Annotated in this window: 30 protein-coding genes and 1 tRNA gene (1 of these 31 running past the window's edge); 13 read left to right on the top strand and 18 right to left on the bottom strand. The window is 52.3% G+C overall.

The genetic code is table 11. From position 1 onward, the window contains the following. Together AB1L42_RS14255 and AB1L42_RS14250 are read left to right on the top strand one after the other, a co-directional pair. Nucleotides 1-2,560, top strand: the final stretch of a protein-coding gene (locus AB1L42_RS14255) for a hypothetical protein (RefSeq protein ID WP_367056765.1). The gene continues 4,733 nt to the left of window position 1, outside the view; the window shows 2,560 of its 7,293 coding nt (coding positions 4,734-7,293); the start codon falls outside the window, past its left edge; the stop codon is at nt 2,558-2,560. Nucleotides 2,561-2,783: 223 nt separating this feature from the next. After that, on the top strand, nt 2,784-8,792 hold the full coding sequence (locus tag AB1L42_RS14250; protein ID WP_367056762.1) for a WD40 repeat domain-containing serine/threonine-protein kinase: 6,009 nt from the start codon (nt 2,784-2,786) through the stop codon (nt 8,790-8,792). 42 nt (nt 8,793-8,834) lie between these two features. Here the strand turns inward: AB1L42_RS14250 and AB1L42_RS14245 are convergent, their stop codons facing one another. From AB1L42_RS14245 to AB1L42_RS14235, 3 genes are all read right to left on the bottom strand, one after another. Beyond that, nucleotides 8,835-11,042 (bottom strand): HlyD family efflux transporter periplasmic adaptor subunit, encoded by a 2,208-nt coding sequence (locus AB1L42_RS14245; RefSeq protein WP_367056759.1) that lies wholly within the window; start codon nt 11,040-11,042, stop codon nt 8,835-8,837. A 98-nt stretch (nt 11,043-11,140) separates the two neighbouring features. Beyond that, nucleotides 11,141-12,274, bottom strand: a complete 1,134-nt coding sequence (locus tag AB1L42_RS14240) for an HlyD family efflux transporter periplasmic adaptor subunit (RefSeq protein ID WP_367056756.1) — start codon at nt 12,272-12,274, stop codon at nt 11,141-11,143. A gap of 135 nt (nt 12,275-12,409) precedes the next feature. Next, nucleotides 12,410-14,161 (bottom strand): HlyD family efflux transporter periplasmic adaptor subunit, encoded by a 1,752-nt coding sequence (locus AB1L42_RS14235; RefSeq protein WP_367056753.1) that lies wholly within the window; start codon nt 14,159-14,161, stop codon nt 12,410-12,412. A 570-nt stretch (nt 14,162-14,731) separates the two neighbouring features. Between AB1L42_RS14235 and AB1L42_RS14230 the strand changes: the two genes are divergently transcribed. Continuing rightward, nucleotides 14,732-16,960, top strand: a complete 2,229-nt coding sequence (locus tag AB1L42_RS14230; protein ID WP_367056750.1) for a TolC family protein — start codon at nt 14,732-14,734, stop codon at nt 16,958-16,960. 19 nt (nt 16,961-16,979) lie between these two features. Here AB1L42_RS14230 and AB1L42_RS14225 read toward each other — a convergent pair whose 3' ends face one another. The 5 genes from AB1L42_RS14225 to AB1L42_RS14205 form a co-directional block, all read right to left on the bottom strand. Beyond that, entirely contained in the window at nt 16,980-17,633 is a 654-nt protein-coding gene (locus tag AB1L42_RS14225; RefSeq protein WP_367056747.1) for a DotU family type IV/VI secretion system protein, read from the bottom strand. A 263-nt stretch (nt 17,634-17,896) separates the two neighbouring features. Then, nucleotides 17,897-19,312, bottom strand: coding sequence for a type VI secretion system baseplate subunit TssK (gene tssK / locus AB1L42_RS14220; RefSeq protein WP_367056744.1), 1,416 nt, complete (start codon nt 19,310-19,312; stop codon nt 17,897-17,899). Nucleotides 19,313-19,469: 157 nt separating this feature from the next. Next, complete coding sequence (locus tag AB1L42_RS14215; RefSeq protein WP_367056741.1) at nt 19,470-20,450, bottom strand: FHA domain-containing protein; 981 nt, start codon at nt 20,448-20,450, stop codon at nt 19,470-19,472. A gap of 220 nt (nt 20,451-20,670) precedes the next feature. Next, nucleotides 20,671-22,653: a type VI secretion system tip protein TssI/VgrG gene (tssI, locus tag AB1L42_RS14210; protein ID WP_367056738.1), complete on the bottom strand. Its 1,983-nt coding sequence runs from the start codon at nt 22,651-22,653 to the stop codon at nt 20,671-20,673. Nucleotides 22,654-23,064: 411 nt separating this feature from the next. Further along, on the bottom strand, nt 23,065-23,550 hold the full coding sequence (locus AB1L42_RS14205; RefSeq protein ID WP_367056735.1) for a type VI secretion system tube protein Hcp: 486 nt from the start codon (nt 23,548-23,550) through the stop codon (nt 23,065-23,067). A 508-nt stretch (nt 23,551-24,058) separates the two neighbouring features. Here AB1L42_RS14205 and AB1L42_RS14200 point away from each other — a divergent pair. Beyond that, the gene (locus AB1L42_RS14200; protein WP_367056732.1) at nt 24,059-24,352 is read left to right on the top strand and encodes a PAAR domain-containing protein; all 294 of its coding nucleotides are present in this window, start codon (nt 24,059-24,061) and stop codon (nt 24,350-24,352) included. Nucleotides 24,353-24,632: 280 nt separating this feature from the next. On the opposite strand, the gene AB1L42_RS14195 is transcribed toward AB1L42_RS14200, so the two are convergent. Continuing rightward, a complete protein-coding gene (locus AB1L42_RS14195) occupies nt 24,633-25,466 on the bottom strand; it encodes a hypothetical protein (protein WP_367056729.1) in 834 nt (277 codons plus the stop codon). Between the two features lie 633 nt (nt 25,467-26,099). Here AB1L42_RS14195 and AB1L42_RS14190 point away from each other — a divergent pair. The 3 genes from AB1L42_RS14190 to AB1L42_RS14180 all read left to right on the top strand — a co-directional run bounded on the left by AB1L42_RS14190 (nt 26,100) and on the right by AB1L42_RS14180 (nt 28,009). Next, a tRNA-Ser gene (locus tag AB1L42_RS14190) sits at nt 26,100-26,186 on the top strand. Nucleotides 26,187-27,387: 1,201 nt separating this feature from the next. Then, nucleotides 27,388-27,615 carry a hypothetical protein gene (locus tag AB1L42_RS14185; RefSeq protein WP_367056726.1) on the top strand — a complete coding sequence of 76 codons (228 nt, stop codon included), beginning with the start codon at nt 27,388-27,390 and terminating at the stop codon, nt 27,613-27,615. Between the two features lie 106 nt (nt 27,616-27,721). Next, the gene (locus AB1L42_RS14180; RefSeq protein WP_367056723.1) at nt 27,722-28,009 is read left to right on the top strand and encodes a hypothetical protein; all 288 of its coding nucleotides are present in this window, start codon (nt 27,722-27,724) and stop codon (nt 28,007-28,009) included. 408 nt (nt 28,010-28,417) lie between these two features. Here AB1L42_RS14180 and AB1L42_RS14175 read toward each other — a convergent pair whose 3' ends face one another. The 3 genes from AB1L42_RS14175 to AB1L42_RS14165 form a co-directional block, all read right to left on the bottom strand. Then, nucleotides 28,418-28,804 carry a hypothetical protein gene (locus tag AB1L42_RS14175; protein WP_367056720.1) on the bottom strand — a complete coding sequence of 129 codons (387 nt, stop codon included), beginning with the start codon at nt 28,802-28,804 and terminating at the stop codon, nt 28,418-28,420. Nucleotides 28,805-29,405: 601 nt separating this feature from the next. After that, complete coding sequence (locus AB1L42_RS14170; protein WP_367056717.1) at nt 29,406-30,860, bottom strand: sulfatase; 1,455 nt, start codon at nt 30,858-30,860, stop codon at nt 29,406-29,408. A gap of 215 nt (nt 30,861-31,075) precedes the next feature. Then, nucleotides 31,076-31,903, bottom strand: a complete 828-nt coding sequence (locus AB1L42_RS14165; RefSeq protein WP_367056714.1) for a hypothetical protein — start codon at nt 31,901-31,903, stop codon at nt 31,076-31,078. Between the two features lie 173 nt (nt 31,904-32,076). Between AB1L42_RS14165 and zwf the strand changes: the two genes are divergently transcribed. The 3 genes from zwf to AB1L42_RS14150 all read left to right on the top strand — a co-directional run bounded on the left by zwf (nt 32,077) and on the right by AB1L42_RS14150 (nt 36,543). After that, nucleotides 32,077-33,615 (top strand): glucose-6-phosphate dehydrogenase, encoded by a 1,539-nt coding sequence (gene zwf, locus AB1L42_RS14160; protein ID WP_367056711.1) that lies wholly within the window; start codon nt 32,077-32,079, stop codon nt 33,613-33,615. A 232-nt stretch (nt 33,616-33,847) separates the two neighbouring features. Then, nucleotides 33,848-35,353 carry an aminotransferase class I/II-fold pyridoxal phosphate-dependent enzyme gene (locus AB1L42_RS14155; RefSeq protein WP_367056708.1) on the top strand — a complete coding sequence of 502 codons (1,506 nt, stop codon included), beginning with the start codon at nt 33,848-33,850 and terminating at the stop codon, nt 35,351-35,353. A 2-nt stretch (nt 35,354-35,355) separates the two neighbouring features. Beyond that, nucleotides 35,356-36,543, top strand: a complete 1,188-nt coding sequence (locus AB1L42_RS14150) for a CinA family nicotinamide mononucleotide deamidase-related protein (RefSeq protein ID WP_367056705.1) — start codon at nt 35,356-35,358, stop codon at nt 36,541-36,543. A gap of 45 nt (nt 36,544-36,588) precedes the next feature. Here AB1L42_RS14150 and AB1L42_RS14145 read toward each other — a convergent pair whose 3' ends face one another. Both AB1L42_RS14145 and lepA read right to left on the bottom strand, forming a co-directional pair. Further along, complete coding sequence (locus tag AB1L42_RS14145) at nt 36,589-37,272, bottom strand: aminodeoxychorismate/anthranilate synthase component II (RefSeq protein WP_367056702.1); 684 nt, start codon at nt 37,270-37,272, stop codon at nt 36,589-36,591. A 108-nt stretch (nt 37,273-37,380) separates the two neighbouring features. Continuing rightward, nucleotides 37,381-39,183, bottom strand: coding sequence for a translation elongation factor 4 (lepA, locus tag AB1L42_RS14140; protein ID WP_367056699.1), 1,803 nt, complete (start codon nt 39,181-39,183; stop codon nt 37,381-37,383). Nucleotides 39,184-39,462: 279 nt separating this feature from the next. Between lepA and AB1L42_RS14135 the strand changes: the two genes are divergently transcribed. Together AB1L42_RS14135 and AB1L42_RS14130 are read left to right on the top strand one after the other, a co-directional pair. After that, nucleotides 39,463-40,575 carry a glucose 1-dehydrogenase gene (locus tag AB1L42_RS14135; protein WP_367056696.1) on the top strand — a complete coding sequence of 371 codons (1,113 nt, stop codon included), beginning with the start codon at nt 39,463-39,465 and terminating at the stop codon, nt 40,573-40,575. A 103-nt stretch (nt 40,576-40,678) separates the two neighbouring features. After that, nucleotides 40,679-41,623: a thiamine-phosphate kinase gene (locus tag AB1L42_RS14130; RefSeq protein ID WP_367056693.1), complete on the top strand. Its 945-nt coding sequence runs from the start codon at nt 40,679-40,681 to the stop codon at nt 41,621-41,623. A 219-nt stretch (nt 41,624-41,842) separates the two neighbouring features. On the opposite strand, the gene amt is transcribed toward AB1L42_RS14130, so the two are convergent. The 4 genes from amt to AB1L42_RS14110 form a co-directional block, all read right to left on the bottom strand. After that, a complete protein-coding gene (amt, locus tag AB1L42_RS14125) occupies nt 41,843-43,270 on the bottom strand; it encodes an ammonium transporter (protein ID WP_367056690.1) in 1,428 nt (475 codons plus the stop codon). A gap of 590 nt (nt 43,271-43,860) precedes the next feature. After that, nucleotides 43,861-49,692 carry a hypothetical protein gene (locus tag AB1L42_RS14120; protein ID WP_367056687.1) on the bottom strand — a complete coding sequence of 1,944 codons (5,832 nt, stop codon included), beginning with the start codon at nt 49,690-49,692 and terminating at the stop codon, nt 43,861-43,863. A gap of 4 nt (nt 49,693-49,696) precedes the next feature. Next, nucleotides 49,697-52,924 (bottom strand): hypothetical protein, encoded by a 3,228-nt coding sequence (locus tag AB1L42_RS14115; protein WP_367056684.1) that lies wholly within the window; start codon nt 52,922-52,924, stop codon nt 49,697-49,699. A gap of 500 nt (nt 52,925-53,424) precedes the next feature. After that, on the bottom strand, nt 53,425-54,219 hold the full coding sequence (locus tag AB1L42_RS14110; protein ID WP_367056681.1) for an inositol monophosphatase family protein: 795 nt from the start codon (nt 54,217-54,219) through the stop codon (nt 53,425-53,427). A gap of 347 nt (nt 54,220-54,566) precedes the next feature. On the opposite strand from AB1L42_RS14110, the gene AB1L42_RS14105 reads away from it, so the two are divergent. Then, nucleotides 54,567-57,671: hypothetical protein (locus tag AB1L42_RS14105; protein ID WP_367056678.1), on the top strand; the 3,105-nt coding region annotated here is incomplete at its 3' end.

The raw sequence follows: 57,671 nt of genomic DNA, 5'->3' as shown, positions 1-57,671 counted from the left end.
TCAGATCGTGGCAGGCTCTGGGACAGTCCGATTGCTTGCAAATGGGGTCATCAGTCAGTCGTCTGCAGGCACGATCGTTGCGCAAGAGCTTGGAGTCCGGCAAGTTGCTTCTGACTCTGAAACGCATATCGAGTTAGGATTCGATAACGCAGTCGATGAGTTTACAGCTTGGAATGCCTCCGATGGCGGAACGATTGTCTTCCGCAATGATATCGATCTGGAAATCGGCGACGTGGCTGCGGGCACCGGACGGAAGTCTTCCGATTTTGAAACGACGGTCGGTGTCACGTCGACACTGTTGTCTGGTGCCCAGGCAAGTCGTTATGACATCGTCGATGGTATTCTGGAAGTCAATGACACGATCAATGGCGACGTGCTTATTGATGTCTCAGGAAGTCTTGTCATCAACGAGTCGATTCACGCTGGGATCGGCGGATCGAGTGACGGAACTGCAGACATTCGGCTGACGACGACTGGAGGCATTTCGCAAACAGGAAATGGAATCCTGATTGCGAACGAGTTGGGGGTTCACCAGAGAAGTGGGTCTTCGAACCTGGATATTGAACTGACACTCGAAAACCGAGTGGACGAGATATCGATGGAGAATGAATCGAGTGAAGGCGCAATTCGCTTCACTAACTTCAACGACGGGACGCTTGGAAACACTGCGGATCAATTGAATGTGAATTTCGTCAGGGCACTCGAAACCGAACAGAACGCTCAGTTTTCGAGAGTGAACGGAATTCGCGCGAACGGCGGCAAAATTGTGATTCAAGCTGGCGGCAATCTGCATGTCGTCGGCTTTACGAACCCAGTTCTGGAAAACCCATTCCGCAGAGACATCATCTCTTCTCAATCGGCCGATGGTGAAACAATCATCTTGCGAGCGGCGGATGGAAACATTTCCCTGGGGGCAAATGTCAGCATTTCGACCGATGGTGACTACACTGCCGGGAGTTCGGTTGAGATGACGGATGACTCGATCCTGATCGAAGCGGATTCGAACAACGACAGCGTCGACAGTGTGCTGGATGGATCGTTCATTGTTTCAGAGGGTGTCGTCATTCGAACTGACGGCGGAGTGGCAACAACATTCGGCCCGCGTCCACATGCGGATAACGCCGCGTTCTTCAACGGCTTGATCCGGGAGTTTAACTTCGAGAAGCTCTCAAAGCAGAACTTCTTCTTGGCTTCGTTCAGCCTCATGATTGGAGCAGGTGACCCGGATGGACCTGAAGGACCGCTCGTTGCTGAAGAGAACTTGCGAATCAGCATTCGCTGGAACGATCCTCAAACCGATGACATCGGCAACCTGGATGAGTCAGCGAATCGACTAAACAACGACCGGAATTCACAAGACTTCCTGAATTACGTGACTTCCGATGCTGACGCCGATCCACAAACCACGCCGACAGAGAATGAGTTTATCCGAGTCCCATTGGGGGGGGAAATCTATGAGTTCGGCCACATCTATTCTCAGTTTGATGCGAACAGCTTCCTTCTGGTTGACAACACCGATCAAGTGCCAGCGGAATTTACTGTCTCTCATCATGAGTCGATTGTCGTTAACGGCCGAAGCCTGCAACAGAACGATTCCGGAGTGATCGATGTTGGTGAACTCCCTGAACTTCCTGACCAGGTCGATCCTCGCGAGAATCTCGGGAACATCACGCGAACCGGGGATGATGTGAATTTCAATCCCGACAGGTTCCAGAACGGTCGGATCATCTTCCAGATTCCCGTACCCGCTCGCGTCTTTGAACCTGCTGAACCAGATCCTCCTCCGACTCCAATGGCTCCACAACCGACCTTCGAGCCTGTTGAAGTTGAAGAGGTCTTGCCAGCCAGCCCGTTGATCCCAAGCTATCCATCACGAACCAGCATTTCGACCCAATCCTTCGACTTCTTTGAACTTCGTCGGGAAGGTGTCGACGAGCCAATCATCGACTTCATTTCCGAAGATCAGGGAGACTCGCTCCTCGACCCCGTCCAACTCCGCGAATTCATTGGCGAGAAAGGGATTGGCGATGAAGTTGGCTACGAGTTGTGGCTGATTACCAGTAAGCAGAAGAACGGGGAACCAATTCGAATTGAGCGGATCATTCTGAAATTCGACATCATCGACGAAGAACCGATTCCCGCTGTCGATGCACTCGAAAGCGAATTCCCTGAACTGCGTCTGGCACCAGTCGACTCCGAAGGAAACGCGATTGAAGAACAGCCCGTAGAGCCGGAAGCTCAGGGTGAAGTGATCGAGGAGTCGGAACAGTCAGGGATCAGTCCAGATGATCAACAGGAACTGTCGATTGAAAACGATGAAATAGTACGAGCTGACGTGGGATTTGAGGCGACTTCCCGGACCACGAGCACGCGAGCGACCGATGATTCGGATGGAAAATCGGGTTCTGCATTTTCTCCGCTTGCGTCATCGGTGACAGCAACTCTCGTGGTCACGGCAGCGAATCGGCGGGCTTCTGCAGAGTCAACCATTTCCGGAGCTGATCGTGCTTCGAGTAATCGGCTCTTGAATCGGTTTTTCAGCAAGCGCCATCAGTCCTGAGAGTCGGTTTCTATGAGACGGGATACTGATCGATTGGCATTTGAAGAGTGACTCTCTTCGTTGAGTCGAGATTGCAATTGGTGGCACCTCCGGGACGTGTCATAATCAAAAGAGCCGCGAGCAATCTGGTTAAGATTCACAGGTTCGAAAAAGTTGCTGGATCAAATGGATTTGCGAGGGCGCTGGCAAGACAACTTGCATTAGACAAAGTCGGGGTATGGCTGTGAGTGACTCATATGGCTCTAACGATGACAAGAACAAGAACCGTCAGGTCTATGGGACTCAAATGCCCGGCCCAGTCGGTGCGCCGGTCTTCGACTCCTCCTCCGAGCCGAGCAAGCATGTCGCTGGCATGTATAGTCCGCCCGGCCCGCTGTCATCTGCTGTTTCAGGAACCGGGACTGCGAAGCCGTCGAAGTCCGCTGCTACGGGGACTGTTCAGCTCCCGAATCCGGAAGGCTTCAAGAGCGTCTATCAAACCAGCACTGCAAAGAACGGTGACGTCCGCCGGGTTGTTGGTAAACTCGACGAAGCTTCGCAGCAGCCATCTGAATCCGAACAGGTCCGCGAGCAACAAGGTTCTGTTTCTGCAAAGAGTCGCGGGACAACGGTGGGGAAGGGGACCTGGAAGCTCTCGATTCGCGAACGGAGCATGAAGGGAGACGTCTCCGGTGTTCGCAACCGGATTCCCGAACTCGCTGATGAAGCGTTCGGTTTTCTCTCGGCGCTCGTCGACAATCCTGATGTCTCGGAGTACGAGATTCTCGGAGAGGTCGGCAAAGGCAATATGGGGATTGTGTACGAAGCCCTGCAATCCTCGCTCAATCGCGAACTTGCAATCAAGTCGTTGAAGCCGTCGGAGGAGCCGTCTGATTACGAGCAGGAGATGTTCGTTTCTGAAGCGGTCGTGACTGCCAATCTAGTTCATCCGAACATCGTCCCCATTCATGATCTTGGCCGCACTGACGACGGCAAGCTCTTCTATTCGATGAAGAAAGTCACAGGGAAACCTTGGGACAAGGAAATTCGTAACCGTCCGCTGGAAGAGAATCTCGACATCTTCATGAAGCTTTGTGATGCGGTTGCTTATGCGCATTCTCGCGGAGTCATTAACCGAGATCTCAAGCCCGAAAATGTCATCGTTGGCCGCTACGGTGAAGTGATTGTGCTGGACTGGGGACTGGCGGTCACCACTTCTGAATTTCCTAAGAATGAAAGTATTCTGCAAGACTTCCGTGGTGGGGCTGGGACACCGGTTTATATGGCGCCGGAGTTAGTCAGTGAGGATGTGAACTCGATCGGCAATCACACCGATATCTATCTGCTCGGCGCGATTCTTTTTGAAATCCTGGAAGGATTCCCCCCTCACTTGCTCCGGAAATTCTGGGGGATCGAGAATCCTGACGAACAGTTTGCGTCGATCGTTCATGCGGTGATGACCAACCAAATCGAGCAGGATATCAATCATCCTGGAGAACTCATGGACATTGCGTTGAAGGCAATGTCGACCAATCCTCACGAACGGTTTTCATCTGTCGAGTCGATGCAGGAAGCGATTCGTCAGTATCGAATTACAGGAAACGCCGAGGAGTTTTATCACCAGGCGACCAGTCAGGACGACGAACAGAGCTACGACAATTATCAATCTTCAATCGCTCTGTTCACAGAAGCGCTTCACAAATGGCCGTCGAATCAGAGAGCGCTCATCGGCAACAAGCTGGCTCGGAAAGGTTTCTCGAAGCTGGCTCTCGCCCGAGGTGATTACGATCTCGGTTTACATGTCATCGAAGGACTTACCGGTCCGGAGTTCAATGACATTCGCAGGAAATTGCGTCGCAAGAGAAGAAGTCGAACAATCGTCCGCCGAACCTGGGCAGTGATGGCGGTTCTGATTGTCGGGATGGCGGCGTTGGTTGTCTCCACTGAACTTCGAACGCGAAGCGCTGCCAAGAAATTGAACGAAGTCGAGACGCGATTGACGTCGACCAATCTCGAACTCACAACTAAGAACGAAGAAATTGCTGACGCTGAAAACAAAGCTCGAACTGCATTGGAGTCAGCAGCGATTGCTGAGAAAGAAGCGGAAGAGGCCAAAGAGACTGCTGATCTTCAACTGGCTGAAGCTGAGAAAGCCCGTGAGATTGCAGACAAAGCGATTTCCGAAGCTGAGGTCGCCGCTGCTGAAGCGAAGACTGCAACAGAGTCCGCCAGACAGGCACAGATGGATGCTGCCAAAGCTCAGATGGAGTTAGAAACTGCCGAAGCAGAATTGAGTAAAGCGGAATCGGCCCAGATGCTGGCAGAGCAGAAAGCGAACAGTGCCAACGCTGCGGCAGAAGAAGCGATCGCAAAACAAGAGAAGCTGGAAGAGGCGGTTGCAGCTTCCGAAGTGCAACTCCGCGACGTGCAGGAACGTATCACACGGGCAGGATGGGAATCATTTGTAACTCGCTTCGAATTGTTCACGGCAATCGGTCGCTATGAAGAAGCAGAGATCGAGATCAATGAAGCTTTGAAAGCTGCGGAATCAGGAGATGCTGCGTTCGAGAAACGAAAGCGGACGATCTTCAATCTGAAACGCGATCTCGACCGGCAGCGAAGTCTTCCGTTGAGAAGAAATCTTCAAAGTGGAATTCTGGAAGAAGCGACGATTGGTCGCACCGGAAAAGTCATCGCTTCTGTGATCCGTTCGGGAGTCGAGATCTTCGTTCGCGAGGGAGTTAATCCTCCTTTTTCCGAGTCCGAAAGCGACGAGAATGGGACTTTGATTCCCCTAAACGGTCGGGATCTGAAACTTGCCGTTTCGCCTGTCGAGACGCACGTGGCAGCGATCGGCCCCGGAGAAACCCATCTTTGGGATGTTCGCAGTGGAGATGTGGTCGAACTTCCGCTTCAAATCTCGCCTTCACTTGATCAGTTGAACAGCGTCGCATTCTCTCGTGACGGGAAGTACCTCTTTATCGCTGGCGACGATGATGGGATGGCCATCGAGGTGTTCGATCTGAGCGGAGAACCGCCGGTCAGCGTTCTGCAGAAGACCTGGAAGAGTACAAGCTACAAGATCGAAGACTTCCAAATTCTCGCTGATCGAGCAACTCCGTCTCTCTTTCACATCCTGTTTCTGGGGGACATGGATGGTTCTCGAAACTGCAAATACGCGAACGTCAACCTGCTGAATCGGCAGTCAACTTCTCTGACCGATGCGAAAGGGCTCACCCGCCACGACGAAAGAAATCGGGCGTTGCCGATTGAGTTCTTTTCCTTGTCGCAGGATTCGCGAAGACTTGCTGTCGGAATGGGTGGAGATCGAGTTTTCATCTTCCCCGTCGACCCGAACAGCGAGAACCCGTTCGAGAATGTGCTTGAAGATTCCAAAGAAACTCAGATCGCTGCGCTGAAAACTGATGGAAAGATTCGATCTTTCACATTCTCGAGTAACTCAGAACGCGTGCTCCTCGGGCTTCAGATTGGCTTAATTGAAGTCTGGGACTGGGACGAGCAAGTTGGCAGCTATCTCCCCGAGAAAAGCGTCGAGCTTTGGAGTTTCGACAGTCGAGCTGGAGACGGAGATCGGCAGTTGTCCTACCGCATCGCCGGTTTCTCTCGTGATGTCCTCGCTGTGGGATTTGTGAACGGGAATGCGGATAAAGTGATTGCCATTGGTGGCGTCGACAGCAAAGACGAGACCGTCAACTCTATCGTGCAGTGGTCACTGCCTGAGTACGCCGACTATCGAACCGTCTACACGACAGTCGCGAATGAACTCGCAAAACTCGAGAAAGGTGACGGGGCCAAAATCGATGACGATTCGTCGACAAGTCAGTTGGAGGCACCGTTGAACGAGCCAGCGACGAGTGCTCACGTTTCGCGAAACGAGACAGCAACCGAAGCAATTAACTTTTCAGAACTGATTCCGACCGCACTCATTCAGGAGACGGATGATGAGAGTGCGAACGGGACATTCAACAAACAATGGAAAGTGGCTCGTTCGACTCAATCGGCACGGTTTAGCCGTGATGGTGAACGCATCATCGTCGGTGCTGATGACCGTGCTGCACACGTGTACGAACGCGGCAGCGGTACCTTCATGTGGATGATGGGCGGTCGCCAATCCAATTTTTATCAGTCTCAGAATGTCTTCGAAGAAGGTCACATTCCAGAACTGTCACAGATTCTGTTTCTGCCTCCGGAAGGCAACCGTTTGATCACGAGAGATTTCTTCGGCTCGATCTCTGTGTGGGATGCGACAAAGGATGAAGACGGTGTCGCTCGCGAGATTTCCCGTTTGCTGAGTAGCGACTTTGGTTTCGCAGTCTCTCCCGACGGAGAGTGGATTTTCGCCTCCGGAAGAGAGGTGAGGATTCGCCTGAATGCGGAGAACGAAGAAGTCGAATTGACCAAGTTTATCGGAAACTTGTGGCGAACCTCTTCTTTGGAGGAGAGCGTTATTCCGCATCCAACACTTCAACTTGCGGGCGAGCACAGCCACTTCTTGACAGCTGCAGAGTTTTCGCCATCGAGTCAGCGAATCGGAACAGCTGATCGTCGCGGGACGATTGTGGTCTGGAATGTGGAGACGGGAAGCGTCGTGGCTCGGGCAGAGGGCGAGCACGGGCGAGATCAGGTTTCGGGGCTCTCATTTCTCAGCGAGGATGAGTTTATCACCACCGGCTACGACGGAACGATTCAGCGGTGGGTGATTCGAGGTGATCAACTCGAAGCATCTCCAGAAGCTCAGCAGTTTCGTATTCGACTCGATGGGCAAACTCCAGAAGGCGAACCGAGCGAAACTCTTCTGTCGAACATCGGCGACTACGTGATCGCGCTGTCGATGTCTCCCGATCGCAAACAGTTTGCCACGTTGAGTGTTGTGAAGACCAAACACGAGGTTTCGACCGAAGAGGTGGCGAAGTCCGAGTACGCCGCCCGGCCAAAACGTCTGCGACTGATGGTTTGGTCCGCCGACACACCCCACGTTCCGATCACTTTGGAAACATGGATCTCCCAGAAACGTGGCGAAGAATTTCTGCAAGGGCTGTCGTGGTCGAGTGACGGCCAACAGCTTGCGCATCTCTACACGGTTAATTCGCCGGATGGTGAAGCGAGTATTCTCAACTTGTATCAAACTTCGGATTGGGCCGTGGCTCGTCGTCTCAGCCCGAAAGGTTTGATGCAATCTTCTTCGCGAATTGCATTCGCGCCGTCGAAATCGGAAAGCGGAGAAGAACTGCTCGCAACATTCGACGGACGTGTGGCTCACCTGTGGAGTTTGGAGTCCGGGGCTCATCAAACGGAATTTCGATCTCACGAAACGGTCTACGCAGCTGACTTTTCACATGACCGCAAATATGTCGCGACGGCAAGTGAATCTGTCCGCGTTTTCAGTGCTGACGAAGACAATCCTAATCTTGGTTTGACCATCTTCAGAATGGGATCAGCGCACAGTGGCCGCGTCGATGACATTCGCTTCTCGCAAGCTGATGATTCTTACGACTTCGTCACACTCGGCGGGGATGGACTGGTCAAATTCTGGGCATGGAATCCCGGAGTCAATAGTGCTCCACCGTCGGATTCGGTCGTCATCCATGGGCTTTCTGGTTCGAAAGGCGATGTCGATAGCTGGAAGTCGGATCTGGATTGGTCACACTCAATGGAAACGTTGTGCGCGACTTTTGATGGCAAACTGACGGTTTTGGAAGCAATGTCTTTCAACCGGGATGCGCCGCCAGAATTTAAGGTTGCAGAGCTTGAAACTCCTCGAGAGAAGGTTGAGTTCTACTGTTGTGCGATCTCCAAAGACGAGCAATCGATCGCAGCTGGGGGTGTTCGACTGGGAGCAGACGGGCGGCCACAAGGTAGTTTTGCCTGTGTCTGGCGACGAAACCCCGAAGGAAAGTTTCTCCTTGAAGCGGAGTTCGATGGCGAACATTCATCTCAGGTGTTCAACGATCGCGTCGGAATTACAGCGATCCAGTTTGTGACACAAGAAGGATTCGGATTGCTGACGGGCGGAGCTGACGGTTCAGTACTGGAATGGGATTGGATTGATCGCGATTCGGAAAGTGACCCGCCATCACGCGGAGAACGAATCTATTCCTATCCAGGGCGAAGTGATCAATCGGCTCACGAAGCATCTGTGACATCGATCGATGTTTCAAACAACGGAGACATCGTGTCGACTGCCGAAGATGGATACGTTTGCTTCTGGCCGCTTCCAACTGAGATCCAATAGTCGTCTTGTCGGGCTACCGAAGTCCGATTTACGACAGTGGGGTTAAGTCGCATGCCAGGCAAACGTCTGACGCAACAGCCGCATCAGCCTGTCTGCGATGGACATCTTCAATCCGTCGATTTTCACAATTCCAGTGGAGTATAAGGCACCTGGATTGCCTAATTCGATTTCAATCGATACTCGATAAAGCGTTTCAACTGGAGCGTACGTTCCGTCGCGTGGTTCGACGATGAGATATTGATTGTGGATCAATTCACGAGGGACTTCGCGGACGACTTCAGCTCCGATCTCGCTTACCTTCCCGCGGCAAACGGTTCCAGGGGCTGAAGAGGAAACGATCCTCACTGGATTACCGACGCGAATTAATTCCATTTCTGCTTGCGGAACATAAGCGACCACTCGCAAGTCTTCCTGATCTCCTACCCAGCCCAGCACGGTCTGTTCCTGCACCCAGGCTCCGTCGTTTTCCTTGTCCAGGGGACAACCGGACCAGGTGCTCACACCTCGATCAGTTGATTGAGCTTTCGGAGTGTTTCGCGGCGGAAAGTAAGTTCCGTCAATTGGACTTTCAATTCGCAGCCGCTGTTGTTGAAGGCGTTCCGTATCGAGTCGATCGGAAGCTGCTTCCAGTGAGTTTCTAATTGTAGGAATTGTCGAATTGGCAACCTTCGAAGTCGACCTGAACTTCTCAAGGTTCGCAAGATGGTTCTCACGTTCCCGGACTTGTGCTTCCGACTGAGCGAGCGAGAGCTGAAGGCCTTCATTTACAAGTGCGACAATCAGATCTCCTGCCTGAACGTCTCGCGAAAGAAGGTCCTCAGTCGAAAGAAACGTTTCCGTCAGTCGACCTGGCACGGTGACGTATACCGGTCGACACTTACCCGGTTCCAATACGAACGGAGCATTCGTTGATCGGGGAAGGGGGATCAGAAACAACAGCGCGAGAATCCCAACTGTTGTGAGTGTTCCCAAAACCGGTCGAATAGATTGAGCTGGCGTGACGCCGCCTTTCAAGCTTCGCAACTTGCGTGTCAGAATGGAAAGAAGAGAGACGACCAAGCCAATTAACATGGGGGCCACAACCAGGAACGTAAGATTCTCTAATCCATACTGCTTTAGAAACTGATGGACAGCCCAAACGATCATGACCAGAACAACAATGCGATACAAACTCGATGCCAACCCATAGACCGCCAGAGGCAGACGTTCGGCAGAGAGCGAGTCATCGTCTTGAGCTGTCGGGCCGAAAATTACTCGCCGCATCCATGAACCGGCCAACTGGCGCGATTCGGGCCCGAGGTTTGGGTAATCGCACAGATCTGAAAGAATGTAATACCCGTCGTAGCGCAACAAGGGATTTCCATTCACAAACAGGGTGTTGATCGAACAAATCAACATCAGGTTGAGAAAAACGAGATTCAGAATGCCCGGCGAACTGGCGACCCACAGCAAACAACAAACACTGGCAATCATCAGTTCGACATAAATTCCCGCACCGGCAACTTGCGCTCGCTGCCATCGATTCTGTCGCCAGGAATCGGTCGTGTCACAATAGAGCAGGGGAAAGAATGCGATTAGAAGCACGCCCAGTTCGTGACATTCTCCCCCGTGATGAACACAGGCCAGACCATGGGCCATCTCGTGCAGAACTTTAACGAGCACCATCGAGATGATAATGACCGGGATATTCTGGACCGTGAAAATTTGGGAGAAGTCGAATGAATTCAATCCGACCTGCGACGTGTGAAGTGATGCTAACAGAACTGCAACGAAGACAAAAATCAGACTCAGCACGAGCATCGATGGGCGGAAGATCCAGCCGATCCATCGATCGAGCCACTGGAGAAACGATTGAGGGTCAAGCCCTCGCCAGCGGATCGTGATAACGTTCAGCCGTGCGAGCAATTTCGCCGGCTGAGATGTCTTCGCCGTCGCTCGGCGGGCAACGAGTTGGCTGTAGCCTGGAAGAGTACTAACGACGAGATTTTGCGAAACCAGCTTCTTCAGAAATTCTTTCAGCTCTGCTGTGAACTCTTCGAAACTTTCCCCTGCGTTATATTGGCGATAAGCGTCGTTTGTCGTCAGCTGACCGTTCATGTTCGAAAGCAGGTCGTACTCGTGTTGCGTCAGACTGAAGTACTGGAGAGTGATCGGATCTTTCACGACAAAGACCAAACGTCCACCAGTGATCGATTCGCTGACTTGCAAATCGAATCGCATTTTCCAGGGGATAGGACGGTCAGTATCCATTCACACGAGATCTGCGAGCTAAGGATTTCGATGAGCACCGAGAGGCACTTAAAGTCGTTTTGAATTCGTTCTTCGATTGAGCAGGCAGGTGAACTGATTTAATTCTGGATTGTGGGGGTTGGTGCCAGGGTGATTTCCACAGATTGCCCCGGACGCATGCGACCGTCGGTGTTGTCGACAATCACCTGAATTTGAACTTGCTGATTGACCGGGTCGACTTTCGGGCTGACATAGGTCAACGTGCCCTTCACAGTTTGGCTCGTTCCGCTTTCGTAAAACGTGACGACAGCGGGAATTCCTCGCATGGAATGATGAATCTGGTCCGCGTCGACGTAACCTTCGACGAGCAATCGATCGAGCCGCATGACGTGAAAGACAGGCTCACCCGGTTCGAGCCATTCGCCAAGTCGATGATATTGTTCGGTCAGGACTCCTGAGAATGGAGCAGTGAGCATGCGACGTTGTTGTCGAATCTGAGCCAGCTTGACCTGCTGAACAAGTTTGTCGATTTCAAGTTCCTGAATCAGATGTTCTGATTGAGCGAGTCTCAGTTCGTGTTGCAAGCGTTTTAATGTGGCAGAAGCTGTGCCGACCGATGCTTCTTCGACCTGGATCTGCAGAGCAGCGATGGCCTGAGCTTCACGAGCTGCGATGATTTCGAGTTCAGACTGGTCGCGAAGATACTTGAGGCGGTCTAGTTCCGAATCAGAAACACTTCCGGAAAATCCGTCTCGTGCTGCCTGTGCTCGATTCAGTTCGACCTGCGCGGTGTCTCTCGACTTAATGGCCTTTTCGACAGCCACTGTTGAGTTCGCGTTCTCCTGAGCAATTCGTCGCTTGGTCTGGGACTGTTCAATGAGTTGTTCCGTCTCCAGAATCTTCGCAGCTGCGATTTCTTCGGCGAGTGACTGGGCGTGCCGCTGTTTGGCAATCGCGAGTTCCAGTTCGCTCAAGCTGACTTCTATGGCAGCTTCCGAATCGTCAAGTTTTGCGAGAACACCGCCTGCACTTACGTGATCGCCGATTTCACAAAGGACGTCAGTAATGGCCCCGCGTTCCAAAGCGGGGATGTCTGCTTCTTCATAAACTCGAACGAAACAATTAGTGGCGACGATCGGATCTGCGGGAGGATCAGCGGCAGGGATGACAGCAACCGGAATCGCGAGCAGAACGCCGAAAGCGGCGATTCTGAATTTTTGTAAACCGATTTTGAGTTCAGTGTGTTGTCTCATGCGACTGTCCCTTGCTTCGCGTTCTGCGAATCCATCCATGCCATGATACGTTGTGAAACCTGCTTGCCTTCGCTGATTCAGATTTTGCTCGTGATGACCCGTTGTCTGTCCTTCAGGAAGTGGTTTGTTGAGCTACTAAAACGGTGAATATCGCAACCAGAATTCCGAGATTCCTCGTGTGAGCACGCTGAACCATGTTCGCTGTCCACAGTGAACCCTGCCTAACACGCCCGCTCCGAGCCGTCGCTCGAACGGTTTTTCATCTTGAACCGGAGCCCATGCCCGTGTTGATAGATTGCCAGTGGAGTCCATTTCGGTTGCGTTGGAAATCCGAGTGATCTCTGATGTGTGCTCGTGTTCGGGCGAAGTCTCGAGCAGATAAGTCAGCGGAACAGTCTCTTCGGTGGTTTGAGCTTCGAGGACATGTCGAACTTCCCGCTCTGGAATCCGGACGACCACTTGCCAGTCTGATTCAGGATCAATCAATTGAAACAGAAACTGACCTTGCTGAACGGGACGCCCAAGAAGTTCTTCGCGCAACCGTTCTCGGATCACCTGTCCGTCAAATGGGGCCTGTATACTTAGCGTTTCAATTTGATCGGTGATCAGCTTCAGTTGTTCTTCGAGTGAAGAAACTCGTTCGGTCAGTTCGGACTGTTCGACTGTGACGGGCAAGCCGCCGTTAGTCGATGATGAATTCAATCGCGGTGAGATTGTTTGTAGCGCTGCGAGCCGAGCTTGCGTCGAGATCAATTCCTCTCGGGTTTGTTCTCGAAGGACCTCCAGACGATCACTTCTCAACTGGCAGATCAGATCTCCTTGTTGCACATGCTGGCCATGTTCAACGAGAACTTCGGTGATGACACCTGTTTCGGGTGAGAAAATCTGCTGTCGGACGACCGGATAAATCTCGCCGAGGACTCGAATCTTGAGGTCGGTTTTCATCGACATGAGAGAGACCGCGAATAAGCCCGCGAGAACGATTGAGGCTGCAGTCAGTGTACTCTTAAGAAGTCTGCTACGGGCCTGCTGGCGAGATTTTGCTTTCCGATCGGGTTGATCGATCGCCATCGAAAACTGATCAGCGAGGAGTCTCAATATCTTAGGTTCGTAGCTCGAGTCCTCCGAAGCCGTGTCGACAACGCACGCATATGTCGCGTCTTCCCAACTTCCGGACGGGCCCATTGGAAAGAGATTGTCCGTTGCCTCATCTTTCTCCTGTGCTTCGATCAGGCGAGCACGCAGGCCATTGACTTCGGATGAGCGAGATGCAGACGAATCAGTGCCTGTGGAACAGCAGAATTCCCAATCGCGTGTCGATCTTCTTTTGAACAATGCGATTCGGTCCGCTCCAGAGAGAAGTGCTCCATCGGTCGCGAACGCATGAAGCTTTTCTGTTTCCGAGCGATCGGCATGGATCTGCATAATCCAATTGACGATTTGAGCGGACTTCTGTGAACTCGTCGAAAGCGTGGTGAGCAGTTCCCGGCGTCGTAGATCCGCGAGAAGATCCGAGAGTTGCAGCGCCGATGCTTCGTTAATCACTCGACCTTTTGAATCGAGCGCGACGACGACGGACATTGCTCCCGCAAGTGGACTCGCAGCACAAACGATCTTGCAGTCCGAAGCTTTAGATGCATTTTGAAGGACTGCCTGGACGGCGGTTCCGGGTTGAATCTGAGAGATTTCCGCTTCGAGTCGCTGGCTTTCCGGAGTCGATTCGACAGGCCATAAGCGAACGCAGCGTTGGCCCTCCACCTGCCAGAGTCCAATGATCGAAGTATTCAGTCTTTGTGAGACGTTGTTCGCAATGATCGGAATGAGGCTGCGGCGCTGATCTCTAAGCTGAGCATGCTCCTCGAAGGATGACTCAAGAACGTCAGCCAATTCAGCTTCCGAAAACATTACTCGAACGCCGATCTCTCGAAGTACAAATGAGGATAGAAAATTTCAGTGAGTGGTCTCTTCGCCGTTCAACATGTCGTCGCTGCATTCTCAAATTGAGAGTGAGCTTTGTCGTTCGATTGAGATTGACAGCGATTCAATTTCGCGATGCGGATTGAATCTCCATGTGAACACACACTTTGTGGTGTTGTCAATTTCGGAGAACTGCTGCCCACAAGCGTTTGCGACAGGGGAAGAACACAGAATCTGGTCCGGCATGTAAAGGTGAACTTTCGTCCGATGTGAGATTAGGGTGTTATCGAGAGTTAGGAAGGCTGCTGCAGCGACGGATGACGGCAGAAGTTGCCGCTGAAATGGGAAGTTTTGCATTCTTCCTGAAGTTTTCCCGTCCCCCCGGTCAGTTTGTCTTTAACGGATGTGCGAGTTGTGCCGATCTAGCAAATGGGATCATGCCAGTTCGACAGTCTGTTTGAACTCTAAAGGGCACATCCACACTTCGGGGGCAAACGACCGCTGAGTGTTTCTTACTACGGTCTAAGTGGATTAATAACAATGCCAAAATATTTGAAGCGACGGACTCGACTCAATCAATATCTCTCGTCGAAAAAGTCACGGGCTGCTTCTCTCTTTCGGACCGTTGTCCTCGCTGCTTCGACGGCTGGGATCGTTGGCTGCGCTTCCAGTCCGGACGTTTGGGACAAGACAGTCTGCAATGACACCTGCGAAATTGATCAAATTTCCGCGACCGTCGACAACCCCGTGCCTGAGATCTATCCGACGAGCTACTCAGGGCCTCCGGTGACTGCTGACACTTTGACGAGCGGAGAGTTCGAGAACTTCCGCGATATTCCTTTGGAGGAGGTGTTTCGGATTGCCCTTGAGAACTCGACAGTGATTCGAGAACTCGGTGGGGTCGTTCTGATCAACCCCGACACAGTTAAAACACGATTCTCTTCCGCGCTTGCAGAGTCTGATCCGCGATTCGGGATGGAAGCAGCGTTGAGTGCGTTTGATGCTCAATTCACAGCGTCAGCGATGTTGAGTGATAACGATCGACTCTTCAATAACTCGTTCTTCGCTGGGGGAACTTCTGCGTTCGTCCAGGACCTTCACGAGTACGATGTCGGATTGACGAAGCGATCGGCGACCGGTTCACAGATCAGTCTGCGAAACCGAACCGTTTATGATGCCAACAACGCACCCGCCAACAACTTTCCCAGCTACTGGGAATCCATCATCGAGGCAGAAGTGCGTCAGCCATTGCTTCAGGGGGCAGGGCTGGAGTTCAACCGCATTGCCGGACCAGGGTCCGTGCCGGGAATCTACAATGGTCTGTTAATTGCGAAAGTGAATACGGACATCGACTATCACGAGTTTCAGCTCGCTGTTCGCGACTTTCTGAGCAATGTCGAAAACGCCTACTGGGATTTGTATTTCGGATACCGCTTGCTTGATGCTCAGAAAAAGGGAATGGAAGAGGCGCTGCGAGTCTGGAACATCAAGAAGGCCACCGCCGGTGTCGGAATCGACAAAGCTCCGGAAGAAGCACTTGCCCGACAGCAGTACTTTGAATTCAAGTCAGATGTTGAAGACTCGCTAAGTGGTCGCTTGATTCAGGGAACACAAACTCGCAACGGGAGTGGCGGGGGAACTCTGCATGGGCAGGGCGGAGTTTTGGCTGCGGAACGGCGCTTGCGACTGTTGATCGGATTGCCAGCTGCGGATGGGAACTTGCTCCGACCGAGCGACGAACCTCCACTCGCGGAAGTTCAGTATGACTGGGCGACCATTTCTCAAGAGGCACTGACGCAGCGAATCGAGCTTCGCAAGCAACAGCTTGTCGTGAAGAAGAATGAAATGGAGCTGCTCGCTGCTGAGAACTTCCTGAATCCTCGACTGGATGCCGTGGCCCGATACCGCGTCCGAGGATTGGGAGACGATCTCTTTTCAGGCGGTTTCAACAGGGGCGATACACCAGCTTCGTCGTTTGGAAACATGATGACGGGAGATCACCAGGAATACATGCTGGGCTTCGAGCTTGAAGTTCCTCTCGGATATCGACGAGGGCATGCTGCCGTCGACAACGCTGAATTCCGGGTTGCGCGGGCTCGTGCGATTTTCAAAGAACAACAACGAGATGTTATTAGCAATCTGTCCGGAGCTGTCGCAGAAGCGGTTCGCGCCCATCGGTCAATTACGAATGCGATGAACCAGTACCTCGCTGCGAAAGAGTACCTCGACGCTCTCGAACGTCGTCAGCGAGAAGGGCTCAACGATCCGGTCGACCTGATTCTCGATGCTCAAACTCGCGTCGTCGATGCGGAGATTCGATTGTTCCGCACTCGTTCGGAGTATGCGGTGGCATTGAAGAACGTTCAGTTCGAAAAGGGAACGTTGTTAACGTACGCCAATTTTCAAATGGTCACCTACGATCAGGAACCGGCACCTGCTGAACTGGAGCAAATTGACAGCATGCCACTTCCGGTCGATGAAGACGTCACGTCGACCTTCAAGAGTGCTCCGGTTTCGACAGACGGCGTAAAACAATCAGCGATCATTCAGACGAGCGCAACCGAAGGAAGTCCCGCAACAATCGTGACAGCAGAGTATCAGGACGCTTCAGCGACGATTGCTCCCGCTGCTGAAGAGCAAGTCGTTTCGATGAGTCTCGAATCCAGCCCAGGGCAAGAGACGTCAACTGCTGAAGCAGAGAGAGCAAGGCAGACCGTGCCTCAAGCACCAAGGCAGTCGTTCATCTCGCGATTGACAAACTGGAAGTGAACGAGTTTCGCATGACGTTCTACTGGTCTAGCAGATACCACGAGAGTAGAACGAGCATGCAGAGAAGCATCACACAGAAAATTGCACTCGCTGTTGTCAATCCGCTGCTGCCGGGCAAGGGATCGATGTGACCTTCCAGCTTGCTTCCTTGAAGTTCCGGTGACGCGTGTTGATGCAATCGTGATTGGAGTTGCTGCGCCCAGAACTTTCTGGCTTCATCCGGATCAGTCTTGTGTCCGGGCATGTCGGTGTTCTTTTCCTGAAAAGCTCCCTGAATGTCACCGACGAAGCCAAGCACAACGGCCAGATAATAGAGCTCTGCTACGTCTGGAGATCCTGTGACGAGGCTGTTCTCGCCTTGCAGGTAGAATTTCCATGCACGGTTTCGTTCGTCGTAGAAGACGTGTTCAAGAACGAAGTCTTCCCAGTCGTCGATGTGTTGAACGAGAATTTCGTCGACCCAGTAGATGAGTCCACGTTTCGCCAACTGCCAGTCTTCCGGGGAGACCCGGGCTTGTCCTGAATTGACTTTGTGCTCGAGCGCCTGCAATTCGGCAGACAGCTCTTTCTGGAGGCGCGACAAATCACGAGCCGAGTCGTGGCTGCGATCACTAATGAGATTGAGTGACTTTAGAAAGAACGGTTGAGTCAAAGTAATCAGAGTTTCTGCCATAGCCTCGTTTTCATGGAATGAAATGACTCTGTGACGACAGGTTGCTAGCCAGCTTTCGTTGCAACCTGAATGAATCGTGGGTCAAGCTCAACCTGTTTGCTGCATTCAGTTTCCGAATGATCGTCGAGTCAGTTGTCTGTGTCAAATCCAAGTCGCGAGTGATTCATCATCGACTGTCACGCCGAATTCGATTTGATCCGAACGAGAATTGACTCGTTCATCACGCACACGATGTCAGGCAGCGTTCGGACTTGCAAACTGATTCAGGATTCGACGTGACGCATCGCGAACAGAGAAAACGCCATCGTCTTGTTCTCGTTCGTGTCGCGGTTCAAGACATCGATTCTGTCTTCGCCTGCGATTTGACTTTCAACGAACTTTTCGTTGAAGCGAATGCCGAGATTGAGCGTGCGTTCAACATCTGCCCAGACGGTGTCCCGTTCGACACGGTAATAGTGCCAGTTCGCTCGTGGAAAGAGTCGCGGAGGATCAGCCACGGGAGCGATGCGAACACCCTTACGGCCCATTTTGTAGATCTGATCGACGTCGTCGGTGCTTCCGACTTTCATGCCGAGAGCTCGTTCGGAAAGTAGTTCCGAAACATTCGCCGTTGGAAGATCACACTCGACGCCAATGTAGAATCTCCAATCGGGTTGGAGCCACTCGGGGTTGAGTCGGACCATCATGAGGAGCCCTTGAGCCCGGAACGGCTCGCGAACATATGAGCGCTCTTTCTTCTCGCCGGTCGACAGCAATTGGAACAGGAACTGAAAGCTGAGAATCAAATTGTCATGATCGTAGGCTGGGATTTGCGGATAGCTTCGATTCCCACGGAAAATGGCTGTGATCCCAGCTGCCCGGCAGAGTTCGGAATAAACATGGAAGGGATGCAGCCCTCGGCTTGTCGGCAGATGAGCGATTCCCCCGAGGCTGGCGTTCACAGCTTGAAGCCGTGAAATCATTTCCAGATCTTCACGGTGTCCGCTCGAGAAGGCGACGCCACGATCTCGAATTTGTTGCGAAAGTTGCTGCGACTCTGCTCCCAGCTGATCACAGATCGAGCGAAGGATGTAAGAAATCTGGGAAGACGACTCAGTAGTGATCGTGGGGGGGATATAGTCGGGATCGATTTCAGGAGGTGATTCCGCAGCAGCTCCGAGTTTCAATTGCATGATGGGAACAGCGTCGTAACCACGAGCTGCTTCGTCGCCAATCAAGATGCGAGGATTGAGGACACGCACCCCGATTTGTTCGACGTTGCCAGCGCTATTTTCGTCGGCGACTTCCGTTTCTCGTTTCAGATAGCGGGATTCGACATCTGGCCCGTCTCCTTCTGCATTGTTGGCTCCGCGTCGAATTTCACGAATTCCGACATAGACTTTGACACGGGCTTCTGCGTTCGGCAGCGCGTCTCTTGGAATTGCCTCGGCAGCCAGATGGGAGTCTTCCGGCATTCGAACCGAAGTTCCATCGGGCAGACGAACCTGGCATTCCGAAATTGAGACACGCCAGTTAGCAAGCGAGTCGCGATCAATCACGAGATGATGAATGCCATAGTGATACGCGTTCTCCCAGCGGCAAGACATCGACAATGCCTCGCGCTGAAGCTGATCAGCAAGCTGGAAGTGCTGGGGACGAAGGAAGACCCCTTCACCCCAATGAATTGAATGAGAACTCATATCATACTCGTGTCAAACGCCCGGGAAATACGCAGAGCGTAATCACAATCCGAGGATTTTCCAACGCCGAGATTCTGAATCCGCACTCTCGCATGGCATGTCACGAATTCGTGTACACAATCAGTAACTGCAAATCAGCGGCGTGATCCCAATTGGCTTACAGGCTCATCTCGCCGGATGCGATTTTCAATCCAAGCTCTGTGAAGTACTTCTGTTTCTCGAACGCCATCTCCGGTTTTTGAAAGACAGAAGCCAGAATTGTCCCGCCAGAGATTGCTTTTCCAAAGAGCTCGTCCTTCGGTTCGACAACCGGAGTGTCGACTGGCCCCATACTTCCTCCTGACCAGAACGCTCCCACCGCAGCCCAACTGGCAGGTGTGGACATTTCGAGAAGTTCTGCCTGCTGCATTCCGTGACGGCGGAGTTCATCGCTCGGATCGAGGACCCATTTTTGAACGTGTTCGAGAAGCTTCTGATCTTCTTCACCATGAATGCTTTCGACTTCTTCAATGCACTTCGTCAGCCACCAGACGGCTGCTCGCTTCGGCAGAGCGTAAGCCATGAAAGTGACGCAGTGATTGGCTTCTTCAGTTTCAACAAGTCGGGTTGCAAAGCTCTCGGGAGTTTCATCGGGATTTGGTGCGATAGGAAAAGCATCGGCGAGCTGAAACCGTTCCAGAATTTGCGGTGCGGTCTCTTCGATGAAACCCTCAACCTGCAGCGACACACCCACGAAAACCGGAGCGGCCGACTTTGGCGGGGCAGCAGCTGCGGCGCCTCCACCGGCTGCTGCGGGGACGACGGTTTGCGCAGCTGGGGCGGAAGCTTCAGCTGCATCGTTGGTAACTGTTTTGATGACGAACTCTGTGATCCCGCAGCGAAACGTATCACCGTTTGCCAGCGTTGAAGAAGTCACGAGGTTGTCACGGACGAATGTTCCGTTCGTGCTTCCCAAGTCTTCGATCAGTGCCGTTTCACCTGAACAGGAAATCTGGAGATGTCTGCCCGACATTTGTGAATCGGCTTCGAAGGAGAGATCCACGTCAGGGCTCCGACCAATCACAAGTTTTTGGCCCTCAACCAGATCGACAAGCCAGTGAGTGTGATCCCCCGCGGCAACATGGAGCTGAACGGGCATGTCTGATCCTTCCATCTTCAAGCAGTTTGCTCGGTTACGAAATCAATTCGGGCGAATTCAGGAAAGCAGTTATTGCTCTCGTGAACTCGCTCGAATGATTGACCAAGGATTTGCTTTTTTCTCGATAAGGGCATTGTGAACGGCCGATCAGATGAATCTCTCACGGCATTTGGATTGAGGTCTCGGTCTGAAGTCTCTCGGTGAACCGATTCAGACGGCGCTAGTTAATCATGGTCATTCCGCCTTTGACGACCAGGATTCCGTCAGCTTTCACATTTGTCATTGGGGCACTCGCCTCGACCATGGCATCGCCTTTGATTTTGACCATCACTCCTTTGAGTGTAATGCCTGTTTGGTCAATCTTGATGCTGTTCGAGCCGACTTTCAGCTCGATCGATTGCATGGCTTCGGTTTCAATCTTCCCGAGTGAGACCTTAGTTTTCTGATTTCCCTGAGAAATCGTGAGTGAGTCGTCACCGGTGTTGAGCGTTACCGTACGGTCTTTGCCAATCTTGATCGTTTGACTTCCACCGTTGGAGTTGCCAACCCCGACTGTCAGCTCTTGATTGTTGTAGATTTTTACTTCCTGGTTTCCTTCTTCGGACTTTTCGTAGCCGACTTCTCGAGTTTCGTTGTTCTCGATCACGCAATTGAAGTCGCGTTCCGCGTGAAGGTAAACCTCTTCCTCGTTGATCTTATCCTCGAAACGAAGTTCATTGAAATTGTCGTCCCCGCCGCCGACGGTACTGTGAGTCTTAATTCCGGACTGAGTCTTGTTGTCATCCAAGGCGTACGGAGGCATGTTGTCCTTGTTGTAGAGCATGCCCATCACGACCGGACTGTCGATGTCGCCATTCAGAAAGTTTACGACGACTTCCTGTCCAATACGTGGAATCGCGATCATTCCCCAGTTCGTGCCCGCCCACGGAGTCACCGTTCGAACCCAGCACGAACTCGATTCGTCTTTTCCACCTTCAAGGTCCCAGTGGAACTGGATTCGGACTCTACCGTATTCGTCGGTATGAATTTCGTCACCGCTAGGGCCGACGACGACTGCTGACTGAATCCCATGAATCATCGGTTTGGTGCGAGCGTAGCGGGGCCGCGGATTTTTGTCGCTGGGAATCGCACGAAACGTGTTTGAGTAGACACCTGAGATCGCGCCAGCTCCGGCGAGGTATCCGCCGCTGTGAGCACGGTGTTGAACATTCAGCAACAGCCAATTCGTACCGGCCTCAGCTTTGGCGAAGTGTTCGGTGACTGTGAACTTCCCTCCTGCATAGAACGTTCTGCGATCGCTGGAACTGAAGAGTGTCTCGTGGTCAGCTTCTTCAGCTTCGATTCGATTTTGAACGCGAGTCTTGAGCAAAGCGGAGTTCGGTTTGACAGCTGCTGAGGATGAAGAATGATCGTAAACAGTTGAGCCGGCTGAGCTCATCGTTTCGACAACGGTCTGTTCCTCGGTCAGAAAGTTTTCCGTGGCTTGTGGATCTTCGAAGTCATAATCCGTCAGCTTGAATTCAGAGGTCGTTACCTCGCGGATATGCTGCCAACTGGCGAGATGATCGAGGGAATCTGTGGTTGAAAGCAGAAAGTTCAGTCTTACTTCGCTCTCTGGGCAGTCGCTGCAGTCAGCAGCACTGTCGACCAGGTGGAGCGTGTGTTTTCCCTCTTCATGTGTGAAGAAGTAGAAGATTCCTTCCTCAGCCAACAGACGGCTGACGAACTCGAAATCGGTCTCGCGGTACTGAAGGCAGTAGTCGCGATTGGGTGGAGTACCTCTCAAGTTCCATTCATAGTCAGTAAAGCCGCTTTCGTCGAAGACACCCGAAACGATCTCCTTGACCGATTTTCCACCGGCCGATTCATGAACTTTGCAGTTCATCGACTTCGTCAATTGCCAGAACCAGGGGACGATTTCCATGTGATAGTAATGGACACGGTCGTCTCCGCCGCTGTATCGGAACGACTTGACGATTCCGTTAAAGAACCGCCAATCATCGTCAGCCGTCCGAACTTTGATGTCGATCGGTTTCAAGAGGACGGCAGCTGGATCGAGGTCATCCTTCCTGGAGAGGACTTCGATATCGAAATGGAACAGCCCGTTCACCATTTCTTCGCCACTAAAAGACTCAGCGACGGCATCGCTTCCGAATGGGCTCGTCATCTGCAGCGGTCGATCATCTTGTTTCAACTCGATCATTTCACACCTTTTTCGTACGGCACGACCCAGCGGGACTTCTTATTTTTAACGTCCACCGGCAATCGCTTTCAAACTTGATGACTTCAGTTCTGCCTGACCGATCTTGGACCGGCTTAATGTGACCACAAAAAAAGCTGTGGCTTCAACCGCAAATCCAGAGACGAGCGGTCGAAGGACACAGCAATCCGGTGCATGAGAACTCTTCCGAAATTCTTTGCGTCTCGACGAGTGTATCGAGAAACGACTTGGTAATCAGGTTTCAAGAACACTCTTCGAACGTCTTCCCCTCCGGTTTTCAGCGATTCGCGAGAGTGAATGCTCATTTCATCGAATGCAGCAGGCTCACGCGAGAGCTGAAGGACCGGATGAGGATGTCGCCGAACTGGCCCCGTGAGGACCATGTTCGTGACCCTACGACGCTCCTTTTCCAGGGTTGTACTTCGCAGGAACGTTGCCGCTCTTGTCGCCAGTCTTAGGATCGACAGTGATGTAGGTCCATTCGACTTCGGTGTAACCGAGTGTGATTTCTTCGCTCGGAATCGGGTCGCCTGCTGAGTTTCCGTGGAAGCTGTAGCTGGTGACGACGACGTCTTTGAGTTTGTAAGTCAGATAAGGCTGTTGCTTGTTTTTGACGGTCGTACAGAAGTGGATTTCCACTTCGTCGAAGAACGTTCCGTTGGCACAAGCTTCCTGAAGTTTGGTGGACGACTTGTCGAGTTCGCGAACGACAACAACGTCTCCGAGAGTCGTTTCCCCTTTTGTTCGCTGTGAGTCTTTGGCACCTTCAGGGATCGAGCGATAGATCGGAGAACTCATCGACTGAATGATGATCCAGTCCTTGTGATCGTTGTCTGTTGCTTCGCCCTTGATGTCGCCGAGTTTCATGAAAGCTGCCATGTGAACGTCTCCTGAGTGAAAGTGAAAAGGTGAGTGATTCAGGTGCAACCGGTCGCGTTTGCGTCCAGTTTTTTGTTGCCCGCTTGATGCTGACACCCCTATTCTCGAAGATTCCTCGAATGGGTTGCGTGGTTTCTGGGTGAAAATCGAAATTTCTGTTTCACCGCTGATTTCAGGCAGCTCGACGAGCGATGGATCGGCATTCTGAAAGAAGTTGTCGATTTCTGGCCGGATCTTAGAAGAAAGTACGAAACGTTGCTTCGACTGCCACGATACTGGTATGTGTCTTGGCGGGAAATTCGTGCGCCGAGAGTCTGAGGATTCCACGAGAATCGCGTCCTGGAGAGTCTTTTCAGGTGCGGCTGCTCGCAGAATCCCACGAAATGGACCGGATTGACCATTGAGACACTGCAAAGAGCCTTTTTAAGTCTTTAAAGACAATCCTGTTGATCAATCCGAGTCAGCGATCGACAATGAAGCCGCAGTTAAAACATCGAGGAGAAGCGCAATGGGACAGCCCGCAGCACGTGTGACAGATATGCATGTTTGCCCGATGGTCACGGGAGTCGTCCCCCATGTTGGCGGGCCAATTCTCCCGCCAGGGGGACTGCCCTGTTTGATCGGCGGAATTCCAGCTGCGAGAATGGGCGACATGGCCACCTGCGTCGGACCTCCAGACGTGATCATCAAGGGTTCAGTCACCTGTCTGATCGGCAAAAAGCCGGCCGCGAGAATGGGCGACATGACAGCTCACGGTGGCTCAATCGTCTTCGGCCTTCCGACCGTATTGATTGGCGGCTGATCGCTACGACGCCGGGCTCAATTCAAAAACTCTCGTCGCGAACCTCTACCCACAGGCAATGTGTTCGCGAGATCGATCTCACGACTATCTCAGACGCAGCTCGATTCTGCGTCCCGATTTTCGATCGAATTCTGAGAGCTCTTTCGATCGCATCACGCGTCTCGTCAAAAGCTTGCATCAATTCCAACGAGGTGATGCAACTCTCATTAACCGAAACACGATCAAGCGAGTTCAGGGCAACCACTAGAGTGTGAAGGCGAAGACTCTCAGCGACGCATCCTCAGTCGCGAGAATGACTTCCGCCCGGTTTACGGCCTTCGAATGCTTCACGAAAGACACGCTCAATCGCACGCGGACCCTGCCCAAACGAATGAACGACCAGCAGGCCGCCGCCGGATGGGTCCGGGCTGAATGCGAGAATCATGTCGTTGCTGTGAGATCCGTACCAAGCAAGGTCTTCGCCGTGTTGGACCATCTCTGCCCCCAGCCCCTGATTGAGAAGTTTCTGCACTTCGTGCGTGCGTCGCCCGTAAGCGGACTTGGCCCCGTTCACTTTTCGAATGAACAGGGAAACGTCGCGAGGATCTTCCGGATCGATGACGTCGTACAGGTCGTAGTCTCCGTGAATCAGAAAACGCCTACCGCCTTCGAGCAGAACCACGCATCCATATCGCGGGTCGTGTGTCGAGTCGATCACTCCGTATGAATCAGGAAGTCCATCTCTTCGGATTCCGGGATAGAGCTTCTGCATGAAATCGATCGGAGCACCAAAGTCACGGTCTTTTCGGAACGACTGCTCCATCGTCGACGAAACCCAATGCGGAGCCCACGAATTCCAGGTGCTCACCGCTCGATCATAGCGAGGAATCGAAAAGGAATCAGGCACCATCATGGGGCAAACGACGAGACCGGCATGCGGACCTTTCTCAGCCGTCTTCGCCTTGCAGAGCAGGGGTTTCGGAACGACGTCCGGGTAATCTGGACCGATGAATTGCAACGACTCTGGGTTCGTCGCCCGGACTAGAATCCAGACTTTCAGCGAACGAGCAACCTGGAAGAAGATCTTCTGGTGCGATGCATTCATCCCGCAACCAGCTGCTGAGTTTCGCCCCATCTTTGTTCTCCATTCGCCAAATATCACGAGAAAATGGATGATCAACGTCCGTCACCGCGTCAATTGGGGCGACTCTCTTCGAAATCCTCCATTTTTCAAGATTCCGATTTCTCTAAGCGTGTGAACTCACACATACGCGCAGCCCAAATCCGGATTGCGACATAGAGATTATCATTGAATATCATCGAACGGTTGCGAACATTTCGTGCAGTTTCTTTCGATCGAAGCCAATTTGAAAACTGTAACCAGCCGAAGTCTCCCTACAGATTTCGAAGCTGCAGTTCTTCAGGGTTCCCAAAGAGTAAGCGAGTGTGCCATGCTCGCAGAACTCGAGAAGCAACACGATCCAAATTCCGTTGGCCATCGAACGCAACACATTTGGAATCGTTTTGGTCGACGCAAACATTCTCCTCAAGGGGAAAATCCGGCCCAAATCTTCCAGTCTGAGGGAGATTCGACGTGAATGGCCGAACCTGATTGACAACATCCCTCGCGAGAACTAAGTTTTTCACTTCCGCCAGCTGGGAGCGAGATTCTTGAGTCTCACTCTCGAAAAGCGACGACCGCCGAACAGGTGGATCGCCGACATCGCGGCGGAAAAAGATGGACAGGCCCGCTTGGTCTGTTTTCTTCGGAGAGATGGCAGAGTGGCCGATTGTGCAGCACTGGAAATGCTGTGTCCTGGAAACAGGACCGGGGGTTCGAATCCCCCTCTCTCCGCTCTCTTCTTCCAATTCGCTGGAAGGTGACACGACTTCTACTGACCCTTCAGGTTTGGGTACCTGGAGGAAGTAAAACTAACTGGGCTGTTGGTACGAAGAACCCCCGGTTTAGGGGCGATTGGGGTGTCGAGTTCTTCTACGACGACTCTGGACTTTCCAGTATTCACTCTCTCTCGCGAATCTTGATCTACTGGGTGTCGCTGCATTGAGTGACCGGCATATCCGTCGCCTCGATGGATTCAATAACTACAAATGACCGCTTTGAGGGGGGCTTTCATGTGAACATTCTGAGCAGAGCGGCAGTCTCTTTGTATCTCTGATATCGTTCGGATGTGTTTTCGGCCTCTACGACTTCGAAGCTGCTTGATCGAGAAATGTGATGAATCCCGATGCTGACTCTTCTGATACGAGAGTTTTTGAAATCATGCGAGAGTACGTCGCAATTCAGCAGAAACTGGTTCTGGAAGCGCATTCACACATTGACCCCTCAGCGAGTGAATTCACGTTTAGAGACACGTTGCCCGTTTCTGTCCGAGTCGATGGAGAAGATTGGTCCACGATGTATCACGGCGGGGGGGTAATGTTCACGTTGGGTTCCTGTACCATCCTGATGGAATCGACGTATGGCGCTTGGTCCAATATTGAGAGTCCAGGTTCAAAACGAATGAAGACTTTGATGACTGGAAGCAGACTCTGGAACGTCTGGCCAATTCAGGAGTCATTGAGCCCTTTCACCAAAGTGGACAATTCGGTACGGGGGTTCAGCTATACCGGCTGGCTTTTTCGAGTTAGGGACGCACTTTCTCGTCACGCATTGGATGCTCCCCATGAACTGAATTTACAGAAGGCGAGATGAAGAGGCAGCTGACGGCCGATTGACTTGGCAGGAACACCTAGACGTGAAGCGACGGGGCTAGTAAATGGAAGAATCAGACGTTCAAGCCGTCTGGTTTGTTTTCGGGATGCTCATGTTTTTCGCTGCGATGAATTGACCTCGAAGTCTAGGTCTCTCGTTTTTATCATCGGTCTCGCTTCAGTTGTGGCATTGCATTGTGGATAGCCAAGCGAGAACACATTCCAGGAAGGGCAATTTCCGGAGACGCTAAGAACACGGACAAATAGTCGATGACGAACTGAACGACAAATCGAACGAATGAAGTGAGCACGAATCAGCCAAATAGTTTGAAATAGGGAATGAAATGAAAATACCTCGTTCGATTCGTGTGTCGTTGATGACTCTTCCATCGAGCTATCTGCTGGTATTACTGTTCTTCGACTTGAAGAATCGACTATTCTCGACTTTAGGCGACGAAGCTCCTATTTACCCTTATGTCCTGAAGTGCGTCCTGTCGCTGATCACGGTTGTGATTGTTGGGTTTCTCATCTCAAGGAATGACAATAAGCAGTCACAACTTGAGCATGATTGATTTAAGACCTCGTTGTCCAATTTAGTTGGAGGTCATACGATTAAGGAAGTCATTCTTAGTGTGATCTGGAAGCTTAACTGGATGGTGTGCTTCGGGAGAATGAGTCATGAACAACCTCGATCGACAGTTTGCTAACGATGGTCATCCTGCGAAAGAGTCTCGACTGAATGTTGGAATTCTTCTATGCAGTTGTGTAGTGATCGTTCTGCTGGGCGGGATTCCGTTTCTCTTTCTACTTTATGGAGCGATCGGTACTGGGCTCCTCGGAGTTTCCATTTTGGCGACGCTGATAAGCATACAATTTCTATTGTTCTATCCGCTTTGGAACAGCTTGAATCGTGAGGCTGATCGCAGTTCAAATAGAGATGCGGGACGTAACTCGCGAGGCGATTGACCGAACGCTTCAGAAGAGTTGAATCGTTGAAAGTAGCTTTCGAGTTACTTTCGGAAGAACGATCGAGTGGCCAAGTTGATCATTGCAGATAGAGATACTGCGTCAAGCAGATTGGGATGTCGAGGGATCAGTAAGGGCGGCGTTCACAGAGTTTCCCACAATCAGCAACGCTTTAATCACCAAGTGCTCATAAGCGTGGTGAGTGGCCATGAAGTCGTCGAGACGGCGTGTCGAGAATGGCACGCGTAGCGGTTTCGCGCAAAGAAGTCACCAGTACAGGCGAGTGCCGGGAGACCATTAAACTGGTCTCGAGCGCGTTGCTCTAACCGGTCCACTCGCTTGGACTGTTTGTCGTGGTTTTCGGTTCAACTGCTTGTACAGGAGTCGAAAACCAGGTCACCACGTTTTTTACTTGCCAACCTGCAGTTTATCGAGTTGCTTCAGTGCTTCGATTGCGGTCTGCGAGTCGCCAGCCGCTTCGACGAGATCCTTAGCAGCTTCGAGAACGCTGAAGTTGCCAGTCTGTGTCTTAGCGGTCTGCGTCTTAGCAGCTGCTGGTCGTCGAGTTGGAGTGCTGGAGGCAGCAGGTGCGGTGGATTTTCCGGAGACTCCGATGGCCTTACGTGCGTTCGAGAACGCAACGTTTGCGGAGTTCTCGTTGATCTTCTCGCCGGGGAATCGCTTCTTGAGAAGTGCGATTGCGTCTTTGCCTTTGATTTCGGGGTTTTCGCTGACGACCTTTCGCATTTCGGCCGACATGACAAACGCTCCCTGGGATGCTTTCTTCTTAGCCATTGTGACTCTTCCTGCTCAATTCAGTTAAGCTTGTTCTTGGGATGTCTTTCGACACCAACTGGAAAATTTCATAAAGAAAAAAGGGCTCCTGGCGATGCGCCAAAAGCCCTTGTTTTCACTCGACATAAAATTGTTCAACGTTCACGGGTAGCACTTCGAGAGTGTTACTGTACTAATGTCAACGTTCCGTTGAGGTGTGTTGACGTATAAGTTGTCTGTGAACGAAGTCTTGTCTGCGCCCGCATCGACTCGTTGTGTATGGAAGTTAGTGATCTGTCAATCAATATTCAACTTATAAATGGGCTAATGGCAATAAAATTGCTACTCAACTGCTTTCAAAGGCTCGTAGACGACTCTTGAATTGGTATTTCGGGTTGAATCGCGCCTGCTCACGAAGAACTTTCTAAACAAGCATAACGATTTTGGGCAGAGTCGAGGCTGTTTTCAGACGGTCTTCAGCTTCGCAATGTATGTTTGCCGTCGTTCAGTAAGTCGATAACCAACTCACGGGACAGCAAACTAATACTCGATCTCAATAAGCGACTCGTGATGTCTTTCAGGTCGCTGAACGGTTTGGACGTTCTCGTCGAGTTGGTTTGCACTACTTGGAGGGTGGCCCGTCGAAGCGTGCAGGATCGCGATAGCCGGAGCCTTTGACTTTCATAGCTGAGTCGCCGAGTTCAACCCTAGCTTGTTCGGCGTACTCCTTGAGTTTCTGAACAATCTCCGGATGTTGCTCTTTGACGTCGTTTTGTTCCTCGAGATCCGAGTCGAGGTTATAGAGCGCCAGATCAGTCTCTGCCTGATAGTACTCGCTGGGAGTTCCATCTTTTCCGGGGTGGTCTTTTAGGCTTCTGTAGCTGTGAGGGAAGTGAAGCTTCCATGGGCCGGAGCGGATGCAGTGAAGGTGATTCCCCCAGTAATAGCAGTAATATTCGTGAGGTGTTTGGGCATCTTCTACACCTGACATGAGTGGCCAGATGTTTTTCCCGTCGATGGGATGCTCAGGAAGTTTCGCCCCAATGAGGTCGGCAATCGTCGGGAAGAGATCGATCGTCGCAGCGAGTTCATGACATTCGGTGCCAGCTGGGATTTGGCCGGGCCATCGCATTACGCATGGCTCTCGAACGCCACCTTCCCAACTCGTTCCTTTTCCTTCTCGGAGTACGCCAGCAGAGCCTGCGTGATTTCCATAGCTGAGCCAGGGACCGTTGTCAGATGTGAAGATGACAAGCGTGTTGCGGTCGATGTTGTTTCTTTTCAGTGCTTTTAGGATTTCACCGACGGACCAGTCGATCTCAGAGATGACATCTCCATAAAGCCCCTGTTCACTTTTACCTTCGAATTTCTCGGAGACAAAGAGTGGAACGTGTGGCATAGAATGAGCAACGTACAGGAAGAATGGGTTGGATGGATTCCGGTCAATGAAGTCGACAGCCCGTTCTGTGTACCAGGTTGTTAAGAAGACCTGATCGTCTGGTGTGACCTTGGGATTGATAATCTCGTTGCCTTCATAGAGCGGAAGGTCTGGAAACGCTTTGCTCGTTGGATGGTACGGCCACATGTCGTTCGAATATGGCAGGCCGAAGTATTCATCGAAGCCGTTCTGTAGAGGAAGTGACTGCAAGTGATGGCCCAAGTGCCATTTGCCAAACATCGCAGTTCGATACCCTTGTTGCTTGCAGAGTTCAGGGATCAAAACCTCGTTCGGGTTGATTCCATGGCGAGCAGAATGGCTGGGGGCTCCCAACATCCCAATTCGATTCGCATAGCAACCGGTCAGTAAAGAAGCACGAGATGCTCCGCAGACTGCCTGGGAAACATAGAAGCTTGTGAATCGGCGACCTTCACGTGCCATCTGGTCGATGTTGGGGGTTTCAAATTCGGTCGCTCCGAAACAGCCAAGGTCCGCGTATCCTTGATCGTCGGTGAAGACAATCACGATGTTCGGGGTCGGGCGATCGTCGGCAGCTTGTTCAGTCTCCTGACCGTAAGATGTGCCAGCTGTGGTGAAGAGGAGTAATCCGCAAAGGATGAATTTGATTGATTTGTGCATGAACTTTTTTAACTCGGGTTCGGATTAAATCAATGTGCGTCCACCGACAGAGACTCATTCACCCGGAGAGACGCTTCATTCCGGAGTGAAGCAGTATTGAAACAGATTGCAGATCGCGAATTCAGGCTTCGCGTCATCAAATTTGAAATGCCCGTGCCGTATCCAAGGTCTTGCTGTCGGCGAGGCACAGCGTGAAGCGGCTGTTGTAAAATCCGTCAGAAGCCGGAGACTCCGCCTCGTCGGCCACCTGATTCTTTCGCAGCGGATTCACCGGTTCCAGGACGAACTTGCAGCGTCTGCAATGCCATTTCGAGACGTTGTCGAAAACGCGGAGTAAACGATGTAGGGCCGACGATAACGACAGCGACCTGAATATCACCTGATGTTAGCTCGTACAACTGGGCTTGTACCGGTTGATCAGATGCAAATCGGACTGCTGTGAAGTCTTTCTTTGAGACGTATTTGAGAGAATCGCTCTGCGGCTGCGGCACAGTGTAGCGATAGCGGAGATTGTCGACCGGGCTGTTGGCTTCCCCTTCAGGGAGTGACACGTTGAAGGCGAGTTCGAGGGCGGCTTCGACGTCATTCAAAAATTCGTTGGGAGCTTCGGCGAAGGCGCCTTCAATCTTTCGAAAGCGGGAGTGGTTGGAGAGAACGAAAATTCTTGCTTCGGTCATGCCTCCCCCTTCGCCGGGGAGGTCTGCCTTCCAGGCATCAACAATTCCAGGAAGTGCCACGCCCAGTCTCGGTGGCTGACGGTCATCCGGTCCGTATGTCGAATTTCCGTCCTGATCTGTGATCATCGGGGGAGGACTCATCGGAGCTTCGAAAGGCAGCGGCAACCGCATTTTGATGCCCAGATCTGCCCGTTCCCAGATTGGAGATGTCAGGTTGGCGTCCACTCGCTGCAGGTAGGAATTGAAATCCGAAGACGCAGCCAGTCGCTCTTCATACGTACCTAATCCGCACCCAGTGATGCCGATGACCAAGATCAGACTGAAACCCCATTTGAACATGCGGATCAACCGAACACCCTCTCTCATCGAATCTCTCAAAGCAGGTTGAAGATGAAGAAACATATTGGCAGACGTGAATTGAAAGGCTCTCTCAGGATCTCGATTTTCCTTGAGAAGTCGACTGACAAATGAATGCGAATAAAGGAAGATATCGTCTTTCGGACAGGAATTTCTACCTACCAGTGAGAATTGAAGACACAATGTCAGACACACCAGTCCCACAGCTTCAGATTGACGACTCCACATTGATGATCTTCGGAGCATCTGGAGATCTGACAGGTCGGAAACTGGTTCCGGCGCTGTTCAAGCTTTTCCGGGAAGGTTACCTCGCCCAGAAGTGTCTGATTGTGGGCGTCGCTCGCAGAGAAAAGACACACGACCAGTTTCGAGAAGAGATGCGTTCCGAGGTAGGTGAACAGGTCGCTGAGAATGTGCTCAATGAGTACTGGGACGCGTTTGCTTCGATGTTGTTCTACGTCGAAACGGATCTCACCACTCAAGCAGACTACGTCAAGCTGAAGTCGACGATTGAGGAGTTGGAGCAACAGCGAGAACTCCCGGGCAATCGAGTGGTCTACCTTGCGACATCGCCGAATTTGTTCCTGCCGTCGGTCGAAAATCTGTCCGAGGCTGGGTTAGTCCCACCTGATGCATCGAAGATGCGAGTGGTGATCGAGAAGCCATTTGGTCGTGATCTGGAGTCGGCCAAACAACTCAGTGCTGATCTCAACAAGTTGTTAAAAGAAGATCAGATCTATCGAATCGATCACTACCTCGGAAAAGAGACCGTTCAGAACATCCTGCTGTTTCGATTCGGCAATGCGATTTTTGAGCCACTCTTCAATCGCAATCATATCGAGCATGTTCAGATCACCGTGGCGGAGACTCAGGGAATCGAAGGAGGGCGCGGTGGTTACTATGACCAATCCGGTGCACTCCGAGATGTGCTTCAGAACCACGCGCTCCAACTCTTGTGTCTGGTCGCCATGGAACCTCCGTCGCTTTTCGAGGCAGAACACATTCGCGATGAGAAGCTGAAAGTCCTGCAGATTCTTCAACCAGGACGTTCCGGATCAGTCGACTCTTGGGCAGTCGCTGGCCAGTATGCTGCCAGTTCGATCAAGGGAGAGAAGGTCAAAGCCTATCTCGATGAAGACCGCATCGATCCGGACTCGCGAACAGAATCGTTTGTTGCGGTGGAGGCAGCGATTGACAACTGGCGTTGGGCAGGGGTTCCATTCTATCTCCGAACTGGAAAGCGAATGCCATCACGAGTGACTGAAATTGCAATTCAGTTCAAGCTTCCTCCGCTGCAATTGTTTGACACTGTTGAATGTGAAGGTTCGCTGTGTGAGCCTGCGAAAGCTCATCCGAACACGCTGGTGTTCCGTATCCAGCCGCATGAAGCAATTTCGCTGACGTTCTCAACCAAGCGGCCGGGAATGCAGTATCAGGTGCAGCCAGTCGAGATGGACTTCGACTTCGAAGAGCAACTCGCAGTTTCGCTGCCGGAAGCTTATGAGCGTCTCTTGCTCGATGTCATGCGTGCCGATTCAACACTCTTCACCAGAAGCGATGAACTGGAAGCAGCCTGGAAGTTTGTGGATCCCATTCTCGATCGATGGGCTCAACCGGATCACCGTCCTGAACTTTACCCAGCTGGGACGTGGGGGCCTAAGGGAGCCAATCAGTTGTTGTCTCGCAACGGTCACTACTGGAGAGCGCCGCTAGAAGATTGAGTTCGTTCTGAAACAATTTCGGTGGTACCTGCAAATGTCTTTGCAGTTCTTGGATGGACGTTCAGCGGACTGGCCGACGTCCAAGAAAATCGTCTCCGAAATTGAATGCGTGCCCATTGTTGAGCAATTCAGCGATTACTGATTGCATCGCTGAGAGAGCTGGAAGCAGGTAAGAAACCGCGTCGAAGAGATTGACATGACTTCATCGAAGTCTACTGAACAGAGTGAGACAATGAATCCAGACGCGTTCGATGATGCGCGAAGTCGTATCGCGGCTGCGTATTCGCCCGACTCAGTCAGGTCGCTGGGAACTGATCTCATCGAACGATTAAGTTCGCACCTGGCGGAGCTGCAGCGGAGAGAGCATTCTGTACTCAACTGGGCTCCACCCGCAGACAACTTGCCAGTGGCCCGTGAGACGTTGAATTCTCAGACGGAGCTTTCACAAGAGTCACTCTCTGAACGCTTTCAAGAGCTCATCGATCTCGCAATCGGCCGAGGTCATAACCTCCACCATCCTCGCTATATCGGCCATCAGGTCCCAGCCTCGATTCCAATTGCCGGGCTGTTTGATGCGCTCGGAGCAATCACGAATCAGGTGATGGCGATTTACGAGATGGGACCGTGGATCACATCGATTGAGCGGGCGCTCGTTGAACGTTGGGGAGCAGAAATTGGTCTCACTCCCGGGACATTCGACGGGCTCGTTACTCACGGTGGATCGCTGGCAAACTTGACTGCATTGCTGACAGCGAGGAATACGGTTTTTCCGGAATCGTGGCAGCGAGGAGTTTTTGACGGCAAGCAACTGCCGGTTCTCGTTGCACATGCTGATTCGCACTATTGTGTCACACGGTCGGCAGGCATTCTGGGAATCGGGACAGAGAACTGTCTGAAAGCGAAGCTCGATCAGCAACGACGGATTGACCCGCAAGCTCTTGATGAGCAACTCGCCCAGCTTCGGAGAGACAACCGTCCCATCCTTGCGGTTTCTGCGGCGGCGTGTGCAACTCCGATTGGTGCCTTCGATCAATTAAACGACATCGCCGATGTCTGTCGTCGACACGACGTCTGGATGCATGTCGATGCAGCTCACGGGGGGGCAGTCTCGATGAGCAAGCGACATCGACATTTGATTGCCGGAATCGAACGATCGGACAGCTTCATTTGTGATGCACACAAAATGATGTTCGTTCCAGCGCTGTGTGCTTTCGTCTTTTACCGCGAGAAGGCTCATCGATATGCCGCGTTCCAGCAGGACGCGCCTTATCTCTTCGATCCGTCGACTCCGGGAATGGCAGAGATCGACAGCGGTGTGAGTACCGTCGAATGTACAAAGCGAGCCGCCGTTTACGGACTTTGGGGAGTATGGTCGCTCTTCGGCACGCAAATCTTTTCGGATCTCGTTGACGTTACTTTTGAGATGACGCAGATCTTCAACCGGAAGCTGGAAGCTGCGGAGGATTTTGTCCCGCTGCATCAGCCTCAAGCCAATATTCAGGTTTTTCAGTATCTCCCGTCTGCGTCCTACGGTTTGAATGACGCGGAGGTCGGTGAACTGAATCGACGCATCCGATGGAAACTGATTGAGTCCGGAAAGTTCTATATTGTTCAAACACATCTGGATGGACGGGCAGCGCTTCGCACGACATTGATGAACCCGCTGACAACTGAAGACGACTTGAACGAACTCATGGATGAAGTTCGAACATCGGCAGCCGCACTACTGAAAGAATAAAAATGAATGCTGAGATCATTGCGATCGGATCTGAACTGACCTCTGGTGCAAAGTTGGACACGAACAGCCAGTGGCTCAGTCTTCGGCTCGCAGAAATTGGGATTTCGTGTCTGTATCACACGACTATCGCTGATGATTTAAACGCGAATGTGGAAGCGTTGAAGATCGCTGTCAGCCGGGCGGACCTGATTTGTATTACCGGCGGTCTGGGACCGACGCTCGACGACTTAACACGGCACGCCATGGCGGGGCTGATGGATGTTGATCTGGTCGAACACGCGGAGTCGATGCAGCACCTCGAGTCGTTCTTCCAATCTCGTGGACGCGAAATGCCGGAACGAAATCGTATTCAGGCGATGTTTCCGATGGGGAGCGAGCCCATCGTGAATCCTGTCGGCACTGCTCCTGGAATTTGGGCTGAGGTTCCGCGAGATGACCAACCGAACTGTTTCATCGCTGCATTTCCGGGAGTTCCATCCGAGATGAAGAAGATGTTTCTCGAACAGGTTCGGCCACGCTTGCCGGGTGGAGAAACCGTCATTCGTCGGGCACGCATTAACTGCTTTGGACTGGGAGAGTCAGCCGTTGAGGAGATTCTCGGCACTTTGACCGAACGAGGAAGCGATCCGGAAGTGGGGATCACAGCTCACGAAGCGACGATCACTCTTCGCATTAACGCTCACGGCACGACTGAAAATGAATGTCTGAAGAAGATCGAGTCGGTCGAGAGTGTTATTCGCGATCGGCTTGGCGACTTCGTGTTCGGCGTCGAGGACGAAGAGTTAGAAGATGCCGTGATTCGACTTCTCCTCAAATCTGATCTGACTTTCGCAACGGTCGAACACGCCACTGCCGGCTTGCTCGCTCAGCGAATTGCTCATGTTGTCGATGCGGCCGAATGTTATCGCGGCGGGGCTGTTGCAGTCATTTCGGAAGACTCACTCAAACAGGAAGCGGAGTCGATTCGCTCGAGAACGAATGCTGACTTCGTGATCGCGATTGGATCAGAAGCGGTCACCACAGACGGAACCGGCAGAATGAGTTCTAAAATTCCGTTGCTGTTGCTTGGCCCGGATCTCGAACGATCTGAGATCATGGAATGGTCCGGCAATCCAGCGATTACAAAGAGCAAGGCTGCCAAGACAGCCATCGATGCCCTGCGCCGCCATCTCATGCAATCCGTTCGGTGAAGTCATCGTCCCGAGAGAACATCCTTATGGAGTGCTGCTCCCGTTTTACATCGGGCGTCCGAGTTCTCCGGCGATTTCACGACTGAAGAAGTCTGAGTTGATTCCAAGTTCGGAGTCGTGATCTCTCATCGCATCCGGCAGAGACGATTCGATTTTGGCCAGATTCAGGAAGTTCACGAGAAGCCGGTGTCCGCACGAGGTGAGCACCGATTCGGGGTGAAACTGAACACCGTAGACTGGGTGTTCGCGATGCTTGAACGACATGATCAGGCCATCTTCCGTGGTCGATGTGACAGTCAATTCGCTCGGAAGAGAAGCGGAGTCGACGATTAGAGAGTGATACCGCGCAACTCTTAATGGATCGGGACAGCCTTCGAAGAGTTCGGTTTGGTCATGGTGAATCCATGATGCCTGGCCATGAATCGGCTTCGGAGCACGGACGACTTTCCCATGAAAAGCGCTCGCAATGACCTGATGCCCGAGGCATACGCCGAGAATCGGAATCTTTGCTGAGTACCGCTCGACAAGCTCAACCGATTGGCCTGCCTCGCTCGGCGAACATGGTCCCGGAGATATGACGATGGCTGCCGGAGGGTTGGAATCAAGCTCATTCCAATCGAGTCGATCGTTGCGAACAACGACTGTATCGCAGCCCAACTCCTGAAAATATCTCGACAGGTTGAAAACGAAGCTGTCGTAATTGTCGACAAGTAGGATCTGGCGAGACATTATTCAAATTTCTTGCAGCCACGTGAGCATCACGCCAAGCCTGAACACGTCGATCGACTTCTAACGGGAATTCGAGTCGACGATCGAGACTTAGCGATTCTCTGTCCGTTATCCGTCCTTGCCAGCTTCGAGAACAGACAGGAATGCCTTCTGAGGAATTTCGACCTGTCCGAACTGTTTCATTCGCTTCTTACCCTCTTTCTGCTTTTCAAGAAGCTTGCGTTTTCGGGTAATATCGCCCCCGTAACATTTGGCCGTCACGTTCTTTCGAAGTGCGGAAATCGTCTCGCGGGCGATAACTCGTGCGCCGATTGCAGCTTGCAGTGCGACTTCGAATTGGTGTTTCGGGATCTCTTCTTTCAGCTTCTTCACCGTTGCACGACCTCGTCGCTCAGCTGTGCTGCGGTGAACAACTTGTGCGAGTGCTTCGACCAGCATGCCTTTAACAAGAATGTCCAGCTTGACGAGGTCACTGTCGCGGAAACCAATGACTTCATAGTCCATCGTTCCGTAGCCGCGCGTGATCGACTTCAGCTTGTCGTGCATATCGTAGATGATTTCCGCGAGCGGCAATTCATAGCTGAGCTGAGCCCGGTCTGTTCCGAGGTATTCAGTGTTTTTGTATTCCCCTCGACGATCAGCACAAAGCTGCATCACGCTTCCGATGTTGGATGCTGGAAGAATGAACGTGACTCGCGCGATTGGTTCTCGAAACTCTTCGATCTGCCCGGAATCGGGGACATCGGCGGGATTGTCAAGTTTCACAACCTCGCCGGACTTCAGTTTGAGCTCGTACGTGACGTTCGGTGCAGTTTGAATCAGACCGACATCAGCTTCGCGTTCGAGTCGCTGTTGAATGATCTCCATATGCAGCATTCCAAGAAACCCGCAACGAAACCCGAATCCGAGAGCGTCACTGGTTTCCGGCAGGAACGAAAAACTCGCGTCATTCAATGACATGCGTTCGAGTTCGTCTCGAAGCTTTTCGAAGTCCTTCGAGTCAATTGGATACATTCCGCAGTACACCATCTGCTTTGGTGACTTGTACCCGGGAAGAGCTTCGGTCGCTGGCTCGCCCTGCAGTGTGACCGTATCCCCGACGGAGATATTGCCGACAACTTTTTCGCCGGTAATGATGTAGCCAGCTTGACCGGGGCCGAGAGACTGGCAGGCTGTCATGTTGGGGCGGAACTGTCCGATTTCATTCGCATCCTGAACGGACTTCTTCTTCATGAAACGAATCTTATCTCCTTTACGGAGCGTTCCTTCCACGATACGAACATAAGTCACCACGCCGCGGAATGGGTCGTACTTACTATCGAAGACAAGTGCTTTGAGCGGGGCATCCGGATTCCCTTTCGGAGCGGGAATTTTCTTAATGATGGCTTCGATACAGTCTTCGATGCCGATTCCCTGCTTCGCGCTGACTTTGATGGCATCGGACGAATCGAGACCGATGATGTTCTCGACTTCTTCCAGCACCTCTTCGACACGTGTGACCGGCAAGTCGATTTTGTTAACGACCGGAATAATTTCGAGATCAGCTTCAATCGCAGCGTATGCATTCGCAACTGTCTGGGCCTGGACTCCCTGAAATGCATCAACGACGAGGAGCGCACCTTCACACGCAGCCAGACTTCGAGAAACTTCGTAGTGAAAGTCGACATGTCCGGGCGTATCAATAAAATTGAGCTGATACGTGTCGCCTTTGTAGGTGTAGTCGATTGCAACTGCCCGTGCTTTGACTGTAATTCCGCGTTCCCGTTCGACATCGAGGTCGTCCAGCAACTGTTCATGGAATTCGCGTGCGGTAATGGCTCCACTTTTGAGAAGAAGCTGATCGGCCAGCGTGCTCTTTCCGTGGTCGATGTGCGCGATGATCGAAAAGTTGCGGATAAATTCAGGTTTCATAGTGTGGCAGGTCCGGTTCGTCAGCCCCGGAAGATTTCCCAATGGAATGGAATCGGACGGATCTTTTCCCGGATGCAGTCGTATTGACCCTCTGCTGGGAGGGTGGAAAGGCAAATTATAGGAACAACCCCCACTTCTGAACAATGAGACGTTTCGGTTTATTCAGAGTGAATCTTCGCCGAACAATTGACACGAACTGCCATGCACTGCGATGCTGTTGCGTTTCAATCATTTTCAATACGACGGAACACACTACAGATATTTCCGGATTATTCATCTATGAAAGCTCTTGCTGTCACACCAGGTCGGGAGAACAGCGCTCATGTGACCGAAATCCCAGAACCACGTCTTGATCTCATTCCCGGGGGACGTGGGGTGCTGATGAAAACTCTGCAGGTCGGGGTCGATGCCACCGACGCTGAAATCAACGAAGGCTTATATGGCCAAGCTCCGCAAGGAGACAGCCATCTGGTCATTGGCCACGAGTTTTTCGGGATTGTCGAAGCAGTCGGAGAGAACGTCACAAACGTTCAGCCCGGCGATTTTTGTTCGTGTACCGTTCGACGTCCCGGCCCGAGCTTGTTCGACAAAATCGGTCGGAACGACATCACAAGCCACGACGAATATTACGAGCGCGGAATCAACCTGCGTCACGGGTTCATGACTGAAAAAGTCGTCGACGATTGTGAGTTCGTCGTCAAGGTTCCTGTGGGATTGCGAAAGCTGGGAGTTTTGGCTGAGCCGGTGAGTGTGTGTGCGAAAGCCATCGAACAGGCTTACTTGGCACAGACTCGCTTACAGGTCTGGAAACCTCGTCTCGCATTTGTCACAGGGGCAGGGCAGATCGGCTTGTTGACAGCGATGATGCTTCGCCTGCGAGGTTTGGAAGTTTACGTGATCGCGAGAACTCCCAATCCGGGGCTTAAGGAAGAAATCGCCAACGGATACGGCGCGGAATACGTGAGTACGCAGAAGGAAACGATGGAGCAGCTCGTATCACGCGTCGGATCTCCTGATCTCGTCGTTGAAGCAACAGGCAGTAGCCGCGTTGCTTTCGATGCGATGCGATTTCTGGCTCGCAATGGTGCACTGGTCTGGACGAGTGTGACCGGTGGGAAGAACCTCCTGCACGATTATCCTTCGGACGCGGTCAACCTTGAGTGGGTTCTCGGAAACAAGCTTCTCGTGGGAAGCGTGAATGGAAACCGTGACCACTTTAATCAGGGAATCGCCGATCTCGCTCTTGCGGAGGTGATGTTCCCCGGAGTGACAGAGCGAATTCTGACGACGCCGATCGACGGCTTCGACGACCCTGCAGCGATCATGGACAAACTCTCCAACGATCGATCCGCGTTGAAAGTGTACGTCAATGTCGCCAGCGCGAAAGAGTAGAGCGTCAAGCTGCGATTGAGTCCCTTGATCCCTGAACTGGAGGACTCAGCGCGTCGTCCGGTGAGTGTCGCGTTCTTTGACCTCAGTGATCTGCAGGCGGAAAATGAGCGACAAACCCAAGTCATCAAATCGGCCAGAATTTGATCTGATTGACTGGATCGCCAAACAGTCGTCATCGACCCATGGTTTGAAGCTTGGGATCGGAGATGATGCAGCGATTCTCAGTCCGGAGTCAGGCTGGGAGTGGGTCACCGCTGTCGACTGCCTTGTCGAGGGAACACACTTTCTTCGGGAAACTTCACTCGATCTCGTCGGACGTAAATCACTCGCAGTGAATCTGAGCGATATGGCTGCCATGGGAGCTGTTCCCGTTTCGGCATTGCTCGGTCTCGTGATTCCCAAAAGCTTGAGACGCGCGGATGTTGAGCGTTTGTGCTCCGGGATCTTTGAACTTGCAGAGACCTGGAATGTCAGTATCGCTGGGGGAGACACGAATTCCTGTGACGGGCCTTTGATGATCAGCGTGACTGTGTTTGGCCGAGTTGAGTCCGGAGGGGCCGTCTTGCGGTCGGGCGCGAAAGTCGGCGACGCGTTGTTCGTGACCGGTCGATTGGGCGGATCTTTGGAGTCCGGGCGGCACTTGTCGTTCACTCCTCGCATCGCAGAAGCGAGAGAACTTCTCGCAATTTACCAACCGACTTCGATGCTTGATGTGAGCGATGGATTAGCTGGCGATCTTCTGCACATCTCCCGACGTAGCGGAGTTGGATTTGTCATGGAGGCGGACCGCGTTCCCATTCACGAAGACGTTGATGACAGCCTCTCGTTCGAGAAACGGCTCGCACATGCTTTGACTGACGGGGAAGACTTCGAACTTCTCTTCACCGTCGACTCCGAAGCTGCTGAGCGGTTAGAGGAAGCGGGAGAGTTGCTGGGGACCCCGGTCACTCGTCTCGGAAGGTGTGTTGCGGGAACTCAGATCCAAATCCAGCTTGGAAACGAATTGTCAGCGTTGTCTCCCGGAGGCTGGGTTCACCATCTCGGTTGAACAACTCGTACTGTTCTCTCGATTCGCATGATCAGAGAACGCCAAGATGATGTTTCAGCTGAAATGATTTCGCTGAGTGTGTTTCGTTCTTAGCGTTTCCCTATCTGGCAGCAAATACTGCGAGCCAGAAATAAAAATAACCGCCTCTGGACAATCCATGTCCAGAGGCGGCATAAACGGGTTCAGCGTGATGCCTCTTGCTGCTGAGACTGCGTTCAATTAAGTCGTCGTGTAAGCGTGCATTCCGTGCTCGTTGATGTCGAGACCTTGCACTTCTTCTTCTTCAGTGACTCGGAGACTTCCAGTCGCTTTGAGTGCATAGAAGACAATGGCCATTGTCACGAATGCCCAGACACAGATGATGGCTGTCGACTTGAGCTGGACCATGAAGAAGCCAACTTGAGTCATGTCCGGGAAGTCGTCAGAAGGAATGTCGCCGAAGATTCCGGTCGCCAGACCACCCCAGACACCGCAGACGCCGTGAACAGGGAAGGCACCAACGGGATCGTCGATTTTAAACTTCTCCAGAGCAACGATCGCCAGGACTACGAGAAGACCAGCGACAGCACCGATGATGACAGATTCGATCTGGCTGACACGGTCACAGTTTGCGGTGATTCCCACCAAGCCAGCTAGTGCACCGTTCAACGCCATCGTCAGATCAGGCTTTCCGAACATCGCCCAGGCAAGGATCATGGAAGTCAGAGATCCTGCAGCAGCGGCCAGTGTTGTGGTCAGTGCGATGTAGGTGGTGGCTTGTGCGTTCAATGCTCCTGAGTAAGTGAGCTGTGAACCAGGATTAAATCCGTACCAGCCGACCCACAGGATGAAGACGCCAAGAGCAGCGAATGCAAGGTTGTGTCCTGGAATTGGTTTCGAAGAACCATCCGAACCGAAACGTCCCAGACGTGGTCCAAGAGCAATTGCTCCAGCGAGTCCTGCAAATCCGCCGACTGCGTGCACAACAACCGAACCAGCGAAGTCCTGGAAGCCCATTTCAGCAAGAGCACCTCCACCCCACTTCCACATTCCGCTGATTGGGTAAATGAATCCTGTCAGGATCGCACTGTAGACGAGGTAAGCAGTGAACTTCATTCGACCAGCAACAGCACCTGAAACAATTGTCGCTGCGGTTGCAGCAAATGCGACCTGGAACAGGAAGTCGGCAGATGCACTGAAGCCATAGTCGTAGTCTGGTGTTTCCTGAAGTGCCACGAACGGTGTGAATTTGGTCAACCATTCACCGGCGTAGTCATCTCCGGGATACATCAGGTTGAATCCGAACAGCCAGAACAACATCACGCCGATACACAGGTCCATCAGGTTCTTAAACAGGATGTTGACGGTGTTCTTTTGAGAGTTTAACCCAACTTCGACCATCGCGAACCCGGCCTGCATGAAGAGGACGAGCACCGCACAGAGCATCATGATCAATGTGTTGATCGTGTAGTCGAGGTCAGCCTTGAGACCATCGACTGTCATTGGAACTTCTTCTTCTGCCTCTTCAACTTCCGCTTCTTCTACTTCGACTTCCGCAGCAACTGTCTCTTCCTCGGAGTCTTGAGCCCAACTCGTGGACGGCACTGACACAACAAACATCGCGAGCAAGAGTAGTAGCGGACTGAGCGCAATCCAACGCTTCATCATGATCCCCAATCTGTACATTCATCAAACGGTGGACAGTGTTTGAGCGCGATGACCTGCCCGTAGTTGATTTGGATAAAAAGTGTTCAGCGGCTGCACTGCTCGCTGACGGAATTTGTAACGCTCAACATTCTCTATTTGGTCATTAGGCAATCACTGTGCCGATTGTGTGCACATCCGTTATTGAGTTTGGCAACTGCATGAAAATCCATGAAAAAAGAGAGAATTCGACCAATTCAGGGCTCATCTCATGTCTTGGAATGCCAGCAATTGAAGCACGTTCTGCCTGCAAATCGCGCTTAATGACTAAGCATCAGGCCGGCTGACGAGAGGGTTGTCGCTCGTTCATGCACCCGTTTCAAAGCGACAAAATGCTGCAAACTCAATGACTTCTTAACGGTTGCACAAATACCCAGATCTCCGTGCTCGCGAAGTCATCACCAGCACAGAGCTTCGCCAGATTCTTACGCTGTGAAGAAATCAGCTGATCTTGATTCGTCGATGGACAGGTACGGACAGCCCAAAATAGCCATCGATGAGGAGGCGTAGAGTCCTCAGATGGGATGCATGGCGACTCAGGGCTCGCTTGGTGCTTAAGCGGTACGCGATGACTTTCGGATCAGCCGGCGAATTCCCAAAGCCGCAGCGGGGAGAACGAAGAGAAGGCTGAAAATCGGGGGAGTCAGCAGCAGAGCCCACAGAAATCCGAGGGTTACGAGAGCGATTTCTGGGTTCTGATCGAGAAACTTGCCAGCCTTCGCGATGACGTTCGATTTCAGCCCAAGCAGAAAAATGGCAGCAGCCAGAAAGAGCCAGATAGCCGCGAACGTAATTCCGGAGTTGGACCACCAACGGATCCGTTTCAGTCGAAACGTTGTGCCCTCAGACGCAGAGAACCAATCAATCGAGTTGTTCGATTCTGTTGGACTCGCAACCTCAATTCCCCATTGTTGAGAGGTCGCTCCGCTTCCCTCCTCAGTCAAATCCGAAGTGACGATGAGTTGATCCTGAACCCGATCCCATTCCTCACGAACTTGAACTGCAATAACTTCGTCAGCTTCGGAGAGTGCTCCACTTTCCGACAGGTGGAGAATCGCCTGCCGAGTTTCATTCAGATTACGGATCAAAACATGATCAATGGAAATGGTTGATGGTGATTCGGGGATCAGTTCAACCAACGCATCCCATCTTGCCATTAGCTTTCCAATTCGCTTCGATCGATCGATCGAATGAGGATCGAGGACAGCCGCACTTGTTTCAACGACTCCGATCAGATGAGTGAACGGCTCTGAACTTTCGGCGGACAGGAGTGCGAATGTTCCGTCCGGGTTTGGATTGGCTGTCCATCGAACGTCGACGATCACCACCGGCTGATCCGATTCGACTGTAACGCGGAAGCTGTTCTCTGACTGTTCCGTCTCAAGAACTGTTCCTCCACGAGCTGTCACCGAATCAATCATGGTTCCTTCGTCGAGTCTCCACTTGAGAGATTTGAGATGTTCAACGCGAAGCCAATAGCTCGAGTTCGCCAGGATTCTTTCTTCAGTTCCCTGCGGCCAGACGATAGTTTCCGCGTAACTGGGGCTGACGAGTTCGTTTGTCGGATTCGTTCGAATCGGGTCGAGGACAATTTCTGAACTCAAGAGCTCATACGCAACAACAGCTGCTGGGCCAGTCGCGGACCACCAGTTGTTCGGAAGCCATGACGGATACTGCTTCGGCGAGATGAGAGTTCCCGATCGAATGGTCATTCCCTGCTGTCGACGCTGAGGAATGACCAGGATCTTCTTTTCGGGAGACCGCTCATTCACTCGAATCATCGGAATCTGCAGGCTCTCATCTTCCTCGAGCTGGTTTTGCCTGGGAAATGAAATTGGCTCTGCGAACTGTGTTTCGACCGTGATCACAGCGTCGTTGAGTCGATTTGAGTTGAATAAGAGCGAAAGTTCTGTCTCGTCACCGGTGTCGATGACTGACTCTCGTCGCTGTCCCGACGGAATTCGAAAGCTTCCGAGCGTTTTGGGAATTGTCAGGACGACTTGACTCGTCGCTGCGGTTTCGGTTTGCACTCGAAAAATGTGTGTCATCCCAACCAGAGACCGCCCGGAATACCTCATGCGGACAGCACATTCAGCAGAGAGTTCTCCCACCGGCGGGGTCACCTGAAAGCGAAGGGGTGACTCATCTGATTCTGGAATGTTGACTGCGATAATTCGGGGGTGGGAAGGATCAAAGTCGGGGATGGGGTTTTCAAGCAGCAGTTGCTTACTGGCGTTTCGAATTTCGAAGCTCCAGTTGGTGTAGTCGACTACCGTCAGGTCGCGCGACTGATTGATCCCGGTGGTCAAACTCGCCTGCGGAACTGGTGCCCACTTCGCTGCTTCGAGTGGAATCGTACCCTGTAGCTGCAAGGATCTCTTTCCGAGTTGTCCTTTGGAGAGGAAGACCGTCAGCCGCGAACCAGCTTGATGGAAGCGGAGAGGTGAATCTCCTGAAGGACTGGCATCGACCACTGAGGAGATTACTACCCCGCCAGTGATATCGAACTCCTGACGAAACGAAGGGAGTCCGGAAGTCGTCAACTCAGCGAATGACTCCCATTCGGCACTGTCTGATCGAACGGTGAGGACATCGCGAAACTCAGCGATTGTTTGAGACTGTTTTGCGAAAAAGTCGACCGAGATTTTCGCGTCTGCTTGTTGAAGCAGAACGATCGATGGAGGGCCGCCAGCGAATTTGTTGAGCTTCAAGAACTCTGTCGGCAGCGCAAACTCAATGCCTGTCGAATTCTCACTCAGCTGAATCTCGAAGCCAGTTGGTGGTCGTACTCCGATCAGATGCTCGCCGACATTCGCTCCCCAATCGATTTCCGGGACAACCAGAAGTTGTTCATTCCCAGTCGGAGGAGCAGGCAGCGAGAAGTCAATTTGAATCGTATCGTCGCTGGTTCTGTCCTGATTCAGTTCGAGTGCAAGGGATGCCTGCCCTTGTGTGTCGTGGCTCAGAAATGAGTTTTTCAACACCCGTCCGGTCGTTCGTTCGATCGTCACTTCGTCCGGGATCTCAAGGTAGAGAAATCGATCGGAAAGGTCTTCGAAACCGCTTAAAACTGTTTGGCCATCAAAATCCTGAGGCGAAACAGTCAACATGGTCGCGGCGCGCAATGGTGAATCCGAAGTTGAAGCAGCTCGCAGTGTCCCTTCGAACGTCAATTGCCCTACGCCTCCCAAGTCGAGGCTCGAAGATTCATCTTCGAACTCGTAGACGCGGCCATCGCGCTCAATCGCATTCAGACCTGAACGACCCGGAATGGTCAACCGCGTGTCGAGAACCTCTGGGATACCGGCATGAGGCGGATTGTCTGCGAATTCCTGAATCATCCATTCGAGGCGAATTTCGTGTTCAGTCCAGGACTCCAAGTTTGTGTTCCTGATCGGAGGAGTCACTTGCTCGATTCGCACAACTACTCCTCGCCCGGAAAGATGAGGAATCAACGGCTCAGGTCGTCCGTCTACCTCGCACTGAGCGCCGCGAGGGAAAATGACGTTTTCGAACGGCAGCCAGACGAACGTTTCAAGCTGTCGGTCCGGAACCAAAACGGTCAGACGTGCGTCGACGAAGTAATTCGGATAGGTCTGAACAAGTTCATAGTGAGACGATTTGAGCAGATATTCAGATGGCCTCTCGGTGCCAACAGAGGTGGTTGACGAATTGAGATTTCCGTTGTTGGTATTTGTCGTCGGCTGGGGTTGGGCGAAGCTCACTCGAGACGTGAAGAGTGCCATGACGAGAAGAACCGTAACGGTTTGGGCTCTGCTTCTTTGTTTGCTCTTCTGAGGTCGACGACTCGCATTGGGACTGACGGGGCGAAATTGCAGGGGAATGAGACTTGAAATCACGCTGCCAATGAACATGGCGCCCAGGATCATCGACAGTGCATTGTCGAAGAAGAGGAGCGCGATCATCAGTGTTGCAATCCAAAACGGAGCAGCATGTTTCACTTGCACGATCGATTGCATGCGTCCCCCGACCCCGATCAGAAGACTCAAGAAGAATCCGGTCCACGCGAGGTTCCATGTCATCCCGAGATTCCAGGCAACGAAAGTGACTTCCCGACCTGTTTTGACACTTCGGAATGTCAGTTCATCGTTCGGAATCAGAGTACGAGTCGGTGTTGTCAGTGAACTCTGAGGCTGATAGGCGCGCTCTTTTTCAGAATCGGTGACGGTTCGCATCCAGAGATCCGTTAATGGACCAAAAAAGAATCGCTGCGAATTGACCTTCGAAGTGAATCCAGGAAGTTTCGCTTGGACGAACTCAAAGTTGTCCGTTGTCACAAGCTTCCATTCCAGACCATTGAGCGGAACCGCAGTCTCCGGCAATGGGACTTGAAATTGTTGCGTCAGCGACATCGTCTCGGATTCGACGAGGTACACGAGTTCAACTTCTGTGATCTGCTGAATCTCCTGCGGAAAGAGGACTTTGCTTCCATCGCGGAACACCGTCAACGCCTGGCGGTCGATGGAAGCAGCCGAGATTCGACAATTGCTGTCTAGAGTCAGGTTCAGCTGATCGACGCTAACCGGTCGGTTGAACCTTAGGAGCGTATGCTGCACCAATTGAACTTGCTGAGAATCGTTGGTCTCGACAAGTTGTGAAACGACTCGCAGATCTCCTTGCACTCTTTCAGTATCGGAATACGCTTCCTCAAACGGCTCGACGGCAGGAAACTCCGAGAGTGGAGACAGGTCGTCGTCAGGAAATATCTCGTCGGACTTTGATCGAACGAAGAATTTGGGAGCATCGTCTGTTGAGACATTTCTGCGCGCCAACGTGAGCAGCGGTTGCCCGGACTTAGGTAGAGAATCGATGTCGAGGATTAAAGTTTCAGGGGACGGAACGTATTCGGTCGTTGAGCGGTTCCAGTTTGCTGGTTCGCTCACTTCAACATCCAGATCGCTCGGAATCACCCAGTCGATCTTCGCCTCAACTGTCAGTCCATCTGCATTGGTCAACAGAGGCGGTGTGAACTCGGTATTCGGTTTTAGTCCCGGACATCTTGCGAAGACAGCAACTTTGCGGGGCGTTGTCGTCGACAGCGGAGTCTGGAAGTCAATCTGCAGCAGATCTCCGACCACATTCCAGGAAGCGACTTGCGCGGATGGTTGATTCGCTCCGACACTTAGAATTTCCAGTCCTTCAGGAAGGTTCAACGAAGCTTCAAAAGCTGCTCCGGATTCGGCGCTCAGCGACAGCATGATGAGGCACCAGGGAAGCGGTACATCAGATTGAATCAGTTGATGAACTGAAAGTCTGACCGACTGTCTGGGCATCGCGATGACAGACCGAATTGATTTGTCTTGGGCGAATGATTGGAACTTCCAAACTTCAGTCCCTTGTTCGGAAACGAGATCGGTCTGCACAAACCCGTCGAGTCTGAGTTGTTGAAGTTCCAGCGGAGGATCGACGCGCAGGCTGATTTTGTGTGATGTCTCCCGACCAACGAGTGTTCGGATCAGCGGAAGCGATCGCATTTGACCGATCAGAAGCGGATAAAGTCCCTGCACTCGAAGGGCAATGCGATCGTTCGAAAACGATTTTGGAAGATCGACTTCGATTAAGTGCGGACGTTCGGGCACGCGTTGAAAACTGAGTGTTCCGCCTGCGACTGTGACTGCCTGAATCGCAAACTGCCGAGGAACTTCCAGGGTGATCCGGTCCGGAATGACGCCGATCCCGGAAATCAAAAGATCGGTTTGCACAAAAAGTCCCGCTCGACGAGCCACATAAACCGAATCAGCTGTGTAAACAACCGGACGTTGACTCGCAGTGAAATCGCTCCGACGAATCGTGAGCACTGTCTTAGTGACTCGACCAAGATCAATGGACCAGATTCGGTAGTCCTCATTCCCTTCTGATGAGGTGACTATTCCCGATGAAGACTGCAATTCAAATCCGTGAGGTAATTCCAGTCTCAACTGTGAATCGAGAGCTTCTGGAAACTGACACGTAATGAAAACAACGTCGCGTGCTTCGTCTCCCCGGCGAGACCATGTGCCGCTGATTATCGATTTGGATTTGTTCACCAGAACGATTTGCCTGCCATCGGGCGTCGTTCCCCAGGCTGCGGAGTCGGCGTTCTCCGGCGACATCGCGAGGTTCGACGAAGTCAGATCAACGGGAGTAGGCCGATCACCTAAGCGGGCAATCTTCCACTCAAACTGTCCATCAACGAGATCAGTGTCCTGAAATCTCGCCGAGTATTTGGCAGATTCGATGACGGCGCTGACGTTTTGCGAGCTTTGAAATGAGTCAGACTCGAGTTCAGAAACTTGTGCAACTGCGACTGCGCTAACGAGTTGCCACGTGAGCCAGAAGGCGAATGCCGGGACGCAAAATCGGAGCTGTCGACGATTTCCCACCATCGACTTACTCCGCATTTTGGGACATGTGAGAACTGTCTGACTGTGCGGGAGCATACAGCTTCGTGGACGCGGCCACGTCGACTTCTTCCTCTCGACTGTCACGTAGCGCGTGGTCGCTGGTCTGTCCCCAGCGTGAATTCGAAGCCTTCTGAATCTGATGCGAACGTGTATCGATAAACGTCGCTGTCAGTGCGAGCACCACTCCGAAGATCGCAGGCTGTAACAGCAACAGAAGCGGTTCCGGATACCAGACGCTGATCAGGGCGAACAGGAAGCCAATCACCACCAGTGAAAAGACATTTCGCGTGACAGGAAATCTGTAAAAAACGAATCCTAAGAGCAGGGCGAAACCAGCTCCGATGAGGAGAATCAACGAGCGGTTCATCGATCGGAACTTGACTTCGATTTCCGGACCGAATCCGCTGAATGAGTAGTAATTTGAAGCGAAGTGAAACTCGTCAGGGACTTGCTGAAGAAGCGTCTCCCGTTCCGCTTCGAAGGAGGGCCGAACCGTTCTGGACCAAAAGAGGCCATCTCGAGTCCATTCAAACTCCGGTTCCACCTGTGGGTAAACGAACAGGTGATGACCCTTGGGCAATTGGACCTCCCAAGTCGTCGAGTCGACCCAGACACTCTTCTTGAAGGTCGGGAACTGGAATCGTTGTTGGCTGGTGTGTCCGAACGGAGTGGTAGACGGAGTTCGATAAACCACCTGGATTTGTCGGCGCTCCAACAAGTCGATCGGGAGAGTGATTGTCAGTTCTCCCGGACTTTCTTTGCGAAAGGTGTAGGTGCTGGGCTCCAAAATGTCGCCGTCGACACTGACCGACTTCAGTTCGGTATTCTCCGGGAATTGAATCACCATTCGCACAGGAGGCGAAAGAGCGATCATCGTCGCCACAGTCTCTGAAGAGCCATCTTCTCGGAACCGGGTGAAGAGCGACAACTCATCAACGATGTACTGCTGTGTTGAGTCGGCGAGTTCCCGACCGAAAGTGAGTGGTACTGATGAAATCGCCCCGTCGATTCCTGGAGTGACCCAAAGTGGACCGCGTGGTGACGTTCTCAATGCAGTCCAACCGCCAGCTTCTTCACGAACCTGAATCGATTCAAACGGCGTAACGAGACACTCCGCACGTTCATACGGATAGTCGAGAAGTCCCAGAATCGGTAGGTCCATCTCCGCGAGTTCGTCTGCAGAAGTGACCGGAAAACCATAATCGACATCAATTTCGATCAGCCCGGATGTGGGTTTCGGCAAGAGGGCAGTCAGTGACTCGGGGCTGAGAAACACCGACAAGAATTCATTTCCGCTGCGAATCTCCAGGCTTTCCTGAATGGCGAATTCGGGAATAAGATCGCGCAGTTCTTTTGGCAGAATGAGTTCGACTCGATCGAGCTTGCCATAACGAACGTCGAGTGCGATTCGCTGATGGACGATCAATTCGTGCGGACGGATATCGACGATTTCGACTGATGTTGACGAAGTGACTTTGCGTTCGTGTGGAATCACGGTCGCGCTCATCGACCTCGCTGACAGGTCGTCAAATTGAATGGCGGTCGCTGTCGCTGGGATTCGGTCGAGGGACTTCGGAAGAATCCAGCGTTGTGACAGGCCGGCGATCACATCTTCTTCAATGTTGTTTAGTTCAACGAGTGATGCATCGGACTTGAGTTTGAGTTCAATGTCTTCAGCATTGTCGATCAACAGAGTCGACAGGCCGGAGCTGTTGCCCTCGACTTGAGGGAGTGTCAGTTCCGTCGTCGTGACCTTTTCAACTGGAAATGGCTTACGGAAGACAGTCGTCAGACAGATTCGCGATGGGAATTCGATGCTGCGGTTGAGGGTCAGATTGACCTGTCCAGCGCGATGGTCGATCGATGGCGTGATGCTTCCGGTCTGATCGGGAGTGCAATAGGCCGCTTCAAATTCCCAGCCATCCGACCGGAAATTGTCCCAAAGCAGATTGAAAGCATCGGCACTTCCCCGATCGACTTGTATGAATTGATGCACCTGAAGCGTGGTCGACTGACGATTGACCGACAATCGAAAGACAGGTGTGACGGAGTACGAGGGCAAGTCCGGAACGATTTGTTGAACGAGCCGAAACGGTTGGCGAAAGAATTCGTAAGCGCTCAGCAGGCTGCCCGCACCGGTTCCCTTAAGCTGGTCGATTCCAATTCGATAAACCTGTTCTGACTCTGTCGTTCGCGGGATCGTGCGGTATCCGACGGTTCGATCGACGCGAATCAGCCCTTCCTGACGTGTGGCACCTTCGACTTCGAAACCATCGATGAGAATTCGATCGCCATCTGCGTTAAGCGGTCGTCTGAGAATCCAGTGCAACTCCAGCTTGCCGGTGACTGAACCGCTGAGAGGGATGACGATCCAGCCATCGCGTTCGGGGTCATCCGTATAAGATTCGAAATTGGCTCCGCTGACTTCCAGCAGTTCGAAGTCTGTCGGGAGTCGAATGTGAAGTTCTTCCTTCACCTGTTGCTGTAAGTCAATCGATTGATCCGCGACCAGAATGTGCGCATCCGAAGTTGGCTTGAGATGAATTCGAGTTGTGACTTGAGCAATGGTTTCCGCATCATTTTTCGGGACCGACCATGCGAGGTCGAGTCGAGAATTTGAAACGGTCACATCAACGTGTGTTGCCTGACCGTCGCGACTCACGTCGAACACGGTGCCATTCACGTTTGCTCGAACAACGGCATTCGGTTCTGGAATCCGGATCGATGCGCTCGCCACGAACTGTTTCGGAAGCGGTGGCAGCGTGATTTGCACCTGCGATCCGAGAACAGTCTGTCGAACGGGAACCCACATTTTGAATTTCAAAACGTGTTTTCCTTTTCCCTTTACCATCCACGTTACACCGCCATCGGGTGATGGCGAACTCAAGTCCGGGAATTCTTCACCGGGGCCTTCATACGTGCGGCTGAGGATGCTCGCTTGATCGAACCGAAGAGGGACACTGTGCCAACCCGAATCGATGTTCACGAGGATTTCGATCGTCGCATCGATCCAAAGTCGGTCATCCGCGACGTACCCGTCAAAGTCAACACGGGTGATGTGATAGTCCGGAATCATCGGGGCTGCTTGGGAACCCTCTGAAGAACGCTCCAGCGTTCCTTCTGATTCAGAGCCGATCGCGGTCGTCGGCAATGGTTCGGGAAGTTTCTGGCTATCCGGCTGAGCGTTTGCGAAAGATGAAAGGAGGTTTGTCAACAAGCAAAACAGAAAAGCAATGTTGAGAGGTCGAGATACTGATTGCTCGCTCGGCGGAGAGTGTCGGTCGAACTGCTCAAGAGAACTCGGGCAATCTTTCGGGACACGAGTGATAATCTCATTCGCTGTGCACTGTTCATTCAATCTAAACGCAACCACTTCGGTTCCGGTGCTGCGACCGGAATGGCTTGCGTCAGTTTGAATGCATGCTTCGGAGATCACGTTCTTGCAATCTTGTCCTCGGGAAATCGCGTCGCCTTGGAGTCGAAGAGACTCAGAAGTCCCGTCGCTTGATCATTTTATGAATCGACCGCGGTGGGAACTGAATTTTTCCGATGGATCGTTGTTTTTCTTCAGAAGAGCGACCGTTGAATGAAAAGCATCGGTCTTGATGGCAACTGGATCATATCCTGAAACGTTGATGCGAACCAAGTTGCCTTCTCCGAAAAAAAGAAACCAAAGCAGACTCTCCTCGTCAGTTTTCACTGACAGGCGAGTCGTCAGATCGGCTCGGACGCGACGCAGAGTGCCTCTGTAATATTCTGGTGCAGTGGAGCACCATTCGTCGCGAGCAAGTTGGGCTCGTAGACGGAAAAGTCCTCATCCGAACAGGTTGTAACAATTCCACCAGCTTCCCTCACAATGACGACACCGGCAGCCATATCCCATGGCTTGAGGCTGGTCGACCAAAAGGCTTCGATCCGGCCGCACGCCACAGCACACAAATTGAGGGCTGCGGAACCGGTCCGCTGAACGGTTTGGGCCTTCTGGATCATGTCGAGGAATCGACGGATGGCAACATCGTTGCGGTCAGCCTTGATCGGAAGACTCGCCATACACATGGCTTGAGGGAGCTCAACAATCTCCGAGACTGAAATTGGTTTTTGATTCAGATTCGCTCCTCCACCAGTCACAGCAGAGTACATTTCGTCGCGTGTGGGATCGTAAATAACGCCGAGAACGAGCTCCCCAGCACGCTCCAGGCCGATCGAAACCGCGTAGTACGGGAAGCGATGGACGTAGTTGGACGTTCCGTCGAGCGGATCGATGATCCATCGGTAGGGCGAATCACCCTGATCCTCGGAAAGTCCTTCTTCTCCGAGGAATCCGTGATCCGGATAGCGAGAGCGAATTGTTTCGTAGATTGCCTGTTCGGAGGCGAGGTCAGCTTCCGTGACCAGATTGGCGGGGCTCTTCTCTCGAGCGGTGAATTTTCCCGCCCACTCTTCGAGGACGCGGCCGCCATTTCGAGCTGCTTCTTCCGCAGTTGCGAGAAACTGTGACAAATCCTTCATCGGTCGTCATCCTTGAAATAATCCGTGCGATTCTCTTCCCCAATACGGTTCATGTCGGCTGATGAATCGGAATGTTGGGGATTTCCGAATTGTCCGAGAACTTTCCAAACATTTTCTAACTGATCTCCGTCGAGTATCATATGCAGAGCGGTCGTTGTCGCGCGAAGACTTGGAAAAGTTCACAATCCGAATGTTCAACCGCGAATGCGGAGTGATCTGCCGGTGAGAATGTGAACTCACACGAGAGCCAGGAAGCTCAAGTACCTGCTGCGATGTGACCTTCCGACAACTGTCGACCAAATGGTCTCAAGATGGGAACCAGGATGGCGAACAGAGAGAATCCAATCATGGCTGTTGCTGACGAGAAGAAAAAGAAATCGACGAAGTCATCGAAGTACGTCGACTTTGATGAATTCATCGACTATCAGCTCAAGAAGACGCGGTCCGGAATTCACCAGACAGACCTTCTCACCTCCAGCGTCATTCTCCTGTCGTTCGTTCTGGGATACCTGCTGCTCTTCGTGATTTTCGATCACTGGGTGATTCCCGGTGGCTTTGGCGAAGTGACACGGATGATTCTCTCCGGAGCTGTTCTGGTGGCATCGCTCAGTTGGCTGGTCGTTCAGATTCTCATCCCGTTGTGGCGAGAAGTGAATGTTCTGTATGCCGCACGGGAGATTGAGGAAGCTTATCCCGAACTGAAGAGCAGTCTTCTTTCCTGGGTGCAGTTGCATGGCCAGTCGGGGCGCGAAATCCCTCCGGACTTGATGAAAGCTCTCGAGAAGAGAACGGCACTGCAAATCAAGCAGTCCGATGTCGATGAAGCTGTCGATCGAAAAACGCTCATGCGAGGATCGTATCTGCTGCTCGGGATCGTCGTGTTGATGTGTCTGTACACGATCTTTTCCCCTAAGAAACTCTCGACTTCGGTCTGGAGAGCCTTGTTCCCAACGACTTCCGTTGCTGCCTCGACGCGAACTGAAATTCTGGATGTCGTTCCCGGGGACTATGAGGTCCTCGCTCGTGATCATCTCGATGTGACCACCGATCTCGGGGGAGTCATTCCTGAGGATGTACGTTTGCTCTTCACGACTTCGGATCGGAGGTTCGTCGACGAACCAGTCGTGATGAAGAACACCGGGGAGGGTCTTCCACGATTTCGAGTGCGTCTGGTCGGGGCGAATGGAGAAGGGCTCCTCAAAGACTTCACCTATCGAATTGAAGCAGGGGATGCGACTTCCGATACGTATCGAGTTCGGATCAATCAACCTCCGACAGCGACGGTGACTTCCGTTGAGTACGATTACCCGGATTACATGCTGCTGGAAGATACCACTCAGCAAAGTTCCACGATTGATGCTTGGGAGGGGACGTTCGTCACCGTCAGCGCGCAGACGAATATGCCTGTCACATCAGCGCGTTTGTACCGCACAGATTTCGATTCTGCCGATGAGACTGCTGACTTTATCGAGATGGTCAAAACCGGTGATGGAGAACTCCGTGCCAGATGGAGACTGAAATTTCGAGAAGATGGAACGTTCGCCAGCAATTACTTCATTCAAGTGACCAACGATGCGGATCAGACTGATCCTCAGCCCACGATGCACCGGATTGTCATTCGTCCGGATGAACATCCTCAGATTACGTTGACCTATCCGACTCAAAATGAGCTGGAACTTCCTGCGAATGCGGTCATTCCCATCGCTTTTCAGGCCAATGATCCTGACTTCATGCTGCGAAGGGTTGTCCTTCGATTCGAGCGAGAGGGAGAACTTCTGCCGGTTGCTCCACATTTGTTCGATGGCCCGGACCGCCCGGAGGTGAAGTCTCGCTACGACCTGGACTTGAGTGACTTTCGACTGAATGCCGGCGATGAATTGTTCTTCTTCCTTGAGGCAGAAGACAACTTCGAGCCGTTCGACTCACTCCCGAAACATTTGACGCGTACTTCAAAAGTTCGCGTCCGGATTATCGAGCCTGTTCCAGAAGAACAAGTTCAGCAGATGCAGGAACAACAGGAGCAGCAACTCGAAAACTCAATGCAGGATGAGAACGGTTCGACACAAGAAAATCCGCAAGATCAACAGCCGCGCGATCCACAGAACGAAGAGGAAAGCGGCGAAGAAGGTTCGAAGTCTGAGGGTGGTTCGACTGAAACCGAAACCGGAGAATCAGAACAGACTGAGCAAGGGGAGTCGAATCAAGGTGACCAGTCCTCAGATGGAAATTCTGGCCAGAGAAACGGCGACTCGGCAGGTTCCGAGAGCTCCAACACCGGGCAGGGGGAGCCAACCCAATCGACTGAGAAGTCCCCTCCAAGTGACAATGCCGATGACCGACCTTCCGAAGAGGGTGGGACTGAAACTGGCGGAGAAGGCAACCAGTCTGACCGCTCGACCGGGCAGCAGACCGGTAGCCAGGAGCAGGGCGGGCAGAACGGTTCAGAGTCAGAGGGACGTAGACAAGAGAATCGAAAACGAGCAGAGGATGATGAAGCTCTTCGGGAACTCCTGAAGTGGAGCGAAGAGAATCCTCAGGAGCCATCTTCGAACGAAGAATCACCAGATCAGCAGGCTCAACCTCGCGATCAACAATCCACAGCTTCAGAAGAATCGACCGGAGAAACTTCAGAATCAAATCAAACGTCTGAAAATCAGCAGAGTGAGTCTCGAAACGATCAGACTTCGGCGGATCAAGGATCGCAAAACGATCCAATGTCGGGAGATTCTCCTTCTTCCAACAGTGGCGAAAATCAAAGCAGTCCAGAGGAACAAGGAACTTCGACCCCAAGTCAGGAGACTTCACCAGAGCCAACCAATCCTGCAGGTCAGCAGAATCCATCGGAACAATCTCCGAACAGTCCTTCCGGTACGAATACTCCCGATGCCACCCAGCAGACCGGTCGCAACGAGCAACAGGAAAACGGACCCGATTCCGCCAACGGTGCGGAGAACGCGTCTTCCGAATCACAGTCTCCGCAAGACGGGACACCGCAAGATTCCATGTCTGAAGCTGGCGAGTCGAACCCGGAGATGAATTCAGGTTCACCAGACACCTCTCAAGGCGAGAACACGTCGAGCGACCCATCTGCTTCCGAAGCTGGAGAAAAGAATCAACCTGGAAGCGCAGCATCGGACGATCAACCTGCTCCGAATGAGAATTCTGATCCCTCAAAACCGGGAGATGAAAAAGGACCAGCAAATGAAAAGGGAAATCCTGCTCAAGAGAATTCACCATCCACGGACACAAGCAATTCCGAGAGCGGTCAGGATGGAAATCCACAGGAGACGCAGAACGCTGATATGAAGAGTGATGGTCCGGGAACGGAGTCTCAGCCGAAGGAAGGCGACGCTCCCCAAGAGGGTCAACCGTCAGAAGGACAACCGTCAGAGGGACAACCATCTGAGGGACAACCATCTGAGGGACAACCATCTGAGGGACAACCATCTGAG

Source organism: Thalassoglobus sp. JC818, from assembly GCF_040717535.1.
Taxonomy (GTDB): Bacteria; Planctomycetota; Planctomycetia; order Planctomycetales; family Planctomycetaceae; genus Thalassoglobus.
The sequence above is the reverse complement of the archived record's forward strand: the minus strand, read 5'-3'. Positions and strand labels throughout refer to the sequence as shown.

Coding starts and splice junctions, on each gene's coding strand:
- AB1L42_RS14175 (WP_367056720.1), bottom strand. CDS start 28,804: ATGGCTAAGAAGAAAGCATCCCAGGGAGCGTTTGTCATGTCGGCCGAA.
- tssK (WP_367056744.1), bottom strand. CDS start 19,312: ATGAGTTCTCATTCAATTCATTGGGGTGAAGGGGTCTTCCTTCGTCCC.
- AB1L42_RS14200 (WP_367056732.1), top strand. CDS start 24,059: ATGGGACAGCCCGCAGCACGTGTGACAGATATGCATGTTTGCCCGATG.
- AB1L42_RS14150 (WP_367056705.1), top strand. CDS start 35,356: ATGAATGCTGAGATCATTGCGATCGGATCTGAACTGACCTCTGGTGCA.
- AB1L42_RS14180 (WP_367056723.1), top strand. CDS start 27,722: ATGAACAACCTCGATCGACAGTTTGCTAACGATGGTCATCCTGCGAAA.
- AB1L42_RS14225 (WP_367056747.1), bottom strand. CDS start 17,633: ATGGCAGAAACTCTGATTACTTTGACTCAACCGTTCTTTCTAAAGTCA.
- AB1L42_RS14205 (WP_367056735.1), bottom strand. CDS start 23,550: ATGGCAGCTTTCATGAAACTCGGCGACATCAAGGGCGAAGCAACAGAC.
- lepA (WP_367056699.1), bottom strand. CDS start 39,183: ATGAAACCTGAATTTATCCGCAACTTTTCGATCATCGCGCACATCGAC.
- AB1L42_RS14130 (WP_367056693.1), top strand. CDS start 40,679: ATGAGCGACAAACCCAAGTCATCAAATCGGCCAGAATTTGATCTGATT.
- zwf (WP_367056711.1), top strand. CDS start 32,077: ATGTCAGACACACCAGTCCCACAGCTTCAGATTGACGACTCCACATTG.
- AB1L42_RS14215 (WP_367056741.1), bottom strand. CDS start 20,450: ATGCCCGTTCAGCTCCATGTTGCCGCGGGGGATCACACTCACTGGCTT.
- amt (WP_367056690.1), bottom strand. CDS start 43,270: ATGATGAAGCGTTGGATTGCGCTCAGTCCGCTACTACTCTTGCTCGCG.
- AB1L42_RS14230 (WP_367056750.1), top strand. CDS start 14,732: ATGCCAAAATATTTGAAGCGACGGACTCGACTCAATCAATATCTCTCG.
- AB1L42_RS14145 (WP_367056702.1), bottom strand. CDS start 37,272: ATGTCTCGCCAGATCCTACTTGTCGACAATTACGACAGCTTCGTTTTC.
- AB1L42_RS14240 (WP_367056756.1), bottom strand. CDS start 12,274: ATGAGACAACACACTGAACTCAAAATCGGTTTACAAAAATTCAGAATC.
- AB1L42_RS14155 (WP_367056708.1), top strand. CDS start 33,848: ATGAATCCAGACGCGTTCGATGATGCGCGAAGTCGTATCGCGGCTGCG.
- AB1L42_RS14120 (WP_367056687.1), bottom strand. CDS start 49,692: ATGGTGGGAAATCGTCGACAGCTCCGATTTTGCGTCCCGGCATTCGCC.
- AB1L42_RS14170 (WP_367056717.1), bottom strand. CDS start 30,860: ATGCACAAATCAATCAAATTCATCCTTTGCGGATTACTCCTCTTCACC.
- tssI (WP_367056738.1), bottom strand. CDS start 22,653: ATGATCGAGTTGAAACAAGATGATCGACCGCTGCAGATGACGAGCCCA.
- AB1L42_RS14185 (WP_367056726.1), top strand. CDS start 27,388: ATGAAAATACCTCGTTCGATTCGTGTGTCGTTGATGACTCTTCCATCG.
- AB1L42_RS14135 (WP_367056696.1), top strand. CDS start 39,463: ATGAAAGCTCTTGCTGTCACACCAGGTCGGGAGAACAGCGCTCATGTG.
- AB1L42_RS14245 (WP_367056759.1), bottom strand. CDS start 11,042: ATGGATACTGACCGTCCTATCCCCTGGAAAATGCGATTCGATTTGCAA.
- AB1L42_RS14165 (WP_367056714.1), bottom strand. CDS start 31,903: ATGAGAGAGGGTGTTCGGTTGATCCGCATGTTCAAATGGGGTTTCAGT.
- AB1L42_RS14195 (WP_367056729.1), bottom strand. CDS start 25,466: ATGGGGCGAAACTCAGCAGCTGGTTGCGGGATGAATGCATCGCACCAG.
- AB1L42_RS14110 (WP_367056681.1), bottom strand. CDS start 54,219: ATGAAGGATTTGTCACAGTTTCTCGCAACTGCGGAAGAAGCAGCTCGA.